Here is a 55,829-nt window from a genome sequence, read left to right on the forward strand (position 1 = left end):
GTCGGTCCCGGATGCCGTTTGCGAGCGCATCGAGGCCTTGCCCGTCGACATCCGGGCTCCTGTGGCGAAGATCAGGCTCATCCGGGAAACGCTTTTCCCTTGCGTCATGACAGATGACATCGCAGGCTTCCCGCTGGGCTGAGGCGGCGGGGTTCCGCGGGCTCTCCGAACGGGCTTGGGGATGAGCCCGCACTCGTCTATGAGAGAGCCGGCTCAAGCATTTTCGGCTTAAGGAAGCCGGGTCACTGTTCAAAAAATGCGGCATGCGAATAAAGAATAAGTCGATTCCACGATCGGCTCCGAGCCCGGGCAGGCATGAGGACGATATGACGAAGGCGGTTCTAGGCATCATTGGCGGATCGGGGGTCTATGATCTTCCGGGGATCGTGGACATGCGCGAGGAGCGCATCGAATCCCCCTGGGGCGAGCCTTCTGACGTTCTGCGCATCGGCCGCATCGGCGAGACGACGGTCGCCTTCCTGCCCCGCCACGGGCGGGGGCACCGGCTTTCGCCCTCCGACATCAACTATCGCGCCAATATCGACGTGATGAAGCGGGCCGGCGTCACCGACCTGATCTCGGTCTCCGCCTGCGGCTCGTTCAAGGACGAGTACTATCCCGGCTTCTTCGTGCTGGTGGATCAGTATGTGGACCGCACGCACAAGCGCGAAAGCTCCTTCTTCGGCAAGGGCTGCGTCGCGCATGTTCCCATGGCCCATCCGGTCGGGCCCCTGCTGCGGCAGCGCATCGCCGATGCGGCGGTGGCCGAGAACATTGCTTTCACCCTGGGCGGCACGCTCGTCTGCATCGAAGGGCCGCAATTCTCGACCTATGCCGAGTCCATGACCTACAAGCAGCTCGGCTACGACGTGATCGGCATGACGGCCATGCCCGAGGCCAAGCTCGCGCGGGAGGCCGAGATCACCTATGCCACCATCGCCATGGTGACCGATTACGATTGCTGGCATCCGGAGCACGACGATGTGGACGTGGCCTCCGTCGTCGCCGTAGCGCATGAGAATGCGACGAAGGTCTCGCGCCTGATCGCCCGGGTGGCCCGAAATTTCCCGGCCGAGCACGAACCATGCCCCGTAGGCTCGGACCGGGCGCTCGACGGCGCCATCATGACGGCGCCTTCCGCCCGTGACCCTGGCGTTCTCAAGAAGCTCGATGCGGTGGCTGGCAGGATTTTGATGGCCTGAGGCGGTCTAGTAGCCCATCATCCAGCCCATGTGGCCAAAGCCGAAGATCGCGCGGAAGATCCAGCCGATCAATGCTAGAATGAAGCTCACGATAATGGCGGCGGGAATGATCGCGAGCGAAGCCTTGACGAAGAAGAGAACTAGGCTTCCAAAGGGAATGTCGATGTCGGTCAGAACGGTTCGAGAGGGTTGCTCGGCCATGGCAGGACTCCTCGGATAAGCTCAACGTCTTCTACCTATGGCAGGCTCAAACATGGACCAGCGTCTCATCACCGATCTGAAGGCCGCGATCCGTTCGATTCCGGACTATCCGAAGCCCGGCATCGTCTTCCGGGACATCACCACCCTGCTCGGGGATGCGCGGGCCTTCCGGCGTGCGGTGGACGAGCTCGTTCACCCCTTCGCGGGCGGGCGTGTCGACAAGGTGGCCGGCATCGAGGCGCGTGGCTTCATTCTCGGCGGCGCCGTCGCCCACCAGCTGTCCTCGGGCTTCGTGCCGATCCGCAAGAAGGGCAAGCTGCCCCACGAGACGGTCCGCATCGCCTATTCGCTCGAATACGGCGTCGACGAGATGGAAATCCATACGGATGCCATCGGCCAGGATGAGCGCGTGGTTCTCGTGGACGACCTCATCGCCACCGGCGGCACGGCGGTGGCGGCCACACAGCTTCTGCGCCAGATGGGCGCGAAGATCGTGGCTGCCTGCTTCATCATCGACCTGCCCGATCTCGGCGGCGCGCAAAAGCTTCGCGACCTGGGCGTCGAGGTTCGCAGCCTCGTGAGCTTCGAGGGGCATTGAGAGCCACTCTCCAAGCCGGGAAGGGCAGGGACATGCAGCAAGATCGGATCCTGGGCGCCCTGGCCTTCCTGCGCGAGGCCGAGAGACTCAAGGACGTCCTCAGGAGCGGGCATACCTCCAGCGGGCGGCGCGAGAGCGTGGCCGAGCACACATGGCGGCTCTGCCTCATGGCCCTCGTCTTCGCGGACGAGCTCGGCGGCATCGACATGGCCAAGCTCCTGAAGCTCTGCATCGTGCACGACCTCGGCGAGGCTATCGGCGGCGACATTCCGGCCGTGATGCAGGACGGCAAGACGGATAAGACGGCCCAGGAGCGGGCGGACCTGATCATCCTGACACAGGCCCTGGATCCGGCAAGGCGAGCAGAGATCCTGGGGCTTTGGGAGGAATACGAGGCGGCGTCCTCGCCGGAGGCCGTTCTCGCGAAGGGCCTCGACAAGCTTGAGACGATCCTCCAGCACAATCAGGGGAAGAACCCCGCCGATTTCGACTATGCCTTCAACCTGGCCTATGGCCGGAGGCAGACTTCCGCGCACGCTTTCCTCGCCCAGGTTCGGGACATCCTCGACGAGGAAACCCGCGCCCGCGCCGCCGATTCACAGCGCACAGGTTGATTGCGACCGGAGAGGCGGGGCCGCTCTCGATCCTTACCGTCTTTCCCAGAACACCATGCCGTCGAAGGCGAAAACCTCCTCGCCGTGCTGGTTGGTGCCGGTGTTGTGGTGGAACACCAGTCCCCAGCCGGGGCGCGAGGCAGAGGGGCGCTTGGACGTCACGGTCGTGCGGTAGGTGATCGTGTCGCCCGCATAGACGGGCTTCAGCCATTTCATGTTCGTGAAGCCGGGGGAGGGGCCCAGCCGCGCCGGCCGCTCGCCGCGGGCAAGGGCATAGGCGCGGATGCGGTCGCGATGCGCCACCATCTGCTTCATCCAAACGCTCGCCGTATGCCAGCCGGAGGCACAGAGCGCGCCGAACAGGCTGGTCCTGGCGGCCTCCGGATCCACATGGAAGCGTTGCGGATCGAACTGCTTCGCGAAGCGAACGATCTCCTCGGCCGTGAAGGTGTATGAACCGAGTTCATCGGTCTCGCCGATGACGAGGTCCTCGAAATAGGGATTGGCGGAAACCGGCGGAAACTCCCGCTTCGGATGGGCGCCGGGCAGGGAATCGGCCACGGCCGCAAGCACGCTGCGGCCCTCGCCCGCAAACGGCTCGGCGTCCTTCGTGGCGAACATCACCCAGTTGGTCTGGGTCATCACGGTCTCGTCCGCCTGGTTGGCCAGGTCGAAATGGAACCGCACGAGGCCGAGCGAGGGCCTGCTCTTGGAGAGCCTGCTTTCCAGAACCTTCATGTGCGAGCGCAGGGTATCCCCGGGCCTGACGGGCTTCAGCCATTTGACCTCTTCGATGCCCGGCGATCCCATGGACGTTGAGTTCAGGATCATGCCTTCGGCGAGCAGGCGCATGTTCAGGCTGCAGCTGTGCCAGCCGGAGGCGATCAGGGTGCCGATGAAGCTGTCCTTCGCCGCGACCTCGTCCACATGGAAGGGCTGGGCGTCGTATTCCCGCGCGAAGGACAGGATATCGTCCTTCGACACGTGGAGGGGGCCGTAGGTCTGGGTCAAGCCTGGGGGCAGATCTTCGAACGTATACATGGGCATTCCTTGCTGGGTCTGCCCTAGCACAAAGGGCCTCCCGCCGGGAGGCCCTTTGCCGCAATGCCGAATTGTCAGGATCAGAGGACGAACCAGCCCTTGCTGAGGTCGAGCGAGCCTTTCAGCTTGATCACGGCTTCCGCCGCCTTGTCGCTGTCGGTGTTGAGATAGACGTAGGTGTAGCCCTTCGTCTTCTCGTAGCGCACCTCGCCGGCCTTGCTGAAGGCCTTCTTGCCGATGAAGGCGAAGTTCTGGTCGCCGATTTTCTTCGTATTCGCGTCGATGGCCCGCAGGTCGATCTTATCGCCGCCGCGTCCGGAGAAGTCGGCGATTGTATCCGCCTTGCTCTTCGAGGAACTCGTCTCCCTGTCGTCAAACGCGAACACATCCTTGCCTGAGCCGCCGGTCAGCGTGTCCGTTCCCGAGCCGCCGATCAGACTGTCGTTGCCGGAGCTGGCGGTGAGCGCGTCGTTGCCGTTGCCGCCGAAGAGATGGTTCGCGCCGATATTCCCGATAAGGGTGTTCGACAGCGCATTGCCGGTCAGATCGATGGCGCTCGTTCCGGAGGCTTGGAGGATCTCGACATCTGCCCCGTCGCCAAGGGCGTAGGATGCGCTCGTGACAACCGTTTCGGTGCCCTGACCCGATGTTTCGACAATGACTTCGCTGCCGTCGTCGACGATATAGGTGTCGTTGCCGAGGCCGCCTGCAAGCGTGTCGGCGCCGCCCGCTCCGTCCAGGATGTTGGCCAATGCGTTGCCGGTGAGTATGTTGGCCAATGCATTGCCGGTCCCTTTCACGGCATTGCCGCGCAAGGTCAGATTCTCCAGATGATCCCCAAAACAAAATCATCTGCTCGACGATGGAGTCATTCGCATCAGCCATGTAGGTGTCGTTTCCGAGGCCGCCTGCAAGCGTGTCGGCGCCGCCCACTCCGTCCAGGATGTTGGCCAATGCGTTGCCGGTGAGGATGTTGGCCAATGCATTGCCGGTCCCTTTCACGGCATTGCCGCGCAAGGTCAGATTCTCCAGATGATCCCCGAGGCTGTAATTGTCGACCAGGGCTTCGACCGTATCGATGCCCCCGTCTTCCTGCTCGACGATGGTGTCGTTTCCATCCACCAGATAGGTGTCATTGCCGCCAAGGCCGCGTAGCGTATCCTCGCCGCCTCCACCATCGAGGCGGTTCGCGCCGGCATTGCCGATCAGATCCTGCGAAAACCCGTTGCCGGTCAGGTTGATCGCCGTCGTGCCGTTCTGGTCCGCCGTGCTCAGGAACTCGATTGAGTGGTCGGCTTGAAGCGCGAAGGACTCTGATGTGTAGACCCTGTCGAAGCCGTTATTGGCGGTTTCGACAATCGTATCGTGGCCATCCACATAGTAGAGGTCGTTGCCTGACCCACCTATCAGGGTGTCGGCTCCGGCGTCGCCATAGAGGCGATCGTTGTCGTCCCCGCCGTCGATGCTGTCATCGCCGCCTCCGCCGCGGATCGTGTCGTCGCCTTTTCCGCCTTCGATTGTATCGCCGAGATCCAGAACCTGCGGCATGAGGCGGTAGATGCTTCCCGTGGCATAGTCCATGGCGTAGATATTACCGTCCGCATCCTGGCCGAACGACGAGATCATTCCCAGGCTTCCGGTGGCACCGCCCGTGAGCAGGCCGGTCAGGTCTGTCCGGATCCAGTTCCCGTTGGCATCCTGGTGGAGGCTCAGGAGCTTGCCGGACATGAAGTCGCCGAAGATGTAGTGCCCTTTCAGCGCCTCGATCGGTCCTTCATAGACATAGCCGCCCGTGACGGAAGCGCCGATGCCGTCGTTCTGGCCGGGGCCGTGATAATAATGATTGATCGGGTTCGTGTACGGCCCCGCCGGGTCCTCCGGGCCATCGTCGTTGGCGTCGTGGTGGCCCCAGCCGTAATTGGCGCCCGCTTTGAGAAGATTGATCTCCTCGTACTCGTTCTCGCCCACGTCGCCGATGAACATGCGGCCCTTCGAGTCGAAGCTGGCGCGCCACGGATTGCGGAAGCCGATGGCGTAAACCGCGCTCTGAGCGAACGTACCGTTCACGCCGTCGAAAGCGGTCGGGTTCGTATCGGGGATCGCGAAGTTCTTGTCGTCGTCATCCGGATAGGCGTCCGCGCCGTCCACATCGATCCGCAGGACCTTGCCGAGCAGGCTGTTCGGATCCTGCGCGACGGCGAACTGATTGCCTTCGCCCGTGGTCATGTAGAGATAGCCGTCCGGCCCGAACCCGATCCAGCCGCCCCGGTGAAGGGAGGATTGCTCGGTATATTCATTGATCCTCAGCACGAGCCTCATGCTGTCCGGATCGATCATGCCATTGGTGAGGGAATACTCCCGCAACTCCGTCTTGCCTTCCAGATTCGAAAGGGTGACGTAGACCTTGTTGTTGCCGTTCTGGCCGAACTGGGGGTGAAAGGCGAGGCCGACGAGGCCTTGCTCGCCTTCGGTATCGATCTGCCCCCGCAGGTCCAGGACCGGGGTCGACTCGATGTCGCCCGTCACGCGACTCATCATCTTGATGAGGCCGGTCTTTTCGAGAACGTAGAGACGATAGGGATCGTTCGGAGCCGAGGTTACATAAGTCGGCTGCTCCAGTCCGGTGTTGAGACGCAACGCGTAAATGCCCAGCCCGCCTTCACCGACGTCCGGATCGTACCCATAGATCTCGTCCGCGTCGTCCGTTCCTGGAATATAGTCCGCGTCGGGAGTGCCGATGATCGCCATGATGAATGCCCCGCTTTGAAAAGTGTTATTTCATTCTATCTGTTGCCGAGGGGCTTCCTTGCGACAACTCTCTGAACGGGGAGGTTCTCTAGCATGGCGTGAAGCAACTGCGCTTCGGGGCTGACGGTCTCACGGAGAGAACTGTCCTGCCGCGTTGTGAGCCATGCGGATCGGTTCCGGCAGGCGATATTTCAGGCAGCAGCGCAGGACGAGTTCGGCCGCCGTAGGGATGTCCGCGAGGTGGCCGGGTGAGATGAACATGGGGTTCTTGGCGGTGCGGGTGCGCAAGGCGACGCCGATGGTCTCCTTCCGGTCGATGAGCGCTGCCGATGAGCCCTTTTCCTCCCCGAGATCGCGATAGCGTCCACAAAGCAGCGTCTTGCCGCAGCCGATGGTGGGGCGCTGCAGCCACAGGCCCATGTGGCTCGCGATGCCGATGCGGCGCGGATGGGCGATGCCCATGCCGTCGAAGAGAAACACATCGGGCGCCGCTTTCAGTTTTTCGAACGCCTCTTCGAGAACGGGGCCCTCGCGAAAGCTGAGCAGGCCGGGAACATAGGGAAAGGGTGTCGGGCGCTGCGCCAGCACGGTCTCCACGGGCTGGAAATCCGGATAGGTGAGAACGACGATGGCGGCCTGCGACTGCTCGTTCTTCACGCTCACATCGACACCGGCCACCAGCTTGACCGCATCGATGTCGATGGGGCGGTCGGCGACGACCTCGGTCCTCAACTGCTGTTGAAGGGCGATGGCCTCGGAAGGGGAGAGATCCCAGCGATGTCGGTGGTGGAGCTGCATACTCAGATCATGAAACCGATGCAGGCTCAACGTTCAAGGCCCGGGAACGATCCCTCTTGACCTGGATCATAGGATCGGCCTCTTTCCGGCGATAGGGAGACGATGGGGCCGCGCCCTGTTCCCGTCGTGAAGGAGATCCGCTTTGGCGCATTCTGCCGCAGGCCGCAGCATTCCGATCGTCAGCCCGGCGGAAGGCGTGACGGAGGCGATGATCCGTGAACTCGTGGAAACCTTCTATGACCGCGTGATCCGCGATCCGGACCTCGGACCCATCTTCCACAAGGCCCTGTCCGGCCGCTGGAGCCGGCATCTGGCGCTGATGGTCGATTTCTGGTCCTCGATCGCCTTGAGGACCGGCCGCTACCAGGGCAAGCCCCAGGCGGCCCATATGGGCATGGATCTCACACCTGAGCTGTTCACGCGCTGGCTTTTTCTGTTCGAGAGAACGGCGAAGGAGATCTGCCCGCCGGATGCGGCGGCCTTTTTCGTGGATCGCGCGCAGCGGATCGCGGACAGCCTCCAGATCGGCCTCGGGATCGGACCGAAGGCGCTGCGGCTGCCGTAAGCCGCGATCAGCGTTCCCACCATTCGAGCTTGTCGTCGCCGCGCTTGGGCAGCAGCGACGAGATGCCGATCATGAGGAACCCGCAGGCCACGAGGATGCCCACGAAGAATTCGGCATTGCCGAGCCCGGGAGAGATGAAACTGTCGAAGAATGCCTGCATGGAACCAGCCTCCATGCAGGCTTTATCTCTGAACGGCCCTGAACGGCCGAAGAAGCCCGCGTTCAGGATTCCGACAGATTGATCAAGTATTGAACCGGAAATGCATGACGTCGCCGTCCTGCACCGTGTATTCCTTGCCTTCGAGCCTCAGCTTGCCCGCATCGCGCGCGCCGGCCTCGCCCTTCAGGGAGACGTAGTCGGCATAGGCGATGGTCTCGGCGCGGATGAAGCCCTTCTCGAAATCCGTATGGATCACACCGGCTGCACCGGGGGCCTTGGTGCCCTTGGTGATGGTCCAGGCGCGGGCTTCCTTCGGGCCGACGGTGAAGTAGGTGATGAGGCCGAGCAGCTCGTAGCCGGCGCGGATGACGCGGTTGAGTCCGGGCTCGGCGAGGCCCACGGCTTCGAGGTATTCCTTCTGCTCCTCGGGAGGCAGAACGGCGATCTCGCTCTCGATCTTGGCGGAGACCACGACGGCCTTGGCACCCTCTTCCTTCGCGCGCTCGAAGACCTTCGCGGAGAAAGCATTGCCCTCGTCGGCGGAGGCCTCTTCCACGTTGCACACATAGAGGACGGGCTTGGAGGAGAGCAGGCCCAGCATCTGGAACAGGCGCTCTTCCTCGGGCTTGCGCTCCACCATGCGGGCAGGCTTGCCGTCGCGCAGCAGCGGCAGGGTGCGGTTGACGAGGTCGAGGGTTTCCTTCGCCTCCTTGTCGTTGCCCTTGGCCTTCTTCTCGAGCGCGGTGACGCGCTTCTCGAGGCTGTCGAGGTCAGCCAGCATCAGCTCGGTCTCGATGGTCTCGATATCGGCGATGGGGTCGATCTTGCCCTCGACATGGGTGATGTCCGTGTCCTCGAAGCAGCGCACCACATGGGCGATGGCGTCCACTTCGCGGATATTGGCGAGGAACTGGTTGCCGAGCCCTTCGCCGCGCGACGCGCCGCGCACGAGGCCTGCGATGTCCACGAAGGTGAGGCGGGTCGGAATGATCTGCGCCGAGCCGGCGATGGCGGAGAGCTGATCGAGGCGCTCGTCCGGCACCGCCACGTCGCCCACGTTGGGCTCGATGGTGCAGAACGGATAGTTCGCAGCCTGCGCCGCTGCGGTCTGCGTCAGCGCGTTGAAGAGGGTGGACTTGCCCACGTTCGGCAGGCCGACGATGCCCATCTTGAAGCCCATGGCCTCACTCCTTTTTTGAGGCGGCCTGTTCCCCAGGCCGTTTCACGTCCGTCCAGCCTCTCGCCTCCATGGCGAGGTGGACCTTGTTCTGGAAGCTGCCGTCCTCACCCTTGGCGAGGAGAGCGGCGTTGTCCGCCACGATGCGGCACAGATCCTCGACCCAGGGCTCTTCCGACTTGCCGAAATCGCCCAGAACGTGGTTCTGCACGAGCGCCTTGTGGCCGGGATGGCCGATGCCGAGGCGCACGCGGCGGTAATCGTTGCCGCAATGGGCCGAGATCGAGCGCAGGCCGTTATGGCCCGCATTGCCGCCGCCGATCTTCACACGCATCTTGGCAGGCGGCAGGTCAAGTTCATCGTAGAAGACCGTGACGTCATGAAGCGGGATCTTGAAGAAGTTCTGCGCTTCTCCGACTGACTGCCCCGATAGGTTCATGAAGGTCAGCGGCTTCAACAGCAGCACCTTCTCGCCGCCGATCACCGCATCCGCCGCTTCGCCCTGAAAGCGCTTGCGCCAGGGACCCGCGTTATGAACGCGCGCAATCTCGTCCACGGCCATGAAACCGATATTGTGGCGGTTTCTGGCATAGCGGGAGCCGGGATTACCAAGGCCGACGAAAAGGCGCATCGCAGGGTATTCTCATAATGAAACGCTCCGGCCTTGCGGTCGGAGCGTTGAAGCCTGTCAATGGGCTTGAACGCCCGATGAGGCCCGATTAAGCGGCGGTGCCTTCAGCAGCCGGAGCAGCTTCCTCGGCCATGCCGGTCGGGGCTACGACGGTGACGAGGGTTAGGTTCTCAGTGGAGGCCGCCTTGGCGCCCTTCGGCAGCTTGATGTCCGCGAGGTGGACGGAGGAGCCGATGTTCAGGTCGGCAACCGAAACTTCGATGAAGTCCGGAATTGCATCAGAGGGAACGAGCAGTTCCACGGTGTGCTCGACGATCTGGAGAGCGCCGCCGCGCTTCAGGCCCGCAGACTTCTCCTGGTCGACCACGTGCACCGGCACCACGACCTTGATCGCCTGACCGGCGGCAAGGCGCAGGAAGTCGACGTGCACGGGGAAGTCACGCACCGGGTCGAGCTGGTAGTCGCGCGGAATGGCGCGGACCTTCTTGCCGTCCACGTCGATCTCGAAGATCGTGGTCAGGAAGTGGCCGGCGAAAATCAGCTGCTTGGTCTGGTTGAAGTCGAGGGCGATCGCCTGGGCCGGCTGACCGGCTCCGTAGATGACGGCGGGAACCTGGCCCTGGCGACGAACGGCCCGGGCGGCCCCCTTGCCGCTCCGGTCGCGCGCCACGGCCTTGATTTGCTTTACTTCGCTCATGGTCGTGGTCCTGTAAATCGAGTTGAAAAACCGATGGCCGCCTTAAGGCGGCCATGAGGTCCGCGCCCGTGCCTCCAAGGGTGTCGAGCGGGCGCGAGGCGGCTTATAGAGAAGAACAGCCCGGAATGCAACAAGTTGGCGGCCGGTTCGGCATCGGACTCGGAACCGGTGGGGCGGCGGATCGACTTATGCGAAGGGTTGTGTGGCCCCGATCGTCAGTGCGAGCTTCCTCAGGAGAGACGCGAGCTGCGACTGCTCATCCTCGGTCAATCCCGCAAGCATCGCCGCCTCGATGGCCATGTCCTCGCGGAAGGCGTCGCCTGCGCAGCGGATTCCCTGCTCCGTGAGTTCCACCGGGAGGCTGCGGCCATCGCCCTCGGCAGCCACCCTTCTGATCAGCCCGGCCTTCTCGAGACGGTTCAGCCGGTCCGTCAGGCCGCCCGAGGAGATCATCAGAGCCCGGAACAGCTCCGTCGGGCGAAGCCGGTAGGGCGGCCCGGAGCGGAGGAGGGAGAAGAGGACATCGGCCTCTCCGCTGTCGAGCCCATGGCGCTTGAAGACCGCCTCGATGGGCGGTCGGGCCGTCAGCGTGATCCAGCGCGCCCGGCCCAGGATGGCCATGCCCCGCGTATCGACATCGGGAAGTTCCGCCTGCCACTGCGCGCGGCGTTCATCCGTTCCATCCTGGGCAGGAGGTGCTTGGCGGGCAGTCTTTTGTCTTGACATCGAGATAAAAACCCGTTTATCTTTACATCAAGATAAATCATCCTTTCGTCCGTCGCAACGCAGTCGATGCCTCGCGGGGTTCGCGTCGGCGCAAAAACTCCGTCGCATCGGCAGGTGGAGGGGTTCCATGACCGCATCGCGCCTCTCCGTCGCCACGGAATCCGCCATCGCCCTTTTGGGAATATGCGGGCTTCTCTTTGCTAGCCGCATCATGATGTCCAAGATGGCTCTGTCGGCGGGCATCCAGCCTTTCCAGCTGGGCGCCTTCGCCAATCTGGGCGCAGGGCTGTGCCTTCTGCCATGGCTTGTTGTTACCCGTCAGCGGATCCCGATGGCACCCGAGCACCTGGCGCTCTACGGCATCTTGGGCATCGTCAGCTTCGCGGTGCCGACGGTGCTGTCCTACTTCGTGGTCGACCGGGTCGGGCCTGCCTATACCTCGATCGTCTATTGCCTCTCGCCGCTGCTCACCATGAGCTTCGCGGCCGGGATCGGATTCGAGCGCATGTTCCTGCGCCGCTTCCTCGGAATCGTGCTCGGCTTTGTCGGGATGATCGCGCTCGTTCAGCAGCAGATTTTGAAGATCGATGTCGATCAGCCCCTTTGGGTGGCGCTCGGCCTGGTGATCCCGGTCTGCGCCGCCTCGGGCAATATCGTCCGCTCGGCCTGGTGGCCGAAGGGCACCTCGGCGCTCGCCTTCTCGTGTGGGGCGTCGTTCAGCTCGGCTGTGCTGGTGGCGTTGATGGCGCCTGCCTTCGAGGCGCCCCAGAACTGGCAGTTCGACGCCCCGGCAGTGTCATGGATCCTGACCATGGCCGCGATGTCCGCCGCGTCCCAGCTGATGAACTTCCGTCTGCAGCAGATCGCAGGGCCGGTGGTGTTCAGTCAGATCGGCTATTGGGGAACGGGCTTCGGTGTGCTGCTCGCCGCCCTTCTTTTCGGGGACGTGCTGACCGCGTCATCCTTCGCGGGGCTCGTCTGCATCATGGGCGGTGGGATTCTCGCCAACCGCCGGAAGACATCCTGACGCAACAACGCCTGACGCGGTCAACCCCCGGCCTGGAGCGATGGCCGCGGCTGCGATCAGTCGAACAGGCTCGACACCGAGCTTTCCGTCGCCGTGCGGGCGATGGCTTCGCCCATGAGGGAAGCGATGCTGATGACGCGGATGTTGTGGGCCGCCTTCACCGCCTCGGTCGGCAGGATGGAATCGGTGATCACGAGTTCCTTCAGGCGGGAGCTCGCGATGCGGGCGACCGCGCCGCCGGAGAGCACGCCGTGGGTGATGTAGGCATAGACCTCCTTCGCGCCGTTGGCGAGGAGGGCGTCGGCGGCGTTCACCAGGGTGCCGCCGGAATCGACGATATCGTCCACGAGGATGCAGGAGCGGCCCGAGACGTCGCCGATGATGTTCATGACTTCCGACTCACCGGGACGCTCACGGCGCTTGTCGACGATGGCGAGCTGGGCGTCGATGCGCTTGGCGAGCGCGCGGGCGCGCACCACGCCACCCACGTCCGGGGAGACCACCATGCGGTTGCCGCCGTCGAGGCGTTCCTTGATGTCGCGCGCCAGGGTGGGGGCGGAGAACAGGTTGTCGGTGGGGATGTCGAAGAAGCCCTGGATCTGTCCGGCATGGAGATCCAGCGTCAGCACGCGGTCCACGCCCGCATGGGTGATGAGATTGGCCACGAGCTTGGCCGAGATCGGCGTGCGGCCCGACATGCGCCGGTCCTGCCGCGCATAGCCGAAATAGGGCACCACCGCCGTGATGCGCCTCGCCGAAGAGCGTCGCAGCGCATCCGTGATGATCAGGAGTTCCATGAGATGGTCGTTCGTGGGGAACGAGGTCGACTGGATCACGAACACGTCCTCGCCGCGCACGTTCTCCTGGATCTCGACGAACACCTCCATGTCCGCGAACCGCTTCACCTGGGCCTTGGCCAGGGGAATATTGAGATAGGCGGAGATGGCCTCCGCCAGCGGACGATTGGAATTTCCCGCAACGAGCTTCATGAAAGCAACTTTGGCTTTGTGTGACCGATAGCGCCCGCTGCGCAACGCCTTGATCCCTGCGCTGCCGGGCGCAAGGCTCTTAGCAGCGATGGGCAACCCTCACAATACGCGGAACGGACTTTGATCGTTTCCGCGCCGGATTGTTGCCATGCAATCACTGCATTGCAACTTTGTTTTCGTCGTCCTCGCCCGCGGCCGGCTGAGCCTCCGCCGTCTGCAGGGGAGCATCGGCCATGGCCGGGACATCGGATGCGGCGGGCTCGGACTTGGAGGCGCTCAGGAACCGGGCGATCTCGTCCATGCTGGCCTGCGCCAGCTTGGCGAGGGCTTCCTTGTCGAGGCTCGAGATCGAGGAGGCCGGGACCGGGCGCGAGCCTTCGAGGCGCTTGGCCCGGCGCTTCTGGGAATCGAACACGTCCCAGACATAGGCCAGCCGGGTCTCCCCGTCCTCCGTCGAGGTGGAGAGATAGCCGCGAACCCGGTAGCGCGCCTCGGCGGTGGCGCCCACGAGCTCGACCTTGCGGTCGGTGGCGGCATTCGCCAGCTCGTCGGCCAGCGCGGTGCGGATCGGGGCAGGCGCGCCGTCGATGCTCTCGAGGGCGACGGGAATGCCTTCGGGCGAGCCGCTAAAGGAACTCTGGCAGGCTCCCAGAGCCGCCGTCAGCATGATTGCGGCAAGCCGCCCCGCACGCGTCATCCCTGTCATTGGAGAGCCCCGTTCTTGTTCTTCGTAACGAAGTTTTAAGCTTAACGGAGCCCGGCGTCCAGATCAGCCGCGCTGGCGCAGCCGGATGGCCAGGAAATCGAGGCCCAGCGAGACGAGGCCCGCCGTGAGCCCCCAGAAGGCCGAGCCGATTCCGAAGAGCGTGAGGCCGGAGGCGGTGACCGCGAGGGTCACGATGGCGGGGAAGATCTTGGAGCCTTCGGACAGAGCGGAGCCCAGGGCGCCCGCGAAGGCGCCCATCAGGGCCAGCCCCGCGACGGTCTTGATCAGTTCGGGCGGCAGTGCCGCGATCAGGCCGATTAGCGTCGCGCTGAAGGCGGCGAAGATCACGTAGGTCAGGGCGTAGAACGGCCCGACCATCCAGCGTTTGGCCGGGTCGGGATGGGTATCGGGCCCGGTGCAGATCGCTGCGGAAATGGCCGCCAGATTGCTCGTATGGGCGCCGAAGAACGCGGTCGCCACGGATGCGAGCCCGGTCACGGCCAGGATCGGCCGGGCAGATGGCCGGTAGCCGGACGCCTTGAGCACGGCGAGGCCCGGCAGGTTCTGGGACGCCATCGTCACGAGAAAGAGCGGCAATCCGAGGCCGATCAGGGCGGCAGGCTCGAAGGCGGGCCGGATGAAGGTGAGGGACGAGAGGCTGAAATCGGAGGCCGGCGGCCGGGCGAGGCCGCCGCCGAAGGCGATCCCGAGCCCGACGAACAGCACGGCCAGCACGGCGAGGGCCGGGTTGAAGAGCCGCACCACGAGGAAGATGCCGACGAGGGGCAGGACGAGGCCAGGCGCGCCTTGCGCACTCTGGAAGACCCCGACGACGAACTGAAGCAGCACGCCCGCCAGCATGGCGGCGGCGATGGAGGTGGGAATGCGCTCGATCAGTCGCCCGAACGGCTTGATGAAGGCCGCCAGCATGATGAGGCCCCCGGCGAGCAGGAAGGAGCCGACCGCCGCATGGATCGAGATCCCGGTCGAGGCCGCAATGAGAGCCGCGCCGGGCGTCGACCAGGCCGTGACCACCGGCATCCGGCACCGGACGCTCAGATAGCCGCTGGTCGCAGCCATGGAGAGGCACAGGGCGGCGACCCAGGAGGAGGTCTGCGCCGCATCGGCACCCACGGCCTGGGCCGCGGCGATGATGAGGGCGATCGTGCTGCCGAACCCGACCAAGGCCGCGACGACGGCTGACGTTACGATCGACAGGCGCATGATCCCCTCCGTCCTTGTCCTTTGAGCTTCGCGGTTTAGACCGAACGGAGGGGATGCGCCAGTTTCCTTAGCGGCACTTTCCTCCCGACTCCGGAGCCCTTAAATCTCCCTCATGAATCGCAATACCACCAACGACGTCCCGCCGGACATTCTGGACAACGAGGAAGAGGATGAGGCCGTAGCCGTCGAAAGCGGCTCCGATGTCGAGTTCGACCTGGAGGCCCATCCCGGTTCGGTCCAGCGCGGGACCGAGGTGATCCGGCATTTCTGGGCAACGCTTCCCAATGCGCCGGGCGTCTATCGCATGCTCGATATGAAGGGCGACGTGCTTTACGTCGGCAAGGCGAAGAGCCTGAAGAGCCGCGTGGGCTCCTATGCGCGCGGCCAGGCGCATTCCAACCGCATCGCCCGGATGATCGCCGAAACCTCGTCAATGGAGTTCGTCACCACGGCGACGGAAACCGAGGCGCTGCTCCTCGAGGCCAATCTCATCAAGCAGCTCAAGCCCCGCTACAACGTGCTTCTGCGGGACGACAAGTCGCTTCCCTATATCCTGCTCACCGCCGATCACGAGGCGCCCCAGCTCGTGAAGCATCGCGGCGCGAGAAAGCGCAAGGGCGATTACTACGGGCCCTTCGCCAGCGTCTGGGCCGTCAACCGCACCATCAATGCGCTTCAGCGCGCGTTTCTCCTGCGCTCCTGCAACGACAGCTATTTCGAGAACCGCACGCGGCCCTGCCTGCTCTTCCAGATCAAGCGCTGCTCCGGCCCCTGCACAAACGAGATCTCGCACGAGGATTACGCCGAGCTCGTGTCCGAGGCGCGCGCGTTTCTCTCGGGCAAGTCCACGGCGGTGAAGCAGCGCATCACGGAAGAGATGCAGGCCGCCGCGGAAGAACTCGAATTCGAGCGCGCCGCACGCTGCCGCGACCGCCTGGCCGCGCTGTCGGCCATCCAGGGCGTGCAGGGCATCAACACGCAATCGGTGGAGGAGGCGGACGTCTTCGCGCTCGACGAGCAGGCGGGGCAGTTCTGCGTGGAGGTCTTCTTCTTCCGCAACTGGCAGAACTGGGGCAACCGCGCCTATTTCCCGAAGGCCGACAAATCCATGAGCCGCGAGGAGGTGCTGGGTTCCTTCCTGGCGCAGTTCTACGACGACAAGCCCGCGCCCCGCCTCATCCTGCTCTCCCACGAGATCGAGGATGCGGAGCTGATGGCGGCGGCGCTTTCGACGCGGGCCGAGGCCAAGGTTGAGATCCATGTTGCGCAGCGCGGCGAGCGGCGTCAGCTGATCGACTACGTTCTGCGCAATGCCCGGGAGGCCCTGGGACGGCGGCTTGCGGACACCTCCTCGCAGCAGAAGCTCCTCGTCTCCCTCGGCCAGGCCTTCGGGTTGCCGAGGACGCCCCGGCGCGTGGAGATCTACGACAACTCGCACATCATGGGCACCAATGCGGTGGGGGCGATGGTGGTGGCCGGTCCCGGCGGCTTCATGAAGCAGCACTACCGCACCTTCAACATGAAATCCGAGGATCTGAAGCCGGGCGACGATTACGGGATGATGCGCGAGATGCTGCAGCGCCGCTTCGCCCGTCTGGTCAAGGAGGAGCCCAGAGGACCGGACGGAGGCGGCGCGGCGAACGATGACGATGCGTTCCCGGCCTGGCCAGATCTCGTCCTCATCGACGGCGGCAAGGGGCAGCTCGAAGCCGCGCGTCAGGCGCTGGCGGAGGTGGGCGTTGGCGAGGACGACGTGACCCTGATCGGGATCGCCAAGGGGCGGGACCGCGACGCCGGGCGCGAGACCTTCTTCAAGCCTGGCCAGCCGCCCTTCAAGATGCCGCCGCGGGACCCCGCGCTCTATTTCGTGCAGCGCCTGCGCGACGAGGCCCATCGCTTCGCCATCGGGTCGCACCGGGCCAAGCGCAAGCGCGAGATGGTGAAGAACCCGCTCGACGAAATTCCGGGCATCGGGCCCACGCGAAAGCGGGCGCTCCTGCACCATTTCGGAACCGTCAAGGCGATCCAGCGCGCGGCCCTGGAGGATCTCATGAAAGCTCCGGGCGTGAACGCCGCCACAGCCCGCGCCGTCTATGACTTTTTCCACGAGCGGGGGTAAGTTCCCCTGCGCCAGGGCAGGGATCACGTCGGCGTGACGGGCCGCAATTCCGGCCCTGCGCAATTGACGGATCGTGCGTCGTCATGCTTCCTGCGGGTGATATGAAATCTGCTCCTTCCCTGGGCCGCTCGAAGGCCTTCAACCTTGCGAACATGCTGACCTACGGTCGGCTTGTGGCGGTTCCAGCCGTGGTCGGACTCCTGTTCTGGCCCGAGGATCACTGGTCCCGGTGGTTTGCCCTTCTGGTCTTCGCGCTCGCGGCGATCACCGATTACCTCGACGGCTACGTGGCGCGCACCTTCGCGCAGCAATCGGCCCTGGGCCGCATGCTCGATCCGATCGCGGACAAGCTTCTGGTCGCCGCGTCCCTCCTCATGCTGGTGGCCGACGGAACGATTCATGGCTGGGCGCTCTGGGCCGCCATCGTGATCCTGTGCCGCGAGATCCTGGTCTCGGGACTGCGGGAATTCCTGGCCGAGCTGAAGGTCAGCGTGCCGGTCAGCCGGGTCGCCAAGTGGAAGACCACGCTCCAGCTCGTGGCGTTGGGCTTCCTGATCGCTGGGCCCGCCGGCGAGACGGTTCTGCCGAACAACACCCTGATCGGCACGGTCCTGCTCTGGATCGCCGCGATCCTGACGATCTATACGGGCTGGGACTACTTCAAGAACGGCATCCACCATCTCATGGACGAGGGCTAGATCCCATGAAGCTCGTCTATTTCGCCTGGGTTCGGGAACGGGTCGGCAAGACGGACGAGCAGGTGGAGGTGCCCGATGGGGTCCTCACCGTCGCCGACCTGGTGCGCTGGCTCAAGGGCAGGGGCGAGGAATACGAACATGCCTTCGAGAACGAGGGCATCGTCCGCGCCGCCATCGACCATGTCCATGCGAAGCCCGAGGCCCGGATCACCGGGGCGCGGGAGATCGCCTTCTTCCCCCCGATGACGGGAGGCTAGCTCTTTCCCGGAGCTGCAACGCCATGGCCTTCACCATCCGCATCCAAGCCGAGCCCTTCGACACCGCCGCCGAGACGGCGTCCCTGACCGGGGGAAGGGCGGATATCGGCGCGGTCGTGGCCTTTACCGGCCTGTGCCGCGACGAGGGCGGGCGGCTGGCCGCGCTCGAGCTCGAGCATTATCCGGGCATGGCGGAGGCCGAGATCGGCCGCATCGCGGCGCAGGCCGAAACCCGCTGGCCGCTGCTCGGCCTCACGATCGTCCACCGGTTCGGCAGGATCCTGCCGGGTGATGAGATCGTGCTGGTTCTCGCCGCCAGCGCCCATCGCCAGGCGGCCTTCGAGGCCGCCGCGTTCCTGATGGACTACCTGAAGACCCACGCCCCGTTCTGGAAGCGCGAGCACCTCAAGGACGGCACGGTCGGGGCCTGGGTCGAGGCCAAGGAGGCCGACGACCGGGCCACGGAACGGTGGGGCCACGCCCCCGCTTGACGCAGGACAGGGGCAGGAGGACCATTCCGCGTACAACAGGACGCGGAGGTGCCCCATGCGCAGCGTCGTTGTCGTTCTCGGCTTGATGGTGCCGCTTTCCGCCGGAGCCCACGAGAGGCCTGTGCCTCAAACGGTCCAGCTGCCCGATCACAACCCTCTCGATTGCTATTGCCGGGCTGGAGGCAAGAGGTTCGCCCCGGGCGAGAAGGTCTGCCTGCGGACCGCCGAAGGGCCGAGGCTGGCCCAGTGCCGGATGGAGATCAACGTGATGTCCTGGGGCGTCACGGAAGTTCCATGTCCCGAGTCATGAAATCGCCGCCGGAGATGCGGCGGCGTGAGAGACCGTGAAGACCGGCTCCTGTCTCGGGGAGGGGGCTGGATGGCCTTACAGAAGGCCGGTCACGACGGCGAGAATGAAGGAGGAGGACACGCAGACGGCCGCAATGTTGAATTTGGACGTCCAGTCGAGTTTCGATGTCAGGTTCATCGCTGCCCCCCTTTCTCCTTCGAGGGTTGAGGTCCCTCTCTGAATGGATAGGGAGGCTATCAAAGCAATTCTCTCCTGAGAAGATCCCCGAAGAGGTAGAATCGAGCCGATTTCGATTGAAGAAATGGTTAATAATTGGTTAACGCATTGAATTTCAAAGTCTAAATTCTCGTTTCTCCGAGGCGCGAAAGCGCGCCTGATCGATTTGGTCGCACCTTCGGAGCCCCAAGGGCGGCGCCCGTTGACGGGATGTTTACGGGCCTGGGCCAGCGTGTGGCCCATGCGTCGTGGGTTAGTTGCGTTTTTTGCCCTATCGCTCGTCGGTCTCGGGCTCACCGGTTGCGGTCTGTTTCGTTTCGAACAGCGCGAGCCTTGGCGCGCGCAGGCCGAGGAAGCCTGCCTGTCGCAGCGTCTCGTGCAGCCCACCGCTTACATGGCCCTCAGTTCCAAGATCGACGGGCCCGGCGTCTGCGGCATGGATTATCCCTTCAAGGTTTCGGCCTTCAGCAACGGAGCCGTGGGCCTGAAGTCCCGTGTGACGCTCGCCTGTCCGATCATCCCGCGCATCGATACCTGGCTCGACGAGATCGTGCGGCCCGCCGCCGAAATGTATTTCGGCATGCCGCTCGCCGACATCAAAGCGGGCTCCTATTCCTGCCGCCCCCGCAACAACCGGATCGGCGCCAAGCTCTCGGAGCATTCCTTCGGCAATGCGCTCGACGTCATGGGATTCGTTCTCGCCGACGGCCGGGAGGTCCTGGTGGAAAAGGGCTGGCGGGGCAGGGATCCCGCCGAGCAGGAATTCCTGCGGGAAGTCTTCGTCGGAGCCTGCCGCTACTTCACGACCGTTTTGGGGCCCGGCTCGGACGCCTTCCACTACGATCACCTGCACCTCGATCTGGCGCGGCACGACCCGCGCGGCGAGAGGCGCGTGTGCAAGCCGATCATCAAGTTCTCCCCCCGCATCGATCCCGAGCGCAGCCGCGAGGTTCTGCAGGCTGCGGCGTCCTCCGGCGACCTGTCGCCGGTCGACCTCGAGCAGGATGTTCCGGAAGGCGAGGCCTATATCCCGCCCGCTCCCCCGCCGCCCGGTCCCACCCTGTCCGCGCCCGTAGCCCCGGTGCAGCGCTATTCGTCCGCAGGCGGCTATGCTGCCGACCTGCCCGCTGCGAATGCACCGCCGACCCGGGTCGCGCCGGTTCCGTCCTATCCCCAGCCGCCGCTGCCGCCGTCGGGGCGGCCCCTGGAGCAGACCTATGCCCCGGCGAGGCCGGGACAGCGCCCGGCCGGCGCGCCGATGGTGCTCAACAGCCACTCGCTCTATTAAACGCAACCGGAGCCTTGACCTTCTCAGGCTTCGCCCACATGGTCGATGTTACAACTCTGAAGATTGTTGGAGCATCCGAATGAAGTGGCTGGCGGCTTTCATCTCCTGCATGCTGCTGAGCGCACCTGCGCTCGCCCGCGAGATCACGCCGGCGGAACGGCGCGAGGAGCCCTACGACGCCTCGCTTCCGGCCTGCGCCGATCCGTCCGTGCTTCACGACATCAGCGCGAATTTCGCGAATACGGAATACAAGTTCTGGAACTCCAGCGCGCAGATCCTGGCTTTCGAGCAGGTGCGGGAAGTCGCATGGCGCCCGTGGGGCCTCGACACCATTCCGCGCCGCTACTGCACGGGCACCGTGGTCGTGTCCGACGGCTACAGGCACAGGATCAACTTCTCGATCCGCGAGGATCTGGGCTTCATCGGCATCGGCTGGGATACGGAATCCTGCGTGGACGGCTTCGACCGCCATTACGCCTACGCGCCGCATTGCAAGCAGGCCGCCCCTTGATCCTGCGCCGGTGCCTTGCCGCCGCGGGCGCCCTCCTGCTCTCGATATCCTCTTCCGCGGCCCAGGGGCCACGGGAGTCGAGAGGCGCCCCGATGGGGCAGTTCGACTTCTATGTTCTGGCGCTTTCCTGGTCGCCGGGCTTCTGCGAGAATACCGGCAGCCGCAGCCGGCAATGCGACGGCGGGAGCGGGCTCGGCTTCGTGACCCACGGCCTGTGGCCGCAATCCGAGCAGGGCTATCCCACCTTCTGCGAACCCGGCGGGCGCTTCGTGCCGCAGGCGGCCATGGCCGAAGCCAAGGGCCTGTTCCCCGACGACAATCTCGCCCGCTACCAGTGGCGCAAGCACGGAACCTGCACGGGCGAAGCGCCGAGCGGCTATTTCAAGGCCGTGCGCCGCGCGCGTGAACTCGTCCGGGTGCCGGACAGCTTCGAGGGCCTGGGCAACCGCTCCAGGGTTCTGCCGAGCGAGATTGAGCAGGCCTTCATGAAGGCCAATCCGGGCTTGCGCGCCGACATGATTTCGGTTTCCTGCGGACGGCGCATCCTTCAGGAGGTGCGCATCTGCCTCAGCAAGGATCTGCGCGGGTTCCGCCCTTGCCCCGAGGTCGACCGCGACACCTGCCGCGCGGGCGAGATCACGGTTCCCGCGGTCCGATAGGACGGATATGAATTATCGCCACGCCTTTCACGCAGGCAACTTCGCCGACGTCATGAAACACGCGCTGCTGGTGCGCATCCTCACCTATCTCCAGCGCAAGGAGACGCCGCTGCGCGTCATCGACACCCATGCGGGAATAGGCCTCTACGATCTCGCCGGAGACGAGGCCGGGCGCACGGGAGAATGGATCGAAGGGATCGGACGCCTCGACGAGCCTCTCGCCCCCGAGGTGGAGGAATTGCTCGTGCCATATCGCAAGGTGATTGCCGATGTGCGCGCGCGGCATGGCGGGACGATCTATCCCGGCTCCCCCGCCATCGTGCGCGAGCTGCTGCGGCGGCAGGATCGCGGGGTGTTCGTGGAGCTTCACCCGGCCGATCATGCGCTTTTGAGCGAGGCCTTCAACGCGGTCGCGAATCTGAAGGTCATGCATCTCGACGGATGGACGGCGCTTCACGCCCTGATCCCGCCGAAGGAGAAGCGCGGCCTCGTGCTGATCGATCCTCCCTACGAGAAGCCGAACGAACTCGAACGGCTCGGCGCGGAACTCCTCGCCGCCCTGAAGAAATGGCCCACGGGCGTCTATGCGGGCTGGTATCCCATCAAGGACGTGGCCCCTGTCGATGCGGTGGCCGCGCGCCTTGATGCGGAAAGCGCCCGGCCGGGGCTTCGTCTCGAGCTCTACGTGGACGACCCGCGCGATCCGTCCCGGCTCAATGGGAGCGGGCTCTTCGTCCTCAATCCGCCCTGGTCCCTCAAGGAGGAGGCGGAGCGGCTGCTGCCTGCCCTTGCGGAGCGCCTGTCGCGCAGCGGCTACGGCGCTTATCGCTGTGAAGCATTCGGCCCCCCTGCTTAAAGCCCATTGCCGCAGGAGTGCCGAGCGTTCATGACTCCTGCCGTTCTCGCGCGCATCGGCTCCGGACGTGAAGGGCACGTCCGGGATTGATCGGATGCCGCAGACAGGGATTTGCTCATGCTCGTTCTCCGCTCCTCCCCCGCATCGCCGTTCGGCCGAAAGGTCAAGCTTTCTGCATCCATCCTCGGCCTGTCCGACCGGATTCAGATCGTCGATGCCGACACCATGAACCCCGAGGATTCGATCCGCCGGCAGAATCCGCTCGGCAAGATCCCCGCGCTCATCCTGGAGAACGGAGAGGTCCTCTACGATTCCCGCGTGATCGTGGAATATCTCGACCATCTCGCCGGAGGCGGGCGCATCATCCCGAACGGCGCGGAGCGGTTTTCCGCCCTGCGCGACCAGGCCCTTGCGGACGGCATCACCGATGCGGCGCTCCTGCAGGTTTATGAGGGGCGCTTCCGCCCGGAAGACAGGCACGAGCCGAAATGGGTCGACCATCAGGCGGACAAGGTGCGCCGCGGTCTCGATCACGCGGAGGCTCATCTCTCGCAGCCCGGACAGAACTTGCATGTCGGGCGGATCGCGCTGGCCTGCACGCTGGGCTATCTCGACCTGCGGTTCGGAGGGCGCTGGCGCGAGAGCTATCCGAAGCTCGTCGCCTGGCTCGCCGATTTCGAGGCCCGCGTTCCCGCCTTCGCCCAGACGAAGATTTCAGCGTGACATGAAAAAGGCCCGGGTTTCCCCGGGCCTTTCCGTTGTCTCGGAAGAGACAAGTCTTAGTAAGTGCCGAAGCGGTAGTTCAGACCGGCGCGGACCACGCCGAACTCGGCGTTGTCGTCGATGAAGTCGTTGTCGTTGTCGAGGTTGACATACAGACCTTCGACCTTGGCCGAGAGGTTGTTGGTGAAGGCGTACTCAAGGCCGCCACCGACGGTCCAGCCGTTGGCGCCGTCAGCGAAGGCGAAGCCGCCCGTGGCGTAGATGAGGGCGCGGTCGAAGGCCACACCGGCGCGGGCGCGGACGGTGCCGAACCAGTCGCTGTTGTTGAAGTCTTCGAGGATGCCGTCGCCGTTGAAGTCGAAGCGATCGTTGCCGCCGAAGTCGGCGTACTGGATGTCGCCTTCGAGACCGACGACGAACGAGCCGATCTGGTAGTTGTAGCCGACCTGGCCGCCGCCGACGAAGCCGCCGTCGTCACCGAGATCGAAGGTCAAGCCGTTGATCGTCGTGACGGTGTCGTTGGAGTTCCAGCCGTAGCCGGCGTTCACACCGACGTAGAAGCCGGTCCAGGTGAAGATCGGGGCAGCCGCGATGACCGGGGCCGGAGGAGCCGTGCGGGTCGGGAGATCCGCAGCGGAGGCAGCTCCGGCGAGGCCGAAGAGAGCGACGCTGGCGAGAAGAATCTTCTTCATGGTTTCTCTTTCCTAATCGATGTCATGCCGGCCCGATCCCCGTTCGGCGGATCAAGCCAGGCACTACCCGTTTATAGAGCGACAACCTCGTGAGGGCTGTGACCTCACAACCACAGCAGCTCCGGGGCCATGTGGCAGGATTGTGGCGGCAATGTGCGTGCATTGTCCCTTGTGTCATTGCCGCCTCCTCAACGTACAGCTTGGCTATTTGTTCGACGGGGGGCTGAAAAAATGTCATTTTCTCATCATTTTACAGGCCCAGGATGGTTTTGTGGTTTCTCAATAAAATCAATGGGTTAAGCTTGTATATATGTTTCATACATACACCTAGGAGGGGTAAAATCCCAACGCATTTCCCAACGGTTGGGACTCTCCAAGAGGGCAGAAATCTCACATTTATCTTGCTATGGTATGCGCCCTTGTATGGCTTGAGCCACCGGGGAATACGCCTTAATTCGTGCCGCATATAGTCAAGCTCCATCGTCATATCGCCAAACTCCAGCGCGACTCGAATGGGCCTCCTACGGTTCTTGTCGATGGTCAGGACCCATCCCTGCTTCCCCACATGCGATGGTGTAATAGTATCTCGTACCACCTGCACCCTGTCGCCCACAGTCAATCGCATCCAACTTCTCCCTTGCGTACTGGACAGGCCGAACCACGTTCAGGCCAGCCGCGATGTTCTCTAGTGCGGCCCTGAGGAGGGCGTTCTCCCGCTCAAGCTCACTCAGGTACTTTGGATCGACAATCATCTATGCCCTCCCATGTTAGCCGCAGCCGTTGGCCTCCGAATGAGGTTCTTAGCCACCTGTTTCTTCTGAGCGGTATCGTTGTGGATATACCGCATGGTTGTCTGAAGGTTCTCGTGACCCATGAAGTCCTTCAGCAAGACCGCGTTCACGTTCTCCCTAGCAAGCCTCGTGGCTACCGTATGCCTATGAGCATGGGTAGGCTGCGTCAGAGGCAATCCTGCGGTCTTACGGGCGCTCCTGAGCCTCTTATAGACAACATCGTAGGAGGGCAGACCCTTCTCCAACAGGTCAGCAAATCGCTTCCCTAGCTCCGTATCGAGGACCGCGTACCGCTCGTGTCCGTTCTTGGTCACGCCGAGATACAGGCTATAGAACCCATCCCCATCATCGTTCAGGTCCTTAGGAGTCCTCTTGAGTACCTCTGAGATGCGGCAACCTGTGGCAAGCTGAACGTCCATGATGGTGATGATGTTGTCCCATCCCATTGCTTTCACGGTGTCCCTGAGCTTGGACTCATCCTCATCCGTTAGGTAAAAAGTCTCCCTCCTGGCCGAGCTACGGAAGCGGAGCTTGGGCACAGCTTCGACATACTCTTGCTCCTCAGCCCATGTGAGTAGCTTGGACGCCGCAGACATATAGCTGTTGTAGCAAGCCGCAGACTTGTCCCCGGCACACAGGTCAACCGCCTTATGAATGTGGATGGACCTAAGAGCCTTGAGGTCATCAGGGAGCTTCTCATCCTTCATCACCTTAGCGAGCATCTTCACGAACCGTCTGCCGTGTTGCTTGCGCTGAACCTCAGACCTAAGCCCGTTCCATTGGAGTTCCACTTGGTCCTCTAGTAGCTTCAGTCCGTTATTCGTTTGTGTCACGGCAACAGAAGAGTCAGGGTTATCATGTAACCCCGCCTTCATTTCTGTTTCTAGCTTCCTTGCCTCCTTTTGGGAGGTTGCGAACTTCACGAGTGTTTTCTTGTTACGCTGTACCTCCACCCTTAGGCGTCCGGTCAGCTTCCCTCCACGTTTCTCAGGATAAATGCTCATCTCAGGCCCTCAACCACATTTGATACAGAATTGCACCGATCATAGATGCAAAGATCAGGAACCCTAGCCAATGCTGAGGCCCATGGGAGTTAGCCCGACCAATGAGCCACGCTAGGAAAAGAAAAGCCGCAACGCCTAATGTCCCTACCATCCATTACTCCTCCATTATCTTGATTATGTCCCGCATCAGCTTCCGGCCTTTAGGGGTCAGGAAGTACTCAGTCTCCCTCCAGCTATCCGGCTTCTGTTGCCTGTCCACTAGCTCCAGGGCGCTAGGCCGTTGCCGCGCCTTAGGGCCGATTTCGAGGAGGACACGAGAGGCAATAGGTTGAATTGTCCTCATATCCTCCGCATACCCTGTAGGTCCTTTACCTGGCTCTAAGGCAACCGCAGCAAACGCCTCCATGTATGAAGAGGGGATACGGCCATCCTCGTCGCGGAACCTCTGAATGAGCTTCACGACCTTCCTAAGAGCCTTCCGCTCATCGTCAGAGAGTTGGTGAAATCTGTGCGGTACTTGAGCCATCATGTTACTCCTACGGTTACTTCTATAGCGTTCGAGTCACTAGGTTATGTTCATCTAACATATCAAAAGCGGAGTCAAGTTTACCCATATGGATCACGACAAGGGTACTCTCTTGCGTACGCATGATATGGGGCAAAGCTTGAATTGCGGCAATACCCGCCTCAGTCAGCCCATGCAGGGCAAATAGTTGGTCCTCATCAGCTTCGTAGACGACAACATCGGCCAGAGGAGTGATGATTTTTTGGCTCATTCTTTTGGGTCCTATTGTTGTTCTTAGCCTGAAAAAGCCGACCTCAGGCTAATGTTTCGGGAGGGGTGATCGACCTACTAGGCGCTTATGAGGCTATGGCTAAGGCAAGCTTGTCGCATAGGTCCCTGCCTTTCCTAGTAAGGGTGAGGAGTTGCTTGCGCCTATCAGACGGATCAATCTGAACCTCTATTAGCCCGTAACCCGGTTTATCTTTGGTCCCAATGTCCGAAAGTAGAGCGATGTTCCTTGACACTGTACTCTGTGAATAGCCTGTCTCCTCCTGTATGGTTCTCGAAGTTGCTTGAGGTCCTAGACCATAAGTGCCCTTAGCAACCGTGAGTAATGTCATAAACAGAGATATAGTTATCTCCCCAACTTCCCCTGTGAGTGCTTTACCTAAGTTCCACAGGCGCTCACACGCCTTATTTTGTCTAAGCATTTCTTCTCCGTTGTTCTCCCTATGTTCGTGGTGGTGGTTCAGCATATAGGCGCACCTAATTTCGGGTTCAATGCAAACTTGCATAGTTCAGATGAGGCATTTAGCCCTAGGGGAGAAGTCCCATTGTGTCTCAAATGTGGCTTGACTGTCACATTTAGGACGCATGTATGTCCTTAGCGATACTTTGTATCACGGCGTCCATCGAAATCATCTGCCCCGTTGTGGTCCTGGCCCATACGTTCAGCCCTCCGAAATCCTTATCAACAATTTCGCCCTTACCTATGAGCTTATCCGCTAACCAATCCGTAACGGCCCAATGCTCATAGACCTCCAGCATACTGTCAGGGTCATCAGGATCAGGAATAGGGGAGGCTAGGGCCGCCGCTTGATCCATCAGCCATAGGGCTTCCCGGCTCATCTGTTGGGCCGCTTGATGGGTCCTAGTCCCATAAGAGCCCACAGGGACCACGTTACAGTTAGCATTAGCGAGAGCCAACACGAGATGAGATACGCACACAAGAACGTCATGAGTTACAATGCGATCAGCCGTAGCTTGAATGGGGTTAGGTGTCATGTGCGTCTCCTTTCCTAGCGTGAGCTATAGACTTTCATCAGGATTTCATCGGCCCCAATGCCGTACTCCTCAAGCAACTCAGCAACGGCATCAGGATGGTCGTTAATGGCCTCTAGGAGCCTATAGCGGGCAGAGAGCTTGCGAGTGTTAGGCTCATAGTCATCCCACGTCCCATACGCCCCATAGCCGCTATAATCGTCGTACCCGTAGCCATAAGCGGCCCTGTAATAGCGGTTCTCATAGGGGGAGGTCCGGTCGTCATCCATATGGGCGTAAGCCTTAGGATCACGCGCAACTGGCAGAGCTTCAACGTCAAGCTCGCAGAGCTTCTCCAATAGGTCCACAATGAAGGGCGTATAGAGGCACTCCCGGCTTGTGTGCTGATCCACATAACCAACGCTAATGTTGGAGCACTCGGGGACGAAATCGGCATACATGGCCGTATCTGTGAACGTGCCGCCATCGTCTTTCTGCCATCCCGCGCCTAGGGTAGAGGCGAGAGCATCAGCAAACGCATTAGAACAGCAACGGCCACCCCATTGATGAGTGATAACGCTACCAAAACCCTTACGGTCGAAGGCAATAGCATAGTCGATACCCTCCAAAAGCTCCCGATAGTGGTTCGCAATGAACGTGGACCCGCGCCCGCCTGACTCCTCATCCCTATGGAACACATAGAGGCCGGGAACTTCCCTGCGGATCATCTCCGTCATGAGCCACACGCCCGCCGCACAATCCGCGCCTAGGCACTCATCCGTAATGGCATAGGCCCATCCGGCATCATCCATGCGAACCCTTTGACGCCCGCTAGTGCGATGCACAGTGTCAGTGTGGCAGGACCACAGAACCCGGCTATCCTTGCCAACGCGCTTATACAGGTTGCCAAAGTTATCTTTGACCACGCCTAGCGGCATGATGAAGCGGTTAATAAACTTGCGTTCAGACTTGGACCCATGGGGGCGCTTGTAAGTGAGCATCTCTAGGAGCCGTTTTAGAGGCGCTGGAGCCGCTTCATATTCCTTGGGTAGTAGAGCGGTCACGTTTGTATCTAATGCCGCTCTATGGCCCGTTTCTGGTGATTTCGTCATATGTCTAACCTTGTATGTATCTACTATCTGTATGCGAGGAGGCAAAATCCTCCCCGCGCCATCGTGCCTAGGAACCATTATGCGGCCTGTGCCTCATCATCCTTAGACGGAGCTACCGCATACCACTCACCATCATCCGAGAGATGGGCGTTGTTCTCTGCCCAATCGCGGGACACGGTTTCATCAGTGTCCACAAGGGTCACTCCCTCATCATCAGGGTAGTATTCCATGGTGCGCTCGCAATAGAACGCATGGCGGTTCACGTTACGCTCTGCCCATGTGTCCCCATTGGCCATCACAATCGCATAGTCGTTATGATACCACTCCTCATCATAAGCACACTGGAAGCAATACTCATCACGGTAGGAAGGCGACACGTTACCAATGCCGCTAACATAGGTGAAATCCTCAGGGTCATCGTCCACATAGTCCTCATAGCCGCTGCACCATGCGCGCTCATCCTCAAGCCAGATAAGGCCGCTTGTGCTATCCGCCGCAGTAGTCCCGCCAATCACGCAATGGTCATCATTCACCGTCACAGTATAAACGTGGTCGATATAGGGCATCACGAGATAGTCGCCTTGTGTCACCTTGCGGATTTTTGCGCCTCTCATAGAGCCGGGAGTATATCCGAGCTTCTCAAGAGCATTAGCCATGCGTTGTTCATCGCCATAGATGCGGCAATAGAGCTTGCGTTCAGGCCATACCAACACGCGGGCAGATGCGCGGAAATTAGGCGCGTCTAGGTCTACATATGAGAGATAGGCAAGTTGCAAATCACTATCGCCATAAACTTCCACAGGATGAATGTCGCTTTCGTACCGCTCATCCTCATAGGCCATGCAAGAGCGCGGCCCGTTCTGGTAAACCTTTTTGATTTCGGCTGGAGTAGTGGCAAAGCGTACGGTATCAGCCGCATCAATGAGAGTCGCCCAATGGCGCACAGTATCGCCATCAAGAGAGGGATAGAACTTTTGCAAGTAGCGTCCCGGCTTCATCTCCGTAGCACGACGGATCATCCCATGTTCAGGAGATGCGAAGTAGCGAACAAGAGGCTCCTTTTTGCCTGTCGCCTTGTTCTCCTTAAAATAGAGATGGGCGAAATGGTCTGCGATAGCCTCATAAGGCCAAGGGAGAGGGAACTCCCGCACATAATAGGCCGCGTTTTCCCTCCAGTAAGCATCCTTCCAAGGGAGCATCTGGAAAGAGCCTTCAGGCAACACGCGGTCAAGCGTCGGATAAGGCACATACCACGAGATATAGCTGTGATCCCGGTTGACGATGCGTTCCGCTTCCTCGCGGTCATAACAACGAGTGATTAAACGCTGAACCGCTTGTTCCTTGAGTTCAGCGCACAAGGCGTTCAATGCCTTAACCGCATCATCTCCACCATACTTGTATGCAAGATCATGGGCGAACGTGCCGAAAGGATTGATAGCGGGAGGAGTAGGCGCGTCATACGAGAACGAAAAGTTAGTCTGGTCCTGAATGGTGAACTTACCGTTCTCATCCTTGAAAGTGACGGCATAAATCTTTTGCATGATGCGATCCCCTATTAGGCTTGTGTTGCTATGTGAGAGGGCACACTAATGACGTAGAACGCCCTCATAGTAGTCTCGTTCTGCTATGTGATTAGGCCGCAAGAGCCTTGGAAGTGTCGATAATCTCAACCGTGCCGGATGCGTAGCGGCAATACATGGCAAGCTGTCGCGCCATCACACCAAGCTCTAGGACCAAATCGCGGAGAACATCGTCCTGGCGATCAGGGACCATTGCAATGTCGTACGCGATACTGTGATCCTCATAGAAAGTTCCGTCATCATCCATCCAACCGCCCGAGATGGGAGTTGCGGTAAATCCGCCGAACTTGCGGCAGAGCGCATGTTTAGCGAACGTATGAACGGCAGTAAGATCGTTGCCATCGTTATCCTTGAGAGGAACAATAATGCGAGCTTCACGCATTGGGTTATCTCCGGTTGGTTCTGGTGGAGCGGTCGTGAACCGCTCACAACATTTGTATAGCAAAGCCGGACCCGATACACAAGCGAGAATGATACGAGTTCATACTTGATCGCATTAGTCTTTAGTCTAAGTTATTTTATTGCGCGAGCGAGCGATGCCTCGCCGGATCGCAGCACAATTCAAGCACAACCTAAACGCGAAAGCATGAGCCAGAACCACAACCACATACCATAAATTCCTACATACTGAAAACAATCAATGAGCAATTACAAGGACTTACGGCGAGCGTTACATTGCTTCAATTCTGTGGATAACTCATTTTCCATACCACGATAGCGGCGCACAAGAATGGCCGTCTATGGCCCGTTTCTGACCAATTAAAGCGCGTTTCTTTGTAACACTCATCTGAACTCATAAGAGATCATATGATACATTATCCGCATTGAAACATCAGTGTCTTGTGACTACATCAAAACCCTTGTGTGTAACACACTAACAGTGTGTGTGTCCTGCGTGGTCGCGTGGTTCTTGGGTGTCTCATGTGGAACTCATGAGGAACTAATGAGCTATGCAATGGTGTGACGCTTTGTTATAATGTTATGCACCCAGCGCAATACTCCTTAGAATCCACATATTCCACCTGTGAAATCAATGGCTTCCTGTGTCGCATACCACATACGAATCCTGTGAATACCTGCGATAACACAGGCGCATCATGTGAAATCACAGGCGGCTAATGTCCACGCATCGGTCAGCCGTACTCATAAGGCTATAGCATTACATAGACAGGACATACGCTATTTTCTTGACGCCTTGATATTCCACACGTTTTTCCTGTGAGTTGGGAGGACACGTTGGGAGTTGCGGGTCCCTCGCTACCCGTGAGCATATCCCATGAAATGCTATATGGTTTCAAAAAAGGGCTAAAGCTCTCACGCGGTTGTTGGGGTAATGCCGTGCAGCGTCACGCGCTCACAAGAACCACATTGGGTCCCATCAGAACCCCATCAGGTCCCATCAGACCCTCCAGGCCCTCCAGAACACCCCACCCCTTAGGGTCCCATCCTAGGTTCATCACAGGGTCCCCCAGGAGGGGTCACAGGGCACGTCTGCCCGGAGCCGATAGGCGACTGGCCGGGGGAATGTGTCAAAATTGCATTTTTGTTGACCTTAAGGAGAGAGGGCCGAGATGCCCCGCAGGTTGATGAGCCAGATTCCATCTTAAGAACCAATAGATGTTCAATAACAATAATAACCATAATCTATTACTCATCATGCTCTCCTTTGATCTAATGAATATCTTATGATTTCAAAGGTCCTTTGGGACCCAATAATAATAATTTCAGAGGACCCAATGCCTTTAGAAGTAGCAACTTTTATCAATCAGCTTGATCCGTCTAATCCGGCTGCTCCAGATTTGCTGGCCGATACGGACAACCATCTCCGACTAATCAAGCAAGTCATTAAGAACACTTTCCCGAATGTCACTGGTCCTGTGACCCTCACTCAGCATGGTTTGAATGGGGCTGTTCCGATTGGTGGCATCATCCTGTGGTCCGGTGCCACGAACGCGATCCCCGCAGGGTGGGTCCTGTGTGCTGGTCAGACAGGTATCTCTCGCTCCGATGGCGAGGGAACCATTAACGTCCCTGACCTCCGCAACCGCTTCATCGTTGGTGCTGGTGGCTCATACACCGTGGGACAGACAGGTGGCTCCCAAGCTCAAACAGGCACCACTGATACCCAAGGCTCTCACGCGCACTCTGGCTCCACTGGTGTTGCTGGTGGTCACTACCATGGTGGTCGTACCGCTGACCACCGCCTGACCATCGCTCAGATGCCGTCTCACGATCACTCCGTCTACCACGGCTCAGTGGCTAACGGCGGTGGTTCTGCGCTCATGAGAGCGAGTGCCACAGGCTCTACCTCTGCCTCGTTCATCGAGAACCGCGGTGGTGGTGATCCTCACAGCCACGGCATTGGGTGGGATGGCGACCACGCTCACACCTTTGCGACCGACTACCAGGGCGCTCACTGGCACAACGTCAACATCCCTGATGGTCGTCCTCCGTTCTATGCACTTGCGTACATCATGAGAGTTTAACCCATGGCAATGTTACCCCTACGAGAACTAGGGAAGTATGGGGTAATCGCAGATGTGGACCCCTATGACCTCCCTTCCGCTGCGTTCGTGTTCGCCAATAACTGCCGCTTTGAGGATGGCAAGATTCAGCGCGGCGCGGTGTTCCGCAAGATTTGTGATCTAACCGAGGCTGACCCGATTCATGTGGTAGGCTACACGAACTCTGTTGAGGCTCCTGTGGTCTACTACGTGACCGAGGATGGCCGGATTTATGAGCGTACCTTTGCGGGGGATGAAGAGGAGCGTACGGCCTCTGGCTACACGCCGAGCTACGCGCCCCTTCCTGTGACCTCCGCAAGCCTCAACGGCGTCCTCTACATCAACAAGGGCGACCGTGTGCCGTGGTATGTGTCCAAGAACGCATCCTCCGGTACGTCCCTTCAGCCGATCCCTGTGGACGACTCTGGTTACACCCAATGGCGCACCGAATGGAGGGCGCGGGTGCTTCGTTCGATGAACGGGATGCTCGTGGCCTTCAATGTGACTAAGGGTGCCAATGCGAACCCGAACATGGTCAAGTGGTCCGACTTCGGTATTGACCCATATGCGGTGGTCCCGAATTGGGATTTCACGAGTCCTGAGTCCTCCGCTGGTGAGAACACACTGGCAGAGATGAAGGGAGGCATCATTGACGCCTATCCGCTCAGGAACCGCATGTATATCTTCTCTGACGTGGAAACTTGGCTCATGGAGTCCGTGGGAGGCGTCGAGATTTTCCGGTTCGACCGTGCGTTTGACCGGGGAGTGATTAACACGAACTGTGTGATGGAGGTCGCCGGGCTCCAGTACGTCTTTGGCTCCAATGACATTTGGTTCCATGACGGCACGACGGCTGACTCTCTGGCCTCTGGCCGAGTCCGTAGGTTCATCTACGACTCCCTTCGGCGTGACGAGTCCAAGTATTTCTTCGTGACCTACAATCAGAGGCTCAACGAGGTCATCTTCTGCTACGTCTCCGACGATCAATATGTGAAGTTCCCGGCTGTGTCGGGTAAGGGTTGCAACAGAGCGGCCATTTACAACACCGAGTCTAAGGTCTGGTACTTCGCTGATCTGCCTTACGTGACGTGCGCGGCCCATTTGCCGATCACTTTTGGTCAGCAATTGACCTTCGAGAACGTCACAGGCACCTTTGCGACCGTTGGTGGTGCCTTCAGCCAGCTTGAGTTGACCATCCGCACCAACTTGACCTTCGGAAGCAAGGCTCAGGGCGACGTTTCACACGCTCTGAGGACCTTTGAGGCGTTCAGAGAGGTCGAAACCGGCTATCTCTTGGATGAGGTCGTGAACTCTCCTGCGTATCTTGAGCGCACAGGCATCGACTTGGACGAAATCGGCTCCGAGTTGAGGGGTTATAAGTGCGTTTCCTCGATTTATCCGCAGGGGCGCCTGGACTACGAGGCTGCTCCGCTCGTTTTCACGTTCGGAATTGCCGATCACGCGGCCCAGGACCCTGAATGGGGCACGGCGCAAACCTATGACCGAGTGCAATACAAGCTCGATTACAACCTTGCAGGGCGATATTTGGCGCTGAAGATCGAACAGACCGACTTCTTGCCATTCACCCTGTCTGCGTTGGACCTCGACGTGATTATTCTTGGTCAATTCTGATACGAGGTACTATGGCATACAAGAAACTATCCCCGTATAAGCCGCAAAATCCGCCTCAGATGAAGGAGTCCGAGCGTCAGTGGGTCCAAGACGAGCTTCGGCGCTTGGAAAACGTCCTCCAGGCCATCATTGCGGCTATTGAGGAACTCAGAGCCAAGGTGCCGTGATGGAGCATCAGGCTTTTGAGGAAACAGAACGCCTGACAGTGTTTGACGGGACGGAGTACATCGCATCTTGCCATGCGGTGTATCTCCCGACCGGGGAAGAGATGATCTTCTTCCATCTGGACGTGTTCTACATGAGCCACAACGTCCTCCAAGATATGCTCAAGAACTGGAAGCGGTTCCGCGAGGACGTGCCTGTTCGGCTGTTCTGCATGTTGACCGATGAGAACAAGGCGTCTCGCCGTCTCATTGAGAAGTATTTTGGCTTCGTGCCTATCAAGGTGATCCCTTGCACGGACGGAAAAGATAGGACGATTTTTGTGAATAATGGCCCCGCCAGAACGGAGGTCCAAGAATAATAAAAAGGAATTACGATGGGTGGCGGCGGAAAAACCACAGAATATCAAAAGACCGACCCATGGGCTCCGCAGCAGCCGTACCTTCTGGATGCGTTTTCGGAAGCCAAGGGTATTTACGACAGTAAGAAGGATTCCAGAGGCTACACTGGCGACTTTGTGGCCTCCTATGACCCGACCGATGTTGCGGGTCTGAAATCTATCCGAGATTGGTCGATGACCACGGGCCAGAACCTTGTGAACACACAGGCCGCTGGTGGTCAGGACTTGTTCTCTCGTGGCTCCCAGGCTCTTGGGGAGGTCGATACCGGCCTCAAGGACTTTGCGAACCGCGATTGGACCTCAACTCACATTGCGAACGCGAACAGGTACGCGGATAACCCGTACATCAGCGATATGGTTGATGCGACCACGCGTGATGCGGTACGCACCTTCAATGAGGACACGATCCGAGGGATCAACCAGAACGCTGCGGCTACAGGCAACGGCCTGAGCACTCGTGCTGGTATCGCCGCTGGCGTGGCTCAGAGGGGTATCGCTGACCTTGTGGGCGACACGTCTGCGAAGCTCCGCAGCGATGCTTACAACGCTGGCCTTCAGATGAGCCAAGGGGATCAACAGTCCCTCCTGGCGGCTCTCATGGGCCGTGGCGAACTCGCAAGCGGTATGACCTCGCAGGGCCATACGATGATGAACGATGCCTTGTCGAACGAGGCTGGCGTCCTTGGCCTTCAGTCCTCCATTGCGGAGCTTCTCAAGGCTAACGAACAGTCCAAGCTCGATAACAAGTTCGCTAAGTTCGATTACCGCGACAACTACAAGAGCAACCTTCTCTCGCAGTACTACAACGTCGTTGGCGACAAGTTGTGGGGTAGCGAGGGCTTCTCGCAGACCAAGACGCAGCCTTCGGCTCTGTCCACGGCTGGCTCCATCATTGGAGCGATTGGTTCGCTCTTTAAGTCTGACGCTCGTACCAAGGATATCATTGAGAAGGTCGGCCACACGACCGAAGGCTTGCCGCTGTATCGCTACACCTACAAGGACGCGAAGCATCTTGGCGAGTTCACCGCTCCGTTGGCTCAGGACGTTCAGAAGATCAAGCCTGAGGCCGTTCAGGAGGTCAATGGTGTCCTCTACATCGACACGAACCTTTACGATTGGAGGTAATTTATGGCGTGGAGCTATGACGCTTATTTGCCCGTAGTGACCCGCCGTGAGTCTGGTGGGAATCCAAATGCGAAGAACCCGCGTTCTTCCGCATCGGGCCTCTTCCAGTTCCTCGATGACACGTACATGGCGTATGCTCGCCGTCTGTACCCGCGAATGTCCGAAGGCGCTCTTATGGCGCGTAAGAACGACGTTGCGACACAGAACGAAGTCATGAGGGCGTTCACCGAGGACAACGCAAACCGCCTGAGTAAAGCGGGTATTCCGCTGAGTAATGGCTCTGTGTATGCGGCTCACTTCCTTGGCCCTGCTGGTGCCATTCAGGCTCTCAGGGCCTCCGACGACACACCGATCAATCAGGTTGTGAGCGCCGATGCCATTAAGGCCAACCCAGGCGTCTTTAAGAACATCAGAACCGCTGGTGACTTCAAGCGATGGGCTGGCGCCTATGGTGGGGGCGCTCCTGCCGATCAGTCTGCGACTCCGATGGAGCTTGCTCTCCAGGAGCAGATCACTGGAGGCTCAGGAGACTCTCAACTGTCCGGTGGTGCTGGCACCGATACGCTGGCTACCGAGGCACAGCCTCAGTCCATGTGGGATCAGTTCCTCTCTGGAGGTCCTGGTGCGCTCTTTGGCGCTCCCGTTGAGGACTACAGCTTCAGTGATGGCCTCATTGGTGCTGGTGCGGCTCTTATGGCTCGTGACAACCCTCAGGGTGCTGCGGCTCTGGCTTCCGCCCTTCGCTACAAGAAGGATGGTAAGACCAAGGATAAGCGGCGTACGACCATCATTCGTGGTGCCGATGGCGCTACCTATGAGTACAATCAGGACACGGGCGAGAACCGTAAGCTCATCGACGCTCCTGCTAAGACCTTCACGGATTCCGCTCAGAAGACGTTCATTGACGTGAACAACAAGGCCGATACGGCGTACAACACGCTCGACCGCCTGAATACGTTCCGCAAGCAGCTTGTCTCTGGTGAACTCTCCGTGGACGCGCTTAACCGCGTTGGCACGTCTTGGCGCAACATTCTCGACGGGACGACCCCTGCCACGGGTATTCAGGACCGCAACGCGGCTCTGTTCTATCAGTGGCTCCACGAAGCTCGTGACGCGAAGCTTCTGGATGCGAATGGTGTTCAGACCGAGGGTGATGCTCAGAGGGCTATGGAGTCGATCCTGCCGGGCACCACGAAGTTCAGTAACCAGAGTGTGTCTGCGCTTCTCGATCAGTCGGCTAAGGGCTTCCGCAGCTTGTATGACCGCAACAGTCGCTACGGCCAGGACATGCTTCGCCGCTACGGCGGTGAGGATGGTGAGTACTACAATCAGCAGTACTCCGAGCGTACGCGGAGACTCGATGACTTCGAGCCTGAGTACGTTAAGCGCCGTGACGAATGGCTCAAGAACTACAACGTCCCTACGAGCCAAGGTGGTGATAGGCCGACCGTTACGGGCCGTCCTGAGCGTACTCAGCAGTCTCGCTATCGTGAAGGTCAGACCGCAACTGGACCAAATGGCGAAAAGATCATCTTCCAGAACGGAAGGTGGGTTCCACTAAAACAATAATAAGAGGAAGTAATGGAACAATTACCTGAGGGCTTTGTACTCGATGAGGACACAGAAGCCCAATCTTCTGCGCTGCCCGAAGGTTTCGTTCTCGACTCTGACGATCCGATGGAGGGCCAAGGTGTTCTGGAGAAGAGCGCCAAGGCTCTCCAGTACGGAGCAGCCCAACGTGCTGTCGGCTACGGCAAGACTCTGGATGCCATAGGAGTCGATACCGCTGGTAAGACATTGGTGGAGATGGGTGAGGCGCTTGCGCCAAAGGATTACCGTTCCGCCTCAGTAGATTTCTTTGACCCGCAAGAGAAGGATAGGGGCCTCTTTGGCTACGGATGGGGCTACGTGCCTCGTGCGCTGCTTGAACAGGTGCCAGGTCTAGCGGCCGATCTTGGTATTGGCGCTCTTACGGGCGGCTTTGGCTTCGTTGGGTCCAATGTGGCCGGGAACTTCGGTCCTGCCCTTGAAGCTCGTATGCAGAACGATGGTAAGACCCTGGATGATGCCGGGATTGTCGATTACACCGCTGTGGGTGCTGGTACGGCCCTGAACGCCTATCTGAACAAGGTGGGTATCGGGTCGGCTGTCTCCGCTCCTGTGAAGGGAGCCGGCTTGGGCGCTATCGCTCAAATCCCCGGTGCTATCGCCAAGGGTGCCGTTGCTGAAGGCTTGACCGAGGCCGCTCAGACGGCTGTGGATCAGGCGGCTACGCAGATCGGAACCGAGAGAGGGTATGACCCGAACCTCAAGGAGATCGCTGGCGCTGGTATCTTAGGTGGTGCCGCTGGTGGAGCCCTTAGGACCGCCCAGGTCCCAGGAGACGTACTCAACTCCATCAAGGATAGCTCCTTTGATGCCGAGTCTGCTACCCGCGTGGCTGACTACGCTCAGAGCTTGGGCGATGACCTTGGGAGCGAGAAGGGGGCCTATCGGGCTCTCAGCACCATCAAGGATCACTTCCAGAGACAATTCACGCACGTCAAATCCAAGGTGGCTAATGAGTTCATCAAGGAGACAGGTGCGGGTGATTTCATTACGGACCTCGATAACCGCCTGAACCATGGGTACACCCTGAAGAAAGGCGACTTCGCAGAGCTTGAGGCCATGTTTGGCGACCGCGCCGATGGTGTGGCCCTCATCAATGCGATCAAGGACCGTGACACTGTTAACCGCCTAGCCAATCGAGGCGTTGTAACCGATAGTGAGCAACGCTTTGGTGGTGGCCTGTCCGGTGGCAAGCTTGGACGCTTCATTAACCCGACTCGTGGTGTTGGTCGAGTGCTTGGCGCTGCCGCTGGTGCAACGCATGGCGCAAGTCAGCTTGCGATCCCATTCGCCTCACAGGCGGCTCTTGTGGCTCCGATGGCCCTGAAGGTCCTTGGGTCCCAGGTTGCGGGGTACACAGGCGCTCGTGCTATCGACTCCGTGCTTGGCACGTCCAAGCCGCTTGAACGCTTTGCTAACCGCTGGTCTGGTCATGCTGAGACGACCACGCCGAACCTTCCGAGTACGAAGGAACTCAAGGCGGCTCAGAAGGCTCTCCAGAAGCTCCAGGCTGAAGAGGATCGCATCTTACGCGATGCCGAACGCGGTGGTTCGGGTCGGAACTCGCCTGACGCCACACGTAAGGCCAAACAGACCGATAAGGCTTGGGAGCAATACAAGAAGGCTCAGAAGGCCCAGGAATCCGCTCTGGAGGCCCGTAGAGCCGATGAGGAAGCTGCGTGGGCCGATCATACCAAGCTGCCTAAGAACGCCTCTGAGGAGGCTCTGTGGGCCGAATATGATGCCATGCAGAACGCCCGTGCGTCTCAGGTCGCGGAGCTTCAGTCCGGTATGGCCGCTGCGGCGGGTATGAACCGGAAGCGGGATGCTGACCTTGTGGTTCAGGCTCTCAACAAGCTCGCTGAGGCCCAACAGGCTCGTGAGGCTGGTTGGGATAAGGGTAAGAAGCAGAAGGCCGCTCAGGACGCTCAGGATGCCCGTAGGCAGGAAGAAATCGACCGCGCCTATGAGCAAGTCGGATCGCTCCCGAAACAGGCTTCTGAGGATGCCCTGTGGGCTGAGTATGAGCGTTCCCAGGAGGCCGATCAGGCTCGTGCGCTTGAGGAGCTGGCCGGGATCAACGCCGTCGAGGCGATGAACCGTCAGGACCATCTGGACGTAGTGGCTAAGGCCCTAAATCGTCTGGCTCAGGTACAAGCTCAGAAGTCCCAGGACTTCGATAAGGGTAGGGCTCAAGTGGCCTCTCAGGAAGCTCAGGAGGCGAAAGCATCCCAGGCTCGTGAGAATGAGTACCTGAAGGCAGAAGCCGCACGGCGCAAACCGTCCCCTGAGGAGATTAAGGCTCAACAGGAGGAGGCCGCGTGGGCTGAGTACGAGCGGGAGCAGGACGAGGATTGGAACGACGCTGACGCTGAGAAGGCCATCCAGGCTGAACTCAAGAAGCGCGATAGCGAGTCTAAGAAGCTTGTGGCTCAGTCCAAGAAGGCTAAGGAAGCTCGTGAGAAGCTGGCTAAGAAGGCCGAGGAGGCTGCGGCTAATCCGAAGCCGGGTGAGATGCCTAAGGTCCAACCGACCAAGGGTGGGCTCGCTGAGAAGGCCCTTGAGAAGCTCTCACAGGCCGTTGAGGTCGAAGGTGATGAGTATGTGACCCGTAGGGGTGTTCAGGAATCCCGTATTCCTAAGGACTCCATTCGAACCACTCCAGAACGCTGGAAGGCAAGTGTTCAGCAACATTTCGAGGTTCGTGAGAAATTCGCAAATGCTGTTGGGAAGCTTGGTGGACGCGGCTTCAAGGATGAGGTCAACGCTCTGTTGGCTCGTATGTCCAACCAAGCTCAGTCTTGGGAAGAGGCTTACAGCTACTTCGAGGACTTCGTGAACGAACCAAAGCACGAACGCCTAGCGAACGAGATTTGGGACGTGTTCAACGAGCACATGGCTGCATTGAAAGGAACGTATAAGCATGACAAAGCGCCTCGTTAACATTGGCGAGGGGCGTATCATTGAGATGGCAGAAGGGGAGGGCAAAAAGCCCTCTCCCAAGCCTCGCAAGCCCCGCGCAAAGAAGCCGGGACCGAAGAGGGCAAAGCGAAAGAAGTCTCAGAGTAAATGGGGCATCAAGCAACCGGGGAAGGGACGTGGCAGACACGTTGGAACCTCCGTGAAGATGGCCCTGATTCCCGGCTATCGTGAATGGTGGAATCTCCGCCAGAAGCAAAATTCAGAATACATGATTGGGTCGCGTTCGCGCCTTGGTGTCCCTGATGGGATGCGGAAGGCCGAGGCCCTGAAGGCATGGGCAGAAGCCCGAAGAAAGGCTGAAATTCACATGGCAAACATGAAAAAGGCTGGCCTCCTGCCCGATGATGAAATTGTGCAGAAGGCTACTCAGGCTACCCTCGAAATCCTTGAGGGGCCTATGAACCAAGATATGAAGCTCAAGGCTGCGCGTCAGCTTCTTGACTTCTACAAGGCGAAACCCGCCAGCAAGTCTGAGGTCACTGTCAACGCCGCTGAGGCGTGGCTTGCATCTCTGGCTGAAGCTGAGGGTGACAAAGAGTAACAAGAGATACCGTGGGGTCCTGCTTCCGTAGGTCTAAGACAGGATAGCCAAGAGTCAGGCTTTTGCCCCGCCTCACGGTTCAACACATACGACTTACTATGGATCAGAAACTCATTGAAATCAGAAGGAGGCTCAAGGACGAGTTCGCGTTCTACTCTCGTAGCGCGGTGAAGATTCGCACTAAGAGCGGCGACGTTCGCCCTCTGGTCCTCAACAAAGTTCAGCAAAAGTTGGATGAGGTTGTGGAGGCCCAATACAAGGCCACAGGGAAGGTGCGCGTCATCATCCTGAAGGCTCGTCAGCAGGGCTTGTCCACCTATACCTCCGCGAAGATTTATTCTCGCATCTCACAAATGAAGGCCAAGAAGGGCCTCGTGGTCGCTCACAAGGCTGACTCCACTCGTGCGTTGTTCGATATGTACCAACGCATCCATGCGGAGATGCCTGAGCTTCTTAAGCCGTCCACGCGATATAGCTCCCGGCGGGAACTCGTGTTCGACAAGCTCGACTCAGGCTTGATCGTGGCGACCGCTGGTGGTGACGGTATCGCTCGTGGCGAGACGATCACACACTGTCACTTGTCCGAGGTCGCGTTCTGGCCTGTGGCTACCGCCGCAGACAACCTTAACGCTCTCCTCCAGGCAATTCCGAACCGCAAGGACACAGAGGTTTACGTCGAGTCCACCGCTAACGGTATGACTGGCGTGTTCTATGAACTCTGGCAGGGTGCTGTCAGGGGAGAGAACGGCTTCATTCCGTTCTTCAGCCCTTGGTTCGACTCCGATGAGTACCGTGAGCCTGTCCCTGAGGGATTTGAGCGCACGTATGAGGAGGAAGAACTCGCAGAACTGTATGGTCTTGACGATGAACAGTTGATGTTCCGTCGCATCAAGATCGCACAGACCTCCCGCGAACAGTTCATGCAGGAGTACCCGTCGTGCGCTGATGAGGCGTTCATCACGTCTGGTCGCCCTGTGTTCAATCCAGAGCAAATCCAAGAGCTACTCCGCAACGCTCCCGAGCCTATCGCAAGAATGGCTGTTGAGGATGGAGTGCTGCGTGAGCATCCGAGAGGAGAATTGCTTGTCTATCATCCATTCGACCCCGCTGAGGTTTATACCATCGGCGCTGACGTGGGTATGGGCGTACGTGATGGTGACTATAGTGTGGCCCAAATCCTCGACTCCCGTAAGAGGCAAGTGGCTGTCTGGCGCGGTCTGGTGCATCCAGACTATTTCGCAGACATTCTTCAGGCTTTGGGGATTCACTACAATACCGCACGGATCGCACCAGAAAATAACAACCACGGCATCCTAACCGCTGTGCGACTTGGGCGCGATCTTGCGTACCCAAATGTGTTCACTGAGGTCAACGAGGGTAAGCTGAACGATCAGCACACCATCGCTATCGGCTTCCGCACCAACGTCAAAACCAAGCCGCTGATTATCGACCGCTTACGTGCCGCTTGCCGCGAGTGTGAAATCGAAATCAACGACAAAGAGACGTTGCGCGAGATGCTTTCGTACATCGTGAACGAAGCAGGACAGATGGAGGCAGAGCCGGGGAACCACGACGACTGTGTGATGAGCCTCGCAATCGCCAACCATTGTCACGAAGGGAAGTTCACCCCGATCCATGTGACGGATGATTTTTACATCGAAGCTATTTAATCAATAAGAAAGGTCAATAATGGCCCGAAAGGAACTATCTAACGAGCAAATCGGGACCCTGATCGACCGTAAGATTCATTCGGCTATCGGGGTCGCCGCTTCCAACCTCTCCAAAGAACGCGAGAGGGTGCTGAAGTACTACGATGGTGCGCTTCCGAAGCCTCAACACGCTGGACAGTCCACCTACGTTTCCAATGACGTTTACGATAGCGTCGAAGCGATGAAGGCAGACCTTCTGGAAACCTTCGGAGGCTCCCAGGACAACGTGAAGTTTACGGCTCAGGGACCTGACGATGTTGAGGCTTGCCGTATCGCAACCGAGTACGTTTCATATATCTTCTACAGAAGGAACAACGGCTGGAAGGTTCTTCACGATCTTGTCGATGACGGCCTGAAGGCGCGTGTCGGCGTCGTGAAGGCGTATTGGGACGAAGATAAGGAATACGATGACGAGGAGTTTGAGGGTCTGGATGAACAGACCGTCCAGGCTCTCGTAGCTCAGGATGACGTTGAGGAGCTTGAGGCCGAGCATCAGGGCGATGGCACCTTTGCTGGTACGCTGTCGCGTGTGAAGGCTGATCGTTCCGGCGTCAAGGTTGAGAACGTTCCGCCTGAGGAGTTCATTGTTGAGCCTCAGGCCAAGTGCCTCCAGGGCTACTTCCATGGTCAGCGAACCCTTCTGACGAAGGACGAGCTTCGCCGGATGGGCATTGATACCAAGCCCCTCAAGGGCGTGGCCCCTGACGGTGGAGAGATTGCCGAGCAGGATAACGAGACACAGACCCGCTTTGACCGCATCGGCTCTGGCTATCACCAGAACGATGATAGGGATGACGAGGACGCCAAGTACATCGTCTACGAGGTCTACGACACGTTCACGAAGAAGAAGGGTGACCGCCCACGGCTCCACAAGGTAGTCATGGCTGGCGGTAAGGTCCTCCTCTGCGAAGAGGTTGATCGTACGCCGTTCAAGGTGTTCGTACCGCTCCGTATGGCTCATTCGTTTTGGGGAACGAACTTCGCTCAGAGGGTCATTCCCACACAGAACGCCCGTACGGTCCTCACTCGTGGTATCTTGGATCACACGTCCATCACGAATAACCCGCGATACACGGTTCTCCAGGGCGGCTTGACGAACCCGCGTGAGATGCTCGATGGCCGCTTAGGTGGTCTGGTGAATATCTCCCGGCCCGATGCCGTGAAGCCTCTTGAACAGTCCCCGCTTAACCCGTTCGTGTTCCAGACCCTTGAGATGCTCAAGCAGAACAAGGAGGAGACGACCGGCACTAGCTCGCTGTCGCAGGGCTTGAACAAGGACGCGATCAGTACTCAGAACTCTCAGGGACTCGTTGAGGACCTTGTGGACCTGAGTAAACAACGCGCCAAGGTCATCGCACGTAACCTTGCCGACTTCCTTCAGGAGCTTTGGTTTGAAATCTACAATCTCGTGATCGAGAACGACACTCGTGAGAGCGTCTTTGAGGTCGCGGGGAATTGGGTAGAGATTGATCCAAAGACGTGGATTGAGCGCAAAGACGCTACCGTGACCTTCCATCTTGGGAAGGGTGCGGCTGATGCCGAGGCCCTTAGCCTTGCTCAGTTGCTCACGATGGCGACCGCCGATCCCGACCTATCCCGCATGATCCATGCGAAGAAGAAGTACAACATCGCCACTCACATTCTGCGACTGAAGGGCCACAAGAACCATCAGGACTTCATTGAGAACCCTGACGATCTTCCGCCTCCTCAGCCCGACCCGCAGCTACAGCTTCAGCTTCAGGAGATGCAGCTTCGGAACCGTGAGCTTGAGGTCAAGGTGCAGCTTGCCGAGATGAAGGTGCGTGAGGCCGAGATGAAGGCTCAGATCGCTATTCTTCAGGCACAGGTTGAGGCTCAGAAGCTTCCGCTTGAGCAAGAACTGGCTATCGCAGACTCGCATCGTAAGGACCTTCAGGTGGCTAACGAAATCGACGTGTCGCAGCGTGAGCTTGATATTGTCGAGAAGGCCCCTCAGGTCGAACCCGCGAAGGCAATCGTGTCTCCCAACTCATAACAATAAATAAGGAGAAACTTTTATGACGACTTCGCGTACGCCGCGACAGGCGATTGTGGAGTTCTGGAACTCGCTGCCGTCTCTTAGCGGCTTCGGTCAGGCCATGGCGACCAACTCTGTGCCGCCAGCTATTGATCGACTTCCGCCAGTGAACGGACAGGCTTTTAGGGAAAACCTCCGCAGGGAGATGGGTATGCCGAATGGTGCCCCTCCTAGCGGAGGTAGCCTCCCCGGCACACGTCGATACCCGATGGCCGAGGACCCCATGACCGCTGGTGGCTCTCATTACGCCACAGGATCGGATGACCCCATGGGTCCTGGTGCTTACCCAAGCTCAGGGCCGCAGAGGATCACTCCTAGGGTCCCTAGAGGTCCCATCAGGCGTCCTCCTGCCCACACGGCTCCTGCGTCCCCTGGACCCGCTCAGGCGGCTCCTCAGGTGGCTCCACGCCCTGTGTTTGATGGAGGCGATGGGTGGATTTCGCCCGATCAGGCTGCGGCTCAGAACCGTGCGCTTCTTGAGGCTTCGGCCTCTGGTGCGGCTGGTCCTCAGTTCCAGGCTGGTGCGGCCACGACCCTCGCAGGGATGAACCCCAACGTTCAGACGAGCTACGCAAGTGGCTCCGGTAATCCGCCTCCCGGCTCTGGCCTGTTGGCGTTCCTGAACTCTGGCGCGATGCCTGTGTTCAAGGCGTCTGAGGTTGGCCCCACTGATTGGCAGGGTCCTGTGCTGCCTCATGAGAACACCGGAAAGCGTGTGGGTGTCGTGGAAGGCTCTGTGGCGCATCAGTTCCAAGAGTCTCCAATGGGCAAGCTGGCTGGCTTGTTCGGTATCAACCCATTTGGAATGTAACGAATATGGCTTCCCCCTCTGCTTCGGCATGGGGAGGCTCTCTCAACAATGCTCCTCACGCCTCTCATGGAAGCGCACCCGAGGAGCTACTTTCAGGGAGTACGAGAGCCTGGTTTCATCTACGTGCCTTGGACGCACGTAACGCTGGTTCAAATCCAGCCTCCCTGACCAACCATCAGGAGGTCTAATGACAGACCAAATGACTGACTCCGAAGTGATTACATGGGGTGATCTAGCGGAGTCCCTAATCAATAACCCCGCATACATCGAACTGTACGATAGGATCACGATGGACTTGGCTAAGGAAATGCTCGCCTCGTCCATGCACGAGAAAGAGTACAGAGACGATCTTTTCGCAACCTACAACGGGATGAGAGCTTTCGCCAACCGTCTCGTGAATATGGTCGAAGCCAAGCAAACTGTCCTCCAGCGCATTGATGAGGAGAACGGCATCGAACCAGATTTTGAAAATGAATAAGGACTGACAACTAATGTCTCAAGCTATCGGAAACGACGCTTTTAATGATTCCGGCCTCGATATTGATGGGGCCGCTGACGAACTCATGAAACTCTGGATGCCAGACGACGCTCATGATGAGCCATCGGATGAACCGGAGGATGAGGACAATGACGAGGACCTGATCGAAGATGAGGACGAGTCTGACGAGGATTCCGCTGACGAGCTAGATGAATCGGATGACGAGGACGAGTCGGATGAGGACGAAGAGGAAGCTGACGAGGACGATGAGGACTCCGATGAGGACGACGATGAGCCTAAGAAGGGCAAGCGCCTCAAGGACGACGATATCGTTTCGGTGAAGGTTGGTGACGAGGACATTGATGTTCCCGTTAAGGACCTGAAGCGCCTCTACGGCCAGGAGAAGGCTCTCACACAGAAGTCTATGGAAGTCGCTGAGACTCGCAAGACTCTTGAATCCCTCAGTGAGCGGCATGTTGCTGCCGCAGAAGCTCTCCATCAGAGGGCGCTTAAGCGATTTGAACCCTACGCCAAGATTGATTGGGCACTCGCTGTCAAGGAATTGGACACGGAAGAGTATAAGGCGCTTCGTGATGAAGCTACCAGAGCGTACGAGGACGTGCAGTTCTACGAGCAGGAGGTCGATAACTACCTTGGCGAACTGAAGAAGGCGCGTGAGAACGAGCGTATGAACACCGCTCGTAAGACGCTTGCCGCGCTTCGTGATCCCAAGTCGGGCATCAAGGGCTTTAACGAGAAAATGTATCAGGAGATGGGGAAGTATGCCGTCGAGAACGGTATGACCCCTGAGCAATTCGCCTCGATTGTCGAGGAGGCTCCCCTGCGTTTCATCGCCAAGGCCATGCTGCTTGATAGGGGGAAGGCGAAGGTCGTTACGAAGAAGATCGACAAGAAGAACAAGAAGATCGTGAAGTCTCGTACGGCTCCTTCGGTGACGAAGCAGACCTTCAGCAAATCGAAGAAGAACGACTATCTCAACCGTCTGCGTAGGACGGGTAGCGTCGAGGACGCTGCGGAGGCGCTTCTGGCTGGGTGGATGTCAGACGACGACTAATCACCCCCAAATTTTCATCCCATAACATAGTAAAACAAGAAGGATAATAACTACTATGGCTCAGTTCAAGACCTACGATCAGGTTGGCGATAAGGAGGACGTGTCCAACATCATCTCCAACCTGACCCCGACCCGTACGCCGTTCACTTCCGGTATCGGCACGGAGTCGATCCACAACACCCTCTTCCAGTGGCAGGAGGATGAACTCCGCGCTGTGCAGGAGAACGCTCAGGTCGAAGGCTTCACCGCTCAGGACGCTACGCTGTCTCCGACCCGTATGCGGAACAACGTCACGCAGATCCTCGAAAAGACCATCAAGGTCTCTGGATCGGCTGACAAGCGCGATACCTATGGCCGCGCCAAGGAGTCTGCCTACCAGATGGGTAAGGCTATGGCCGAGGTTAAGCGCGATTTGGAACACGCTGCCATCGGTACGGGCCAGACCAAGGTTGAGGGTGACTCTAACACCGCCCGTAAGTTCGCTGGCTTCCAGGCCCAGGTTGACTCCACGCACATCGTTGAGGAGGCGTTCGGCGGTCTGACCGAGGGCAAGCTCCTGAGCACCCTCCAGCTTCTCTGGAACGCTGGTGCGGAGCCGAACGCTGTCATGGTGACGGGTGACAACGCTATCCGCGTTGCCGAGTTCGCCAAGGCTTCGGGCCGTCAGCGCAACGTCGATGCTGAGACGAAGATCGTGAACGCGATCGACCTCTACGTGTCGCCGTTCGGTAAGGTGGCGATCCAGCTTAACCGCTTCCTGAAGGCGGGTGATACCCTCGTGTATGACCCTGCGGATTGGAAGCTGGCTGTGTTCCGCAACTGGTTCCGTGAGACGCTGGCGAAGGACGGCGACTCGACCAAGATGATGGTCGTGGGCGAGTTCTCGCTGAAGCACAAGAACTACAAGGCTTCTGCGGTTATCCGCGAGGCTGCGTCTGAGGGCTAATCCCCTCAGTCGCCTTAGTTCGTAAGGTCAATCAATGGGACTCCTAGGAAACCCCTAGGGGTCCCTTTTTCATACGAGTGACTATGACACAACTGATTATCGACTCCGATTATGCGTTTGGTGAGAACGCCGATGGGCTGTTCATCGAACACAAGCAGGAAATCACGCAGAGCTTCTTAGACCGACTTAAGGAGGCCCGTAATGGGTCCACACAAGGTCCTGCGGGAGAGTTCCATCTCGCCGCTTCTATTCCGACCGTTGTGTACGAGAAATGGCTCCGCGAGGGGTACGACGTGGCCCAAGAGCCGATCAGCAAGACCCTCGCAAAGCTCCGCGCCGAGCATCTCGATTACTTCATTGCCACAGATAAGAGATTGTAACGAATGAATTACGGAGAGCTTCAAACCCTTTTCAGGTCGCGGCTTAATCGCCGTGACGTAACACCTACTCAGGTGCAGGACTTTATCAAAACTTCGATCCAGAGGACACAGAGGCTCCTCCGCACTCCAGGCTCCGAGGTAGCCACTGAGGTAACTATCACTGACGAGTACAACGGCTTTGCCATTCCCGGTGACTTCCTCCAGCTTGTCGCTCTGATCGCAGATGATGACCACGAGATTATCCGTACGAACCTCACGAACGCCCTGAGGCGCTCAAAGAACCAAGGTTCCCCTCGTGTGTTCGCAAGAAACCGTGACAAGCTCGTGCTTGGTCCCCGGCCTCTACCGGGTAGCATCATCACGATTGTCTACCATGCAGATTTCAGCGCCCTCTATGACGCTACCGATGAGAACTGGCTCACGCAGATTGCGCCAGACGTGATTATCAACGGTGCCCTTGAGGACGCCTGTACTCACTTTAACGATCCCCGCGCCGACCGCTTCGAGACGAAGTTCACGCAAGGCATCGTTGACCTGAACCTGATGGCTCAGGCTGACGAAACCACGAACGCCTCCGTGGAGCCGGGGTATTCCCTTGATTACGCAAGCGAGGAGGGCTTCTAATGGCTTCTTCTTCGTTCTATCAGAACAACCCCACGCCTTCTAAGGTCGAGGACCTTGAGAAGCTCGTGGAAACCGTTGAGGAGTATGCCGATCAGGTTGAGGCGGATCGAAACTCCGCCCAACAGTTTGCTGACGCTGCGGAGCAGAGTGCAACCAACGCGGCCAATAGCGCCACGGCGGCGGCTAACTCTGCCTCTGCGGCCAATACCTCCAAGATCAACGCGGCTGCTTCTGAGTCCAATGCGGCTCTTTCGGCTGGTGCTGCGGCTGCGAGTGAAGCGGCGGCGGCCCTGAGTGAAGCCAATGCTGCCGCAAGTGCGGATCAGGCGGCTCAGAACGCCGAGGAAGTTGGTGATCTTCTCAATGACGCCAATGCGGCTAAGGATGCTGCCCAAGACTCCGCTTCTGCGGCTGCGAATAGCGCCTCACAGGCTCTAAGCTACCGCAACACGGCTGAGAGCCACAAGAACGCTGCGGCTACCTCTGCGGGTAACGCCGCGACTTCTGAGGCTAACGCTCTGGCGTCCAAGAACGCTGCGGCTGCTTCTGCGTCCACTGCGGAGGCTCATAAGAACGCCGCTGCGGCCTCTGCGACGACCGCTGAGAGCCATAAGAACGCTGCGGCTACCTCTGCCTCCAATGCGGCGGGATCGGCTTCTACGGCCACGACAAAGGCTTCTGAGGCGTCCTCAAGTGCTGCCTCTGCCTTGGCGTCCAAGAACGCTGCGGCGGTGAGTGAAGCTAATGCGGCTGATAGTGCCGATGCGGCTGCGGCGAGTGCCGATCTTGCGGCTTATAACGCTGCCACGGCTGATGTTCGCACGAACCTCCCGAACGTGTTCTCTGAGACACAGTATATCGCAAACAGCTATCCGTACTTAGCCCTTCATGAGACAGGCGGTCCCTCAGGTAATGAGATTCTCCGTATCGGTTATGAGGGCGGTGTCTTTTGGGCCGCTTCTGTGGACGCCGCTGATGTTTCATGGGGTAGGGATATCCTGTGGATGGACGTGCCTAACGGTGAGTTCTGGTTCGGTCCTCACGAGGCATGGCACCGAGGAAGCATTGACTTCGTTGGAATGATCCTCCCGTTTGCTGGTGGTGATGACGCGAAGATTCCTCCAAGGTTCATCCTGTGTGACGGGCGAAACGTTTCCCGTACGACCTATGTAAAGCTCTTTGAGCGCATTGGAACCACATGGGGTGTCGGTGACGGCTCTACTACGTTCACTATCCCCGATCTTCGTGGTCGTACCCTCTTCGGTAGGGATCGTGGCGTAAACCGAATCAACTCCTACCTTGGGGACGCTGTTGGTTCCGTTGGTGGCGATCAGCGACCGCACAACCATACCCATACAGGGTCGGGTAACACTGGCAACGAGTCTGCTGACCACGCTCACTACATGGAGTTCTGGTCTGGTATCGCTGGCGATCACGCGCACACCTACTATGTGTCGGATGCGAACAACGGTGGTGGTGGTTCTCAGTACCAGGACACCGCAACCCTACAACGCGCTGCTACCACTAGCACGAACGGTGCCCACCAACACTTGATTGCTGGTTGGACCGGAAGTCGGAGTGCCGCTCACTACCACTCCTACTCGTTCACCACTAGCGCGTTCGGTGGGGGTGCGTCTGGCAACATTCCTCCTGCCGCCGTCGTCAACTATCTGATCTATGCAGGTGTCTAATGCTTGTAATTCCCTATGAACTCTATGAGAGCTACCAAGGGACGCTTGAGGCGCGAGTGGAGGCTTTCAAGGCCGCACTCGCCCATCATGCGACTACGGTAGACGAACCCGCTCCGATTGAAGATGCGTTGGTGGAGCGCCTTGCTCGCTCAGGTGAACCTTTTGAGAGCGCACCGCCTCCTCCTCCGAATGAAGTGGAGCCTGTGGAGCCAATCGTTATCGAGCCTGAGGAGCCGCAAGTAACCGCTGGTCAGGCCAAGGTGACTCTTGCGAGATACAAGCGCGTCCCTGTGATGGCTAACTATCTCATTGATGGTTATGTGACGGAGACTCAGGCTGTCCATGAGGATGGCACTCCGGCCTGGTTCATCACACCTGACCCGGCTGTTGAAGGAGAAAACCTCCTTGAACTCACGGAGGCTGTGATCGCTCAGTACCCGCTCGATATCCGCATGTGGTATCAGGCGGCTCTCCATTGGAAGAAGAGTAACCCATACGTTCGTGGCATTGCCCTGGAACTTGGGCTGACAGACGAACACCTAGACGAGTTGTTCTTCTACGCATCTCAGCTTGAGGAGTGACATACAGACTACTATGGGAGGTCCTTAGGGGCCTCCTTTTTTTCGAGGACTCCCATGAAAATCACATACAACCGTGACCGCTTCTTCGCGGCCATTAAACCCATCTATGGGAAGTTCACGCAGGACCAAGTGGATGGTCTTAACTATCTCTTGGACGCTTGGGAGACGCATTACCCGAATGGTTCTCTCAAGTTCCTGGCGTACTGCCTTGCTACCGCCTACCACGAGACGAACACGACCATGCAGCCTGTCATTGAGGCTTACTGGCTGTCTGAGGGATGGCGGCAACGGAATCTCCGTTATTACCCGTTCTATGGACGCGGCTATGTCCAGCTAACGTGGGACTACAATTACGAGAAGGCTCAGAAGCGTCTCAAGGAACTCTTCGGTATCGAAGTGGACCTCGTGAAGTCCCCGGCCAAAGCCTGTGACCCATACCTGGCTGCCCTCATCCTCTACGTAGGATGCACGGAGGGATGGTTTACGGGGAAGAAGCTGGTTGACTACTTCGCTGGTGACAAAGCCGACCCAATCAATGCCAGACGCATTGTGAACGGCACGGACGAGGCGAAGAAGATCGCTGGTCACTACCACACCTTCGTAAAGGCTCTTTTGGCCTCTGAGGAGAAAAGGGAATCAAAACCTTTACCTGTAGAAACGCCACAGACGCCAAAAGTAGAAAGCCCGAAGGTGATTGTACCTGAGGAAATTGCCCAAAATAAAGAAAAAACCGATACTGAGCCTAAACAGGCCAGCATCTTATCTCTATTCTTCAAGTTATTTGGAGTAGGCTAATGGTTACAGAAACCATTGTTAAATTCGTGCTGAAGGAGGTTAAGGACCTGATCCTTCCTGAGCTTACGAAGGCTGTGGAGGCGAACCCTCCTGCGACCCCTGAGGAGGCCAAGGCTCTTGCCGAGGCGAAGCTAGCTCAGGCCCTCTCGCAGATGGACCTTTCCAAGCTCGACCTTCAGTCTAGCTCCAGCTTCCGAGCGAACTGGCGCTCCTTCATTGGATGGATCGCTGGTGCCTCGTTGGCTTACGAGCTTCTCGTGCGCCCGATCACGACGTTCATTCTGGTGAACTGGTTTGAGGGTGCTTCTGTGCTGCCTCCCGCTCCTGCGGAGTTCTGGCGCGTTCTCATTGGAATCGTGGGGCTAGGCTAATGAACGGAGCTATCCAGTGGTCTGACGTACTGACCATCATCGGCCCGACAGTGGCCGCAGCCCTCGCCATCTATGGATGGGCAGAGAAACAGTTCACCGCAATCAGGAAGGAACACTCCCTGTTCCGTGAGGAGGTTGCGAAGGAATATGTCTCCCACTCGACTCTTGAGAAGTTTGAGGAGCGGCTCCTGGCCGCAATCGACAAGCTTGGAGACAGGTTAGATAATTTCGTAGCGAACAGATAAAAAAAACCGATAGAGGAACCAAGGGATATCCCAAGGCTCTCTATCGGTTTTTTTTCGTTACATGACGATCTTCAAGATCATCTCAAGGACCGTGAGGTTATACAGGGCCACGAGGAGATGCCGCGCTGCGGGAGTCTCCAAGGTCCAGTCAACGTAACGGGTCCAGTAGTCAACAATCGTACTCATCGGATGGGGCAAGCTCCTGTTGCACAATCGGCGTCCAGGGCATCGTCCATGGTTCCCGAGCTAGTCAGGTTCACGGAGCGAAGCTCGTTCGCGTAGTTGTAGAAGGTGTCCTTATCCACGACCTCCTGAGGGAGATACGGGTAGCCGAGGTCCTCTGCCGTCTTGGTCGGGTCCGTCCTGAACAGGAACGACACACCAACGTACGTGTCCCAATTACGGTCGATCCAATCGACAATCTCAGGGACCTCAGAGGGGTCATAGCTCACCGTGATCGAACAGTTATGCTGAACGTAGTGGTCCATCATGAACTTGTACCGATCAAGCTGACTAACAGCAGACTCAAGATTGACGTGCTTGCCATCAACAGTGTCAAAATCAACATCCTCCCACGATACGGGGAAGGTGATAAGAACAGCGTCAGAGGCATAAGGATCGTCAAATACGCGATAGCCAGCTTCACGACAGATATCCACAAGGGGGTCATGCTTGCTGAACCTCACATTGTTGAAGATATAGCGACCGAGAGGACGATGGATGCCCTCAGTGGTGTCCATGATCTTCGAGAGGGTGCCAGAAGGCTTGATGGTCGTTACAGCCTGTGACCGGGGGAGGTTAAGCTCATCAGCCATCTTCCACGAGCCACGCACAGCCGTACGCTTCACGCACGACACATGCTCTGCGCTGTGCTGGTACTCCCACCGCACGATACCCGTAAGGCCCACGCCAGTCAGACGTAGAAACTCATTGAGTTCGTGCCAAGTGCTCTGAAGCACCCCATCGCGTAGGTCCACACACGTTTGGCGGTAGTTTGCACGAGCAACCAGATAGACCGCTTCGATAAGCCCATTCCAATCTCCATTGAACTTCGCAAGATCGACCTCAACCAGATTACAGAAGCTCTTGTTGCCGAGGAGAATCTCCGCGCAAGGGTTACAGCCCTTGAACCAAGGCGCTCTTGTGAGAGCCGTAGTCGCGTTGATGAACCCTGGCTCCGAGCCTCCGCTCTCCACGATCATGTCGAAGATGGAGGTCAGATCGTTTCGAGTGGGCTTGTGGTAGAATAGGAGGCTGTTATTGGATTGGGCTCGCTGAGGATTATCAATCCAGTGGTCCTTCTTCGCCGTGGCAAATGCCGACCACTCAGGATCACCGTACGGGACAAGAGCAATCTCAGCCGACCTTCGGGAAGAAAGTGTCGTTCCCAAATGGTTGAGAATGTCGAGAATGTCGATACGTGTAAGAAGTCTACCCGCTCTGTGATTGAGTAGGGTGACGATTGCCTCCATGGCTTTGCTGATAGTCTCATCTCCTGAGCTAATCCAACCATAGCCAGAAAGACGAATACCCGCAGGGCGGATTTCACTGAAGTCAAGGATGAGGCGATCACACGGCCTCTTGTTCGCAAGAAGCTTACCGGGGAGCTTTGCCCAAGCTTCTGCGCTATCACCGACAACGATTTTCCAAACAAGTCTGTGGCCCTCCTGTGTGAAAGTTTCGACGTTCTGTTCGTTACCCTTCGCATTGGGGTCCGTCTTGGTGGACCGCACAACCTGAAGCTCAACGGGCTTACTGAAGCCACTCAGGACGCCCACGATAGGCTCAAAGCCCACGCCGCAGCCTTGCAGGAGCAACCAGAACTGATCGACGGTATCGTGAACAGTTTCGGTGCGCCCGAAGCTACAGTTGAACATGGACGCCTCACGGCGCTTCGCTACATCGGTGCCGCCCAACCAGAGGGTACGGCCAGAAGTGGTGACTTTGCGCTGAAGCATGAGGCTCCGAAGAGACTCAAGCTCCAACACCTGAGCGGGACGCAGAGCCTTGCCCTGCGCCCGTTCCCAAAGCCACCGCTGATGACCGATCACGCGGTCAACAGTCTCCTCCCACGTCTCAAAGATCGTTCCGGCGCTGTCCAACGGCCTGTTGTACGTGCGGCGGGTAATCACCTGAGCGCGTGTGGAGGGGACGAATAGCGGTGCGTTATTCATATGTGATACAACCTCGTATGTTATTAGTCGTTATTTGAGGAGTCCTCCTGGGTATCATCAGAACCCATGAGAGTTACGATGACCTCCTGTGCTGCCTCGATGGCCTTGTCCTGCTCCCAAGCGAAGTAGAGGAGGCCAAGGTTGAGCGTCAGAGACGCCCCAAGGATGAACGTCAGCATCAGTCAAGAAACGCGGCCACAGCCGCAGCCAGACCAACGAAGATGAAGGCCACGAACCAGACCGTTACGCCGAAGATGGTCGGGAGGAACACGAGCCACGCGGGGAGGCCGCTGAACATATCAACGGCGTACCAGAGGACCGCGAGGACAACCTGAATGAGAAGAAGCCAAGGCATGATTAGCCTCCTTTGGTGAAGTTGATTTCAATGTCGAGGAAGATGGCCCCAATAATGAGGCCAAGGACGAACATGAGGCCGTAGTACATCAGCCAACCAGATAGCCGGGGGCGTGAGAGGTCGAGCCGTACGCCTCAACCACGAGGTCCGTGAGAACCGGAGGAGCGTAGCTGGGTCCCTTGAGAACCTTGCCATCCTCACGGCGAACCGGCTTACCATCATCTCCGAGCTTGCTCATGTTGGACGCATGAACACGACGGAACGCCTCTGCGAAGTTGTCCTCACCCACAACCGCGACCACGCGGGTCAGCATCATGAGGATTTCATCGGCTGCGGCATCGGTCGGTGCCAGCCCGAAGTGATGAAGGTTAATCATCAGGCCCGTAGACACGTAGAGGAGGTCTGCGG

General features: G+C 59.0%; 60 protein-coding genes, 1 tRNA gene and 2 pseudogenes (2 of these 63 only partly in view). 36 read left to right on the plus strand and 27 right to left on the minus strand.

Features of this window, described 5'->3' with window-relative positions; genetic code table 11:
• A protein-coding gene (locus L879_RS0103535; RefSeq protein ID WP_027314900.1) for a 2'-5' RNA ligase family protein crosses the window boundary here: on the plus strand, nt 1-142 show its 3' end. 467 nt of this gene lie to the left of the window's left edge; 142 of the gene's 609 nt are visible here — the last part of the coding sequence; its start codon lies off the left edge, out of view; the stop codon is at nt 140-142.
• Nucleotides 143-326: 184 nt separating this feature from the next.
• Nucleotides 327-1,202 (plus strand): S-methyl-5'-thioadenosine phosphorylase, encoded by an 876-nt coding sequence (locus L879_RS0103540; RefSeq protein ID WP_027314901.1) that lies wholly within the window; start codon nt 327-329, stop codon nt 1,200-1,202.
• 6 nt (nt 1,203-1,208) lie between these two features.
• On the opposite strand, the gene L879_RS0103545 is transcribed toward L879_RS0103540, so the two are convergent.
• Nucleotides 1,209-1,403, minus strand: coding sequence for a hypothetical protein (locus tag L879_RS0103545; protein WP_027314902.1), 195 nt, complete (start codon nt 1,401-1,403; stop codon nt 1,209-1,211).
• A gap of 52 nt (nt 1,404-1,455) precedes the next feature.
• Between L879_RS0103545 and L879_RS0103550 the strand changes: the two genes are divergently transcribed.
• Together L879_RS0103550 and L879_RS0103555 are read left to right on the plus strand one after the other, a co-directional pair.
• Nucleotides 1,456-2,001, plus strand: coding sequence for an adenine phosphoribosyltransferase (locus L879_RS0103550; RefSeq protein ID WP_027314903.1), 546 nt, complete (start codon nt 1,456-1,458; stop codon nt 1,999-2,001).
• 32 nt (nt 2,002-2,033) lie between these two features.
• Nucleotides 2,034-2,615, plus strand: coding sequence for an HD domain-containing protein (locus tag L879_RS0103555; RefSeq protein WP_027314904.1), 582 nt, complete (start codon nt 2,034-2,036; stop codon nt 2,613-2,615).
• A 33-nt stretch (nt 2,616-2,648) separates the two neighbouring features.
• Here the strand turns inward: L879_RS0103555 and L879_RS0103560 are convergent, their stop codons facing one another.
• From L879_RS0103560 to nfi, 5 genes and pseudogenes are all read right to left on the minus strand, one after another.
• Nucleotides 2,649-3,656: a MaoC family dehydratase gene (locus L879_RS0103560; protein ID WP_368086304.1), complete on the minus strand. Its 1,008-nt coding sequence runs from the start codon at nt 3,654-3,656 to the stop codon at nt 2,649-2,651.
• Between the two features lie 80 nt (nt 3,657-3,736).
• On the minus strand, nt 3,737-4,042 hold the full coding sequence (locus L879_RS24160) for a M10 family metallopeptidase C-terminal domain-containing protein (RefSeq protein ID WP_027314906.1): 306 nt from the start codon (nt 4,040-4,042) through the stop codon (nt 3,737-3,739).
• Nucleotides 4,043-4,087: 45 nt separating this feature from the next.
• Nucleotides 4,088-4,456, minus strand: a pseudogene (locus tag L879_RS24560) (calcium-binding protein); the annotation flags it as partial.
• A gap of 100 nt (nt 4,457-4,556) precedes the next feature.
• Nucleotides 4,557-6,404 (minus strand): annotated as a pseudogene (locus L879_RS24165) (PQQ-dependent sugar dehydrogenase); the annotation flags it as partial.
• A gap of 129 nt (nt 6,405-6,533) precedes the next feature.
• Nucleotides 6,534-7,202 (minus strand): deoxyribonuclease V, encoded by a 669-nt coding sequence (gene nfi, locus L879_RS0103575; protein ID WP_027314907.1) that lies wholly within the window; start codon nt 7,200-7,202, stop codon nt 6,534-6,536.
• A 142-nt stretch (nt 7,203-7,344) separates the two neighbouring features.
• Here nfi and L879_RS0103580 point away from each other — a divergent pair, with 142 nt between their 5' ends.
• Nucleotides 7,345-7,767 carry a group III truncated hemoglobin gene (locus L879_RS0103580; RefSeq protein ID WP_027314908.1) on the plus strand — a complete coding sequence of 141 codons (423 nt, stop codon included), beginning with the start codon at nt 7,345-7,347 and terminating at the stop codon, nt 7,765-7,767.
• A gap of 7 nt (nt 7,768-7,774) precedes the next feature.
• Here the strand turns inward: L879_RS0103580 and L879_RS23490 are convergent, their stop codons facing one another.
• From L879_RS23490 to L879_RS20305, 5 genes are all read right to left on the minus strand, one after another.
• Complete coding sequence (locus tag L879_RS23490; RefSeq protein WP_154664067.1) at nt 7,775-7,927, minus strand: hypothetical protein; 153 nt, start codon at nt 7,925-7,927, stop codon at nt 7,775-7,777.
• 82 nt (nt 7,928-8,009) lie between these two features.
• Nucleotides 8,010-9,107, minus strand: coding sequence for a redox-regulated ATPase YchF (ychF, locus tag L879_RS0103590; RefSeq protein WP_027314909.1), 1,098 nt, complete (start codon nt 9,105-9,107; stop codon nt 8,010-8,012).
• Between the two features lie 4 nt (nt 9,108-9,111).
• The gene (gene pth, locus L879_RS0103595) at nt 9,112-9,735 is read right to left on the minus strand and encodes an aminoacyl-tRNA hydrolase (RefSeq protein WP_027314910.1); all 624 of its coding nucleotides are present in this window, start codon (nt 9,733-9,735) and stop codon (nt 9,112-9,114) included.
• A gap of 88 nt (nt 9,736-9,823) precedes the next feature.
• Entirely contained in the window at nt 9,824-10,432 is a 609-nt protein-coding gene (locus L879_RS0103600) for a 50S ribosomal protein L25/general stress protein Ctc (RefSeq protein ID WP_027314911.1), read from the minus strand.
• 186 nt (nt 10,433-10,618) lie between these two features.
• Nucleotides 10,619-11,158 (minus strand): MarR family winged helix-turn-helix transcriptional regulator, encoded by a 540-nt coding sequence (locus tag L879_RS20305; RefSeq protein ID WP_035458612.1) that lies wholly within the window; start codon nt 11,156-11,158, stop codon nt 10,619-10,621.
• A 127-nt stretch (nt 11,159-11,285) separates the two neighbouring features.
• Here L879_RS20305 and L879_RS0103610 point away from each other — a divergent pair, with 127 nt between their 5' ends.
• Nucleotides 11,286-12,185, plus strand: a complete 900-nt coding sequence (locus L879_RS0103610; protein ID WP_027314912.1) for a DMT family transporter — start codon at nt 11,286-11,288, stop codon at nt 12,183-12,185.
• 56 nt (nt 12,186-12,241) lie between these two features.
• On the opposite strand, the gene L879_RS0103615 is transcribed toward L879_RS0103610, so the two are convergent.
• The 3 genes from L879_RS0103615 to L879_RS0103625 all read right to left on the minus strand — a co-directional run bounded on the left by L879_RS0103615 (nt 12,242) and on the right by L879_RS0103625 (nt 15,104).
• Nucleotides 12,242-13,174 (minus strand): ribose-phosphate pyrophosphokinase, encoded by a 933-nt coding sequence (locus L879_RS0103615; RefSeq protein WP_027314913.1) that lies wholly within the window; start codon nt 13,172-13,174, stop codon nt 12,242-12,244.
• Nucleotides 13,175-13,328: 154 nt separating this feature from the next.
• Nucleotides 13,329-13,880 carry a hypothetical protein gene (locus L879_RS22545; RefSeq protein WP_154664068.1) on the minus strand — a complete coding sequence of 184 codons (552 nt, stop codon included), beginning with the start codon at nt 13,878-13,880 and terminating at the stop codon, nt 13,329-13,331.
• A gap of 63 nt (nt 13,881-13,943) precedes the next feature.
• Nucleotides 13,944-15,104, minus strand: a complete 1,161-nt coding sequence (locus L879_RS0103625; protein WP_027314915.1) for a benzoate/H(+) symporter BenE family transporter — start codon at nt 15,102-15,104, stop codon at nt 13,944-13,946.
• Nucleotides 15,105-15,216: 112 nt separating this feature from the next.
• Between L879_RS0103625 and uvrC the strand changes: the two genes are divergently transcribed.
• The 10 genes from uvrC (at nt 15,217) to L879_RS0103680 (ending at nt 23,232) form a co-directional block, all read left to right on the plus strand.
• Nucleotides 15,217-17,223, plus strand: a complete 2,007-nt coding sequence (uvrC, locus tag L879_RS0103630) for an excinuclease ABC subunit UvrC (RefSeq protein ID WP_027314916.1) — start codon at nt 15,217-15,219, stop codon at nt 17,221-17,223.
• 101 nt (nt 17,224-17,324) lie between these two features.
• Nucleotides 17,325-17,921, plus strand: a complete 597-nt coding sequence (gene pgsA / locus L879_RS0103635; protein ID WP_027314917.1) for a CDP-diacylglycerol--glycerol-3-phosphate 3-phosphatidyltransferase — start codon at nt 17,325-17,327, stop codon at nt 17,919-17,921.
• 5 nt (nt 17,922-17,926) lie between these two features.
• The gene (moaD, locus tag L879_RS0103640; RefSeq protein ID WP_027314918.1) at nt 17,927-18,178 is read left to right on the plus strand and encodes a molybdopterin converting factor subunit 1; all 252 of its coding nucleotides are present in this window, start codon (nt 17,927-17,929) and stop codon (nt 18,176-18,178) included.
• A 23-nt stretch (nt 18,179-18,201) separates the two neighbouring features.
• Nucleotides 18,202-18,669 (plus strand): molybdenum cofactor biosynthesis protein MoaE, encoded by a 468-nt coding sequence (locus L879_RS0103645; protein WP_027314919.1) that lies wholly within the window; start codon nt 18,202-18,204, stop codon nt 18,667-18,669.
• A 55-nt stretch (nt 18,670-18,724) separates the two neighbouring features.
• A complete protein-coding gene (locus L879_RS20315) occupies nt 18,725-18,979 on the plus strand; it encodes a hypothetical protein (protein ID WP_035458616.1) in 255 nt (84 codons plus the stop codon).
• A gap of 457 nt (nt 18,980-19,436) precedes the next feature.
• Nucleotides 19,437-20,483: an extensin-like domain-containing protein gene (locus L879_RS20320; protein ID WP_035458618.1), complete on the plus strand. Its 1,047-nt coding sequence runs from the start codon at nt 19,437-19,439 to the stop codon at nt 20,481-20,483.
• A gap of 79 nt (nt 20,484-20,562) precedes the next feature.
• Complete coding sequence (locus tag L879_RS0103665) at nt 20,563-20,994, plus strand: hypothetical protein (RefSeq protein ID WP_035458619.1); 432 nt, start codon at nt 20,563-20,565, stop codon at nt 20,992-20,994.
• A 92-nt stretch (nt 20,995-21,086) separates the two neighbouring features.
• Nucleotides 21,087-21,653, plus strand: a complete 567-nt coding sequence (locus L879_RS0103670; RefSeq protein ID WP_245265162.1) for a ribonuclease T2 family protein — start codon at nt 21,087-21,089, stop codon at nt 21,651-21,653.
• A gap of 7 nt (nt 21,654-21,660) precedes the next feature.
• Entirely contained in the window at nt 21,661-22,509 is an 849-nt protein-coding gene (locus tag L879_RS0103675; protein WP_027314922.1) for a 23S rRNA (adenine(2030)-N(6))-methyltransferase RlmJ, read from the plus strand.
• A gap of 117 nt (nt 22,510-22,626) precedes the next feature.
• On the plus strand, nt 22,627-23,232 hold the full coding sequence (locus L879_RS0103680) for a glutathione S-transferase family protein (protein WP_027314923.1): 606 nt from the start codon (nt 22,627-22,629) through the stop codon (nt 23,230-23,232).
• A 56-nt stretch (nt 23,233-23,288) separates the two neighbouring features.
• On the opposite strand, the gene L879_RS0103685 is transcribed toward L879_RS0103680, so the two are convergent.
• The 9 genes from L879_RS0103685 to L879_RS0103730 all read right to left on the minus strand — a co-directional run bounded on the left by L879_RS0103685 (nt 23,289) and on the right by L879_RS0103730 (nt 30,558).
• The gene (locus tag L879_RS0103685; RefSeq protein ID WP_027314924.1) at nt 23,289-23,924 is read right to left on the minus strand and encodes an outer membrane protein; all 636 of its coding nucleotides are present in this window, start codon (nt 23,922-23,924) and stop codon (nt 23,289-23,291) included.
• 748 nt (nt 23,925-24,672) lie between these two features.
• Entirely contained in the window at nt 24,673-25,719 is a 1,047-nt protein-coding gene (locus tag L879_RS0103695; RefSeq protein ID WP_027314926.1) for a tyrosine-type recombinase/integrase, read from the minus strand.
• Nucleotides 25,720-25,873: 154 nt separating this feature from the next.
• Nucleotides 25,874-26,245, minus strand: a complete 372-nt coding sequence (locus L879_RS0103700) for a hypothetical protein (RefSeq protein WP_154664069.1) — start codon at nt 26,243-26,245, stop codon at nt 25,874-25,876.
• Nucleotides 26,246-26,267: 22 nt separating this feature from the next.
• Nucleotides 26,268-26,495, minus strand: coding sequence for a hypothetical protein (locus L879_RS0103705; RefSeq protein ID WP_027314928.1), 228 nt, complete (start codon nt 26,493-26,495; stop codon nt 26,268-26,270).
• 85 nt (nt 26,496-26,580) lie between these two features.
• Nucleotides 26,581-26,979 carry a MarR family winged helix-turn-helix transcriptional regulator gene (locus tag L879_RS23495; RefSeq protein WP_154664070.1) on the minus strand — a complete coding sequence of 133 codons (399 nt, stop codon included), beginning with the start codon at nt 26,977-26,979 and terminating at the stop codon, nt 26,581-26,583.
• 109 nt (nt 26,980-27,088) lie between these two features.
• On the minus strand, nt 27,089-27,508 hold the full coding sequence (locus L879_RS23500; RefSeq protein WP_154664071.1) for a hypothetical protein: 420 nt from the start codon (nt 27,506-27,508) through the stop codon (nt 27,089-27,091).
• Between the two features lie 14 nt (nt 27,509-27,522).
• On the minus strand, nt 27,523-28,596 hold the full coding sequence (locus L879_RS22550) for a zinc-binding metallopeptidase family protein (protein WP_154664072.1): 1,074 nt from the start codon (nt 28,594-28,596) through the stop codon (nt 27,523-27,525).
• A gap of 77 nt (nt 28,597-28,673) precedes the next feature.
• Nucleotides 28,674-30,137: a hypothetical protein gene (locus L879_RS0103725; RefSeq protein ID WP_027314929.1), complete on the minus strand. Its 1,464-nt coding sequence runs from the start codon at nt 30,135-30,137 to the stop codon at nt 28,674-28,676.
• A 91-nt stretch (nt 30,138-30,228) separates the two neighbouring features.
• Nucleotides 30,229-30,558: a hypothetical protein gene (locus tag L879_RS0103730; RefSeq protein WP_027314930.1), complete on the minus strand. Its 330-nt coding sequence runs from the start codon at nt 30,556-30,558 to the stop codon at nt 30,229-30,231.
• Nucleotides 30,559-31,912: 1,354 nt separating this feature from the next.
• Between L879_RS0103730 and L879_RS23505 the strand changes: the two genes are divergently transcribed.
• The 20 genes from L879_RS23505 to L879_RS0103830 all read left to right on the plus strand — a co-directional run bounded on the left by L879_RS23505 (nt 31,913) and on the right by L879_RS0103830 (nt 52,892).
• Nucleotides 31,913-32,662 (plus strand): tail fiber protein, encoded by a 750-nt coding sequence (locus L879_RS23505; protein ID WP_210163804.1) that lies wholly within the window; start codon nt 31,913-31,915, stop codon nt 32,660-32,662.
• Between the two features lie 54 nt (nt 32,663-32,716).
• The gene (locus L879_RS0103740; RefSeq protein ID WP_154664074.1) at nt 32,717-34,312 is read left to right on the plus strand and encodes a hypothetical protein; all 1,596 of its coding nucleotides are present in this window, start codon (nt 32,717-32,719) and stop codon (nt 34,310-34,312) included.
• 166 nt (nt 34,313-34,478) lie between these two features.
• Nucleotides 34,479-34,835 carry a hypothetical protein gene (locus tag L879_RS0103750; protein ID WP_027314932.1) on the plus strand — a complete coding sequence of 119 codons (357 nt, stop codon included), beginning with the start codon at nt 34,479-34,481 and terminating at the stop codon, nt 34,833-34,835.
• 15 nt (nt 34,836-34,850) lie between these two features.
• Entirely contained in the window at nt 34,851-35,999 is a 1,149-nt protein-coding gene (locus tag L879_RS0103755) for a tail fiber domain-containing protein (protein WP_027314933.1), read from the plus strand.
• 3 nt (nt 36,000-36,002) lie between these two features.
• Nucleotides 36,003-37,568 carry a transglycosylase SLT domain-containing protein gene (locus L879_RS0103760; protein ID WP_035458624.1) on the plus strand — a complete coding sequence of 522 codons (1,566 nt, stop codon included), beginning with the start codon at nt 36,003-36,005 and terminating at the stop codon, nt 37,566-37,568.
• A 12-nt stretch (nt 37,569-37,580) separates the two neighbouring features.
• Nucleotides 37,581-40,550 carry a hypothetical protein gene (locus L879_RS0103765; protein WP_027314935.1) on the plus strand — a complete coding sequence of 990 codons (2,970 nt, stop codon included), beginning with the start codon at nt 37,581-37,583 and terminating at the stop codon, nt 40,548-40,550.
• On the plus strand, nt 40,531-41,130 hold the full coding sequence (locus L879_RS0103770; RefSeq protein ID WP_027314936.1) for a hypothetical protein: 600 nt from the start codon (nt 40,531-40,533) through the stop codon (nt 41,128-41,130). Before L879_RS0103765 ends, L879_RS0103770 begins: the two co-directional genes overlap by 20 nt.
• A 98-nt stretch (nt 41,131-41,228) precedes the next feature.
• Entirely contained in the window at nt 41,229-42,800 is a 1,572-nt protein-coding gene (locus L879_RS22555) for a terminase large subunit (protein WP_051435014.1), read from the plus strand.
• A gap of 19 nt (nt 42,801-42,819) precedes the next feature.
• A complete protein-coding gene (locus L879_RS0103780) occupies nt 42,820-44,853 on the plus strand; it encodes a portal protein (protein WP_027314937.1) in 2,034 nt (677 codons plus the stop codon).
• Between the two features lie 946 nt (nt 44,854-45,799).
• Nucleotides 45,800-45,877: transfer RNA gene (locus tag L879_RS23510), tRNA-Pro, on the plus strand.
• Nucleotides 45,878-45,893: 16 nt separating this feature from the next.
• Nucleotides 45,894-46,184, plus strand: a complete 291-nt coding sequence (locus L879_RS0103785) for a hypothetical protein (protein WP_027314938.1) — start codon at nt 45,894-45,896, stop codon at nt 46,182-46,184.
• 13 nt (nt 46,185-46,197) lie between these two features.
• Nucleotides 46,198-47,259 carry a magnesium transporter CorA family protein gene (locus L879_RS20350; RefSeq protein WP_035458625.1) on the plus strand — a complete coding sequence of 354 codons (1,062 nt, stop codon included), beginning with the start codon at nt 46,198-46,200 and terminating at the stop codon, nt 47,257-47,259.
• Between the two features lie 55 nt (nt 47,260-47,314).
• Nucleotides 47,315-48,205, plus strand: coding sequence for an SU10 major capsid protein (locus L879_RS0103795; protein WP_027314939.1), 891 nt, complete (start codon nt 47,315-47,317; stop codon nt 48,203-48,205).
• Between the two features lie 83 nt (nt 48,206-48,288).
• Nucleotides 48,289-48,585 (plus strand): hypothetical protein, encoded by a 297-nt coding sequence (locus L879_RS0103800; RefSeq protein ID WP_027314940.1) that lies wholly within the window; start codon nt 48,289-48,291, stop codon nt 48,583-48,585.
• A 3-nt stretch (nt 48,586-48,588) separates the two neighbouring features.
• Nucleotides 48,589-49,209, plus strand: a complete 621-nt coding sequence (locus L879_RS0103805) for a phage adaptor protein (protein ID WP_027314941.1) — start codon at nt 48,589-48,591, stop codon at nt 49,207-49,209.
• Nucleotides 49,209-50,900 (plus strand): phage tail protein, encoded by a 1,692-nt coding sequence (locus L879_RS24170; RefSeq protein ID WP_051435015.1) that lies wholly within the window; start codon nt 49,209-49,211, stop codon nt 50,898-50,900. Before L879_RS0103805 ends, L879_RS24170 begins: the two co-directional genes overlap by 1 nt.
• Nucleotides 50,900-51,481, plus strand: coding sequence for a hypothetical protein (locus tag L879_RS0103815; protein ID WP_027314942.1), 582 nt, complete (start codon nt 50,900-50,902; stop codon nt 51,479-51,481). Before L879_RS24170 ends, L879_RS0103815 begins: the two co-directional genes overlap by 1 nt.
• Nucleotides 51,482-51,535: 54 nt before the next feature.
• A complete protein-coding gene (locus L879_RS20360; RefSeq protein WP_051435016.1) occupies nt 51,536-52,276 on the plus strand; it encodes a lysozyme family protein in 741 nt (246 codons plus the stop codon).
• Nucleotides 52,276-52,647 (plus strand): 3TM-type holin, encoded by a 372-nt coding sequence (locus L879_RS20365; protein WP_035458627.1) that lies wholly within the window; start codon nt 52,276-52,278, stop codon nt 52,645-52,647. Before L879_RS20360 ends, L879_RS20365 begins: the two co-directional genes overlap by 1 nt.
• A complete protein-coding gene (locus L879_RS0103830) occupies nt 52,647-52,892 on the plus strand; it encodes a hypothetical protein (protein WP_027314943.1) in 246 nt (81 codons plus the stop codon). Before L879_RS20365 ends, L879_RS0103830 begins: the two co-directional genes overlap by 1 nt.
• A 57-nt stretch (nt 52,893-52,949) precedes the next feature.
• On the opposite strand, the gene L879_RS24455 is transcribed toward L879_RS0103830, so the two are convergent.
• The 4 genes from L879_RS24455 to L879_RS20370 all read right to left on the minus strand — a co-directional run.
• On the minus strand, nt 52,950-53,078 hold the full coding sequence (locus tag L879_RS24455; protein ID WP_275944442.1) for a hypothetical protein: 129 nt from the start codon (nt 53,076-53,078) through the stop codon (nt 52,950-52,952).
• Entirely contained in the window at nt 53,075-55,066 is a 1,992-nt protein-coding gene (gene nrdJ, locus L879_RS0103840) for a ribonucleoside-triphosphate reductase, adenosylcobalamin-dependent (protein WP_027314944.1), read from the minus strand. Before nrdJ ends, L879_RS24455 begins: the two co-directional genes overlap by 4 nt.
• A gap of 178 nt (nt 55,067-55,244) precedes the next feature.
• Complete coding sequence (locus L879_RS23515) at nt 55,245-55,421, minus strand: hypothetical protein (protein WP_154664075.1); 177 nt, start codon at nt 55,419-55,421, stop codon at nt 55,245-55,247.
• Between the two features lie 88 nt (nt 55,422-55,509).
• Nucleotides 55,510-55,829: the 3' portion of a pyrophosphohydrolase domain-containing protein gene (locus L879_RS20370; RefSeq protein WP_051435017.1), read on the minus strand. It continues 220 nt past the right edge of the window; the window shows 320 of its 540 coding nt (coding positions 221-540); its start codon lies beyond the right edge, outside the window — the gene reads right to left on this strand; it ends in the stop codon at nt 55,510-55,512.

This window comes from Microvirga flocculans ATCC BAA-817 (assembly GCF_000518665.1).
Classification (GTDB): Bacteria; Pseudomonadota; Alphaproteobacteria; order Rhizobiales; family Beijerinckiaceae; genus Microvirga; species Microvirga flocculans.

Coding starts and splice junctions, on each gene's coding strand:
- L879_RS0103540 (WP_027314901.1), top strand. CDS start 327: ATGACGAAGGCGGTTCTAGGCATCATTGGCGGATCGGGGGTCTATGAT.
- L879_RS0103545 (WP_027314902.1), bottom strand. CDS start 1,403: ATGGCCGAGCAACCCTCTCGAACCGTTCTGACCGACATCGACATTCCC.
- L879_RS0103550 (WP_027314903.1), top strand. CDS start 1,456: ATGGACCAGCGTCTCATCACCGATCTGAAGGCCGCGATCCGTTCGATT.
- L879_RS0103555 (WP_027314904.1), top strand. CDS start 2,034: ATGCAGCAAGATCGGATCCTGGGCGCCCTGGCCTTCCTGCGCGAGGCC.
- L879_RS0103560 (WP_368086304.1), bottom strand. CDS start 3,656: ATGTATACGTTCGAAGATCTGCCCCCAGGCTTGACCCAGACCTACGGC.
- nfi (WP_027314907.1), bottom strand. CDS start 7,202: ATGCAGCTCCACCACCGACATCGCTGGGATCTCTCCCCTTCCGAGGCC.
- L879_RS23490 (WP_154664067.1), bottom strand. CDS start 7,927: ATGCAGGCATTCTTCGACAGTTTCATCTCTCCCGGGCTCGGCAATGCC.
- ychF (WP_027314909.1), bottom strand. CDS start 9,107: ATGGGCTTCAAGATGGGCATCGTCGGCCTGCCGAACGTGGGCAAGTCC.
- pth (WP_027314910.1), bottom strand. CDS start 9,735: ATGCGCCTTTTCGTCGGCCTTGGTAATCCCGGCTCCCGCTATGCCAGA.
- L879_RS0103600 (WP_027314911.1), bottom strand. CDS start 10,432: ATGAGCGAAGTAAAGCAAATCAAGGCCGTGGCGCGCGACCGGAGCGGC.
- L879_RS20305 (WP_035458612.1), bottom strand. CDS start 11,158: ATGTCAAGACAAAAGACTGCCCGCCAAGCACCTCCTGCCCAGGATGGA.
- L879_RS0103610 (WP_027314912.1), top strand. CDS start 11,286: ATGACCGCATCGCGCCTCTCCGTCGCCACGGAATCCGCCATCGCCCTT.
- L879_RS0103615 (WP_027314913.1), bottom strand. CDS start 13,174: ATGAAGCTCGTTGCGGGAAATTCCAATCGTCCGCTGGCGGAGGCCATC.
- L879_RS22545 (WP_154664068.1), bottom strand. CDS start 13,880: ATGACAGGGATGACGCGTGCGGGGCGGCTTGCCGCAATCATGCTGACG.
- L879_RS0103625 (WP_027314915.1), bottom strand. CDS start 15,104: ATGCGCCTGTCGATCGTAACGTCAGCCGTCGTCGCGGCCTTGGTCGGG.
- uvrC (WP_027314916.1), top strand. CDS start 15,217: ATGAATCGCAATACCACCAACGACGTCCCGCCGGACATTCTGGACAAC.
- pgsA (WP_027314917.1), top strand. CDS start 17,325: ATGAAATCTGCTCCTTCCCTGGGCCGCTCGAAGGCCTTCAACCTTGCG.
- moaD (WP_027314918.1), top strand. CDS start 17,927: ATGAAGCTCGTCTATTTCGCCTGGGTTCGGGAACGGGTCGGCAAGACG.
- L879_RS0103645 (WP_027314919.1), top strand. CDS start 18,202: ATGGCCTTCACCATCCGCATCCAAGCCGAGCCCTTCGACACCGCCGCC.
- L879_RS20315 (WP_035458616.1), top strand. CDS start 18,725: ATGCGCAGCGTCGTTGTCGTTCTCGGCTTGATGGTGCCGCTTTCCGCC.
- L879_RS20320 (WP_035458618.1), top strand. CDS start 19,437: ATGCGTCGTGGGTTAGTTGCGTTTTTTGCCCTATCGCTCGTCGGTCTC.
- L879_RS0103665 (WP_035458619.1), top strand. CDS start 20,563: ATGAAGTGGCTGGCGGCTTTCATCTCCTGCATGCTGCTGAGCGCACCT.
- L879_RS0103670 (WP_245265162.1), top strand. CDS start 21,087: ATGGGGCAGTTCGACTTCTATGTTCTGGCGCTTTCCTGGTCGCCGGGC.
- L879_RS0103675 (WP_027314922.1), top strand. CDS start 21,661: ATGAATTATCGCCACGCCTTTCACGCAGGCAACTTCGCCGACGTCATG.
- L879_RS0103680 (WP_027314923.1), top strand. CDS start 22,627: ATGCTCGTTCTCCGCTCCTCCCCCGCATCGCCGTTCGGCCGAAAGGTC.
- L879_RS0103685 (WP_027314924.1), bottom strand. CDS start 23,924: ATGAAGAAGATTCTTCTCGCCAGCGTCGCTCTCTTCGGCCTCGCCGGA.
- L879_RS0103695 (WP_027314926.1), bottom strand. CDS start 25,719: ATGAGCATTTATCCTGAGAAACGTGGAGGGAAGCTGACCGGACGCCTA.
- L879_RS0103700 (WP_154664069.1), bottom strand. CDS start 26,245: ATGGCTCAAGTACCGCACAGATTTCACCAACTCTCTGACGATGAGCGG.
- L879_RS0103705 (WP_027314928.1), bottom strand. CDS start 26,495: ATGAGCCAAAAAATCATCACTCCTCTGGCCGATGTTGTCGTCTACGAA.
- L879_RS23495 (WP_154664070.1), bottom strand. CDS start 26,979: ATGCTGAACCACCACCACGAACATAGGGAGAACAACGGAGAAGAAATG.
- L879_RS23500 (WP_154664071.1), bottom strand. CDS start 27,508: ATGACACCTAACCCCATTCAAGCTACGGCTGATCGCATTGTAACTCAT.
- L879_RS22550 (WP_154664072.1), bottom strand. CDS start 28,596: ATGACGAAATCACCAGAAACGGGCCATAGAGCGGCATTAGATACAAAC.
- L879_RS0103725 (WP_027314929.1), bottom strand. CDS start 30,137: ATGCAAAAGATTTATGCCGTCACTTTCAAGGATGAGAACGGTAAGTTC.
- L879_RS0103730 (WP_027314930.1), bottom strand. CDS start 30,558: ATGCGTGAAGCTCGCATTATTGTTCCTCTCAAGGATAACGATGGCAAC.
- L879_RS23505 (WP_210163804.1), top strand. CDS start 31,913: ATGCCTTTAGAAGTAGCAACTTTTATCAATCAGCTTGATCCGTCTAAT.
- L879_RS0103750 (WP_027314932.1), top strand. CDS start 34,479: ATGGAGCATCAGGCTTTTGAGGAAACAGAACGCCTGACAGTGTTTGAC.
- L879_RS0103755 (WP_027314933.1), top strand. CDS start 34,851: ATGGGTGGCGGCGGAAAAACCACAGAATATCAAAAGACCGACCCATGG.
- L879_RS0103760 (WP_035458624.1), top strand. CDS start 36,003: ATGGCGTGGAGCTATGACGCTTATTTGCCCGTAGTGACCCGCCGTGAG.
- L879_RS0103765 (WP_027314935.1), top strand. CDS start 37,581: ATGGAACAATTACCTGAGGGCTTTGTACTCGATGAGGACACAGAAGCC.
- L879_RS0103770 (WP_027314936.1), top strand. CDS start 40,531: ATGACAAAGCGCCTCGTTAACATTGGCGAGGGGCGTATCATTGAGATG.
- L879_RS22555 (WP_051435014.1), top strand. CDS start 41,229: ATGGATCAGAAACTCATTGAAATCAGAAGGAGGCTCAAGGACGAGTTC.
- L879_RS0103780 (WP_027314937.1), top strand. CDS start 42,820: ATGGCCCGAAAGGAACTATCTAACGAGCAAATCGGGACCCTGATCGAC.
- L879_RS0103785 (WP_027314938.1), top strand. CDS start 45,894: ATGACAGACCAAATGACTGACTCCGAAGTGATTACATGGGGTGATCTA.
- L879_RS20350 (WP_035458625.1), top strand. CDS start 46,198: ATGTCTCAAGCTATCGGAAACGACGCTTTTAATGATTCCGGCCTCGAT.
- L879_RS0103795 (WP_027314939.1), top strand. CDS start 47,315: ATGGCTCAGTTCAAGACCTACGATCAGGTTGGCGATAAGGAGGACGTG.
- L879_RS0103800 (WP_027314940.1), top strand. CDS start 48,289: ATGACACAACTGATTATCGACTCCGATTATGCGTTTGGTGAGAACGCC.
- L879_RS0103805 (WP_027314941.1), top strand. CDS start 48,589: ATGAATTACGGAGAGCTTCAAACCCTTTTCAGGTCGCGGCTTAATCGC.
- L879_RS24170 (WP_051435015.1), top strand. CDS start 49,209: ATGGCTTCTTCTTCGTTCTATCAGAACAACCCCACGCCTTCTAAGGTC.
- L879_RS0103815 (WP_027314942.1), top strand. CDS start 50,900: ATGCTTGTAATTCCCTATGAACTCTATGAGAGCTACCAAGGGACGCTT.
- L879_RS20360 (WP_051435016.1), top strand. CDS start 51,536: ATGAAAATCACATACAACCGTGACCGCTTCTTCGCGGCCATTAAACCC.
- L879_RS20365 (WP_035458627.1), top strand. CDS start 52,276: ATGGTTACAGAAACCATTGTTAAATTCGTGCTGAAGGAGGTTAAGGAC.
- L879_RS0103830 (WP_027314943.1), top strand. CDS start 52,647: ATGAACGGAGCTATCCAGTGGTCTGACGTACTGACCATCATCGGCCCG.
- L879_RS24455 (WP_275944442.1), bottom strand. CDS start 53,078: ATGAGTACGATTGTTGACTACTGGACCCGTTACGTTGACTGGACCTTG.
- nrdJ (WP_027314944.1), bottom strand. CDS start 55,066: ATGAATAACGCACCGCTATTCGTCCCCTCCACACGCGCTCAGGTGATT.
- L879_RS23515 (WP_154664075.1), bottom strand. CDS start 55,421: ATGCCTTGGCTTCTTCTCATTCAGGTTGTCCTCGCGGTCCTCTGGTAC.